The organism is Vibrio sp. 10N.286.52.F8 (genome assembly GCF_041468745.1).
Taxonomy (GTDB): Bacteria; Pseudomonadota; Gammaproteobacteria; order Enterobacterales; family Vibrionaceae; genus Vibrio; species Vibrio crassostreae_C.
Genome location: NZ_JBFRJF010000003.1, coordinates 62605 through 116704, shown reverse-complemented (window position 1 = coordinate 116704; position 54100 = coordinate 62605). Strand labels below are relative to the sequence as shown.

Genomic DNA, 54100 nt, shown 5'->3' with positions numbered 1-54100 from the left:
ATGTACTAACTAGTACAATAGGTGTCAATAAGAATTTTATGTAGTTGTATAGATAAATGGCAAAGAAAAGACAGTTTGACGAGATAGAAGTGCTTGGAGTTATGGCCAAATATTTTTGGCAGCATGGTTATGCGTCGACTAAGGTGGATCAATTATCGACCGTTACAGGATTAACGAAAACCAGTATTTACAACGCGTTTGGCAACAAAGAAACCGTGTTTAAATGTATAGTAGATTTCTATGTTGAGCATCACATGTCTGTGGTACTCAAGAAACTCGACTCAAATAAATCAATATCAGAGAATCTTCAATATTTATTTGATAGTGAGTTCTTAAATCCAGAGAATGATCTACTCACTTACGGCTGCTTAATTACAAACAGTATTGTTGAATTAAAATCAAACGAACCAGCCCTCTATGAGTATGTTATTAAGAAGTTTGAACAAGGTCGTATTGCAACACTGGCATTTTTTACTCAATATGAGAAAACAGAACGACTTATTGATGGTATAGATGCAGAGCATTTGACCGACTATTTCCTTACGTTTCGTCAAGGACTAAAAGTTCAATCAAGAGGGCAAAGACCACATGAATCTCTCGCTCGATCTATACATGCATTCATGCTTGTATTGAGTACATTTGAAAAATAGATTATGCGTAGACTATTCTCGAGCTTTAGCTTTGTTGTCGAGTTTTAGATGTCTAATGATTATGAGTGCAGCACCGTAGCAACACGATTCTAGTTGAGCCAATTAGTTAATCGAGCAGGTAGACTGCTTTATCCTTATCGCAATACTATTGAATGGTGCCTTTAAATGAAAACAATAAAATATAATGGACGTATTGTTTTTCAAAAACAAGATATACCCAGTTTCAAACGTATGCCGCGCGTATTTGTAGACAGTGAAGCGTGTTTTGCGTTTGTCACAAATGGCGATTTTAACGTCAGGGAACAGACAGAATCTGCTTCATTGAACAAAAACTGCGGAATACTGGCAAAATGCACCAACTACTTTTATGAAAACACTAGCTATCATAATGATGAAGGTGCAGGTGAAGCGATTGGTATCCTTCTCTATCCTGAAATATTTCAGTCACTGTTTAACTTTGATATTAGCCAGTCAAAATACAGGGTCGATTATAATATTTTGCAGGTTGAAGTGGACAAATTGCTAGAGCACTATCGTGATAGCATCAGTATATTGCTGGATTCTCCAGAGTTGGCGGATGATTTGCTTATCGAGAGCAAACTACGTGAATTTGTCATTCTTATGGCGAAAAGAACCAGCGCACCTTCTGAACTCGATTTTCTTGCTTCTATGTTTAAACCTAACTTTGCCAAATTTGAAGATATTATCCAAAGTAATCTGTATGCGGATCTGAGTGTGGATGAGTTGGCAGCATTGTGTCATATGAGTGTTTCTACTTTTAAACGTAAGTTTAAAGAGGTGTATTCAGAACCCCCAATAAAATACATTACCAAATTAAAAATCAACAAAGCTAAAGTGTTACTGAAAGATAATAGCTTACGTATCTCCGACATCGTTTTTGAAACAGGTTTCGAGTCGATTTCCACGTTTAACCGTGCCTTTAAAGGACAAACAGGTCTATCCCCTTCTCAATTTCGTTTAACCTGACACCAACGCATTTTAACCTTTCCATTCAGGTTGGCTCGTTTGAACTAATGTGAGCAATTTTTGAACTTTTATGGAGAGCCCTGTACCTCCAAATTCCATATAGTTACCCCATCAACTAAACACAGAGAAAGGTAACGAATTATGGGTATCAGCTTTAAAGAAAAATATGGTGATTGGGCACTTATCACAGGGGCAACATCAGGCATTGGCGCAGAAATGGCAAGCCAGATTGCAGCAAAAGGATTGAACATTGTTTTGGTCGCTCGTCGAGAAAAAGAGCTTGAAGAGCAAGCTACGTTGCTTACTGAACGCTACGGAATTAAAGCAACGACCGTTTCTGCTGACTTAAGTACGTCAGAAGGCGTCGAAAAAGTTAAGCAAATTGACAAAAGTATTGGGCTACTTGTACTAGCCGCTGGTATTGAAGTTAATGGTTCGTTTGCTAAATCATCTCTAGAGCAAGAGTTGAAGATGATACAGCTTAACGTTACCTCTGTATTGCAACTGACTCACCACTTTACACCAGCGATGATCGAAAGAAAAAGAGGCGGCATTTTAATGGTATCAAGTCTTTCTGGTCATATGGTTTCCCCATATTTTTCAAATTATGCAGGTACCAAAGCCTATGTTCTTCAGCTAGGTGCATCTCTTCATGGCGAACTTAAACCCAAAGGTATTGATGTAACGGTTCTTTCTCCTGGGTTAACAACTACACCGATGACTGCTGATAATGGTGTTGACTGGTCAAAACTACCAATGGTTGCAAAAGATCCAGCGGAAGTAGCAGAAATAGCTATCAATGGTTTGGGTAGAAAAGCAGTTGTGGTTCCAGGTAAACGTAATCGAATGACCGCTATTCTTTCTGGGATCATCTCCCACCAAAAGCAGGCAATAATGGGTGAATCAATGATTGGAAAAGCAATGCCCAAGAACAAAATGTAACCCCCAACAGTTTAAAACTTTAGTGAAAGAAAAAGGGAAAAAGGGAAAAAGCAATGATTAAAGTATACGTAATATACCCAAATAACGATGATGTGATTTTTGATTTTGATTACTACTGCAACAAACATGTTCCTATGATAGGAGAGCTTCTGGGAGACGCACTAAAAGGGGCGACAGTAGATGCAGGGCTAACAAGTGTTGTTCCTGGTGAAGCAGCGGCATATGTGGCGATTAGTACAATTTCATTTGAATCTATAGAGTCATTTCAAACGGCATTTGGCCCAAATGCAGAGAAGATAAAAGCTGATGTACCGAACTTCACTAATACCGTTCCAACAATTCAGCTTTGTGAGCAAAAAATATAGAACCGCAACTCTCTACGGTGAAAATGAGCAGGATACCGAATAATAAACAATTTGGATTCTGCTTAGTGTTATTTAATGAAATAAAATTGAAACTAAACGCTTGATAAAAAGAGTTAAATATGAATAAGAAAATCAAATTGGATATAGTGTCAGATGTGATTTGTCCTTGGTGTATTATCGGTTATAAGCGTTTAAATACCGCGATAAAAGAGCTTGGTATAGAAGATCGCATTGAGATTGAGTGGCAACCTTTTCAGTTAAATCCAGATATGCCGCTTGAAGGTGAAGACCTACGTGCCCACCTTAAAAGGAAGTACGGTACTACATTAGAAGATAGCATTCGTTTCAGAAAAGAGATGACAGAGCTTGGAGAAGACGTTGGATTTAAATTCGACTACTTTGACGGGCTAAAAGCTGTAAATACCCTTGATGCTCATATTCTTCTGGAGCATGCAAAAAGTGTAGGCAAGCAAACCGAGCTTAAAAACCGGTTATTTGCTTCGTTTTATAGCGAGCAAAAAGATATATCCAGCAAGAGTACCCTCGAGCAAGAGTTGCAAAGTCTTGGTATTAATGTTGACGAAGCAATGCAATGCCTAGATGATGATGATATTCGAAGTCATGTCCAGTCGCTGGAACAACAATGGAAACAAGCGGGTATATCAGGTGTTCCAACGGTTGTATTCAATCGCGAGAGCGCTATTTCTGGAGCCCAATCAGTGGATACTTATAAGCAAGTATTAACTGAATTAGCTAAAGTGTAATTCCTGCATCCCTCTAAAACGGACTTTTGCAATATTGTGGCGGTCTGAAAAAGGCAACGGTCTATATGAAAAATAGAGAGCTTGAAGTCTACCTTCATCATCATATACCAGTATCAAAGTCTCTCGGTATCGGTGTGAATACTTGTAGCAGCAAAAATATCGAGATTACTGCACCATTGAGAGTGAATACAAACCACATGAATACGGTGTTTGGCGGCAGCTTATCTGTTGTTGGTATTTTGGCAGGTTGGTCTTTAGTTTATGCCCAGTTAGAGGGTAAAAAACATCAAATTGTTATTCAAGAAAATAGCATTCGATACCTGAAGCCCGCCAACAAAGATGTAACAGCAGTATGTAAATATGACAACCTTACGGCGTGGTCTCGGTTTCATCGTGCGTTTCAACGCAAGGGAAAAGGGCGTGTTCAAATAGCCTGCAATCTATTTTGTGCGGATGAGTTGGTTGCTACTTTTGAGGGAGTATACGTCGTTTTTAATAAAGAGTAATTAGGTCAAAATGCAAAGAAAACTAAAACTTACGCAACCAATCCAGTTTGTCACGCCCGAACTTTTCAATTTCTTCCCAACCTTGACTTCCTGCAATCACAACGCTAGTGGTAAGGAACAGAATATCAAAGAGTTTATTTACAACTCATCCTGATTGGCGTGTATCTTCAATGGCTACAAAGTACTTGAATAAATTGAGCTCAGACATGGTTGACTTGGTTTGTTATCAAAAAGAAGTATAAGATAAAAAACTTAGCTCAAGGTAAAGCTTGGTGATCTTGCCCTGTACTCTACGGCTACCGCTCACCGCTCGTTTTGTAGATAAAGAGGGCAAAACTAATTATAGATCTTTGATAATTTGGGATATTTTTTCTAATCAATATTAGTCGACTTAGACAGAGTACTCTAAATGATTCCTGTCCAAAAACGAGTTACGAAGCTCTTTTGTGAGTGATACCGATGGTCAAGAAAAATCATAAACGCCTAGCGACTAGCGAGCCGTGCGAGCGTCAGGAGTGGCTTTATTATTTTACTTTACCATCATTCCCCTAGATACCCTTTTAGCAGGGTGATGGTTCACGCAGTGAGGCCATCGCCTTGCCAAGACTTTGGGTAAAGTCAACTAGAGTGTATTTGATTAATTTGTTACTATTTTTGTAAAGGATATTGGGGATGATTTTGTCGAGTTTAGTCTTATAAAATCATCACCTTTACAAATTAAAGGGTATTTGTAATGTATTTTTACCGTTGATGGCACTTACACCCCTTACAATAACTAGATAGTCACTCACTCACCCACCGAGTAAAGATGATTTTTAGTTCATATAAAGTGAATTCAAAGAAAAGAGCGAAGATTAGTCTTTCCGTTCACAACGATTAATCAATACGGCAGCGCTTAAAGCGCTGCTTTTTTATTGCCACTCTCTAGAATCCGCCTCTACATAAGTTTTCACTTCTAATTCTGCGTTCCCAAGACAACAGGCATAAAAAATCCCGCCTTTTATGGCGGGATTCAATTATTTAGCTAAGAAGTCTGTCTTAGATAAACTCCACTTTAGTCACTTCTTTGATAGCAGATAGAACAAATGTTGGTACTGCTGCAATGAAGATTAACGATATTAAGTGATTAAATTCTAGCGCTTCTGTGCTGAATACCAACTGACCGAAGCTTGTGTACACAACGCTTAAAGACAAGATAGCCGATACTGCCACCGCACCAAGTAGGTAGTGGTTAGTGAACGGATTCTTACGATAAATCGTTGTAAACGTACGTGCATCGAACAAGCTCCAAAGTTGAGCAAAGATCAGTGTTAAAAACGCAACGGTTTGTGCGTATTGAGCACTGTAACCACCGTCGAGTGCGTAAGAGAATGTCACAAAGCTTAGACCACCTAATGCGAGACCACGAGTTAGGATACGAGCGCCTAGACCATTAGAGAAGAAGCCTTGGTCACGTTTGCCTGGCTTACGCTCCATGAGATCTTTCTCTTCTGGCTCAACACCGAGTGCGAGTGCTGGTAGACCATCAGAAACGAGGTTAACCCATAAAATCATTAGTGGAGTTAGCGGAAGTACTACATCTGGTCCCATGAGTAGGAATGCAAATAGGATTACCGAAACCTCACCCACGTTCGCTGTAAGTGCTTGGCGGATAAACTTACGTAGGTTATCGAAAATTTGACGACCCTGACGTACCGCCTTCACGATAGTACTGAAGTTGTCATCCAACAGGATAAGGTCACCTGAGTCTTTCGCAACAGACGTACCTGTAATACCCATCGCAACACCAATGTCTGCACGACGCAGTGCTGGCGCATCGTTCACGCCGTCACCGGTCATAGAGGCAACTTCATTGTTCTCTTGCTGCGCTTTTACGATACGCAGCTTGTGCTCTGGAGTAACACGGGCAAATACTGCAACCTGAGAACAGATAGACAACAGCTTCTCGTCATCCATTTGGTCAAGCTCAGCACCCGTTACCACTAGATCGTCTTCGCTACGGATGATTCCGATTTCACGAGCAATCGCTGCTGCCGTGACTGCGTGGTCACCGGTAATCATTACCGTACGAACACCAGCGCTATAACAGCTATTTACTGCATCGCGTACTTCTGGGCGTGGTGGATCCATGATGCCATAGATACCCAGGATGCTGACGTCTTTTTCAAGCTCAGGGAAATCTAACTCAAGCTCTTCTTCTTTTAATTCACGGAAACCAACGGCAAGTGTACGCAGAGCATCACCACCAAAGGTTTGGATTGCCGCTTCAAAGTTTAAATGAAGCTCTTGAGACGGTGCGGTATCGAGAGCCAAGTTGCCTGAAACTTCACAGCCAACCGTTGGTACGAAACCACCGTCAACCATGAAGCTGGTTGATTTACCAAGAACAACATCTGGCGCACCTTTCAATGCTAGGAAGTGCTTACCTTGTGGGTCACGAACGATAACAGAAGCCATCTTACGACCAGAATCGAACGGGAACTTCTTAACGATTGAGTAGCCACCCGTTGATAGCATTTCATCTTGTTTAAGACCTGCTTTTGCAGCTGCAACAATTAGTGCACCTTCTGTCGGGTTGCCACGAACCGTCCATTTACCATCAGCATTTACATATTCAGCATCGTTACAAAGCGTTGCAACAACAAGACCTTTCATCATTGCAGGGCTGTTTGTCGCTTCGACATTGTGACCTTTGGTAATGAATTCACCCTTAGGATCAAAACCTTTACCTGACACATCCCAGTAACGACCAGACACATCGTACGCTTTCATCACCTGCATTTGGTTTTGTGTTAGCGTACCGGTTTTATCTGAACAGATAACGGTTGTAGAACCAAGCGTTTCGATTGCTGCTAGCTGTTTAGCCAAAGCATTATTCTTAACCATCTTAGTCGAGCCCATCGTTAATACGATAGTAACCACCGTTGGTAAACCTTCAGGAATAGCGGCAACCGATAAAGAGATACCTGTTGTTAGGATTTCTAACCATGGCATACCGTGGTAAACACCGATAGCACAAACAATAGCAACAACCACAAGAGCAACAACCAATAATGCGAGTGCGATGGTGTCCATACGCTCTTGCATTGGTGTTTTCGTCTCTTCCGTTTGGTTCATCATATCAGCGATGTGACCAACTTCAGTTTGCATACCTGTGCTTGTTACCACAGCAAGGCCTGTACCTGTAGTCACGATTGTTGTCATGAAGCCCATGTTCTTCTGATCGCCAAGACCAAGGGTCTCATCTTCAAGGCGTTCAGACTGCTTATTCACTGGCTCAGATTCACCGGTCAGTGCAGCCTCATCTACCGTCAGACGGTTTGACTCAAGAATACGAACATCAGCAGGCAGAATATCGCCAGTATTAATTTTGATGATGTCACCAGGAACGAGGGTTTTAGCTGGAACACTGATCCATTTACCATCGCGCATCACTTCGGCTTCTGGAGCTGCCATTTCTTTTAGCGCTTCCATCCCTTTCTGAGCTTTAAATTCTTGCCAGAACGCGATACCAGTATTGATAAGGATAATCACTGCAATAGCCATAGCATCAATCGCGTGGCCAGTAGACCAAGAAACGATTGCACCAACAGCTAGAATAAAAATCAGTGGGTTTTTATATTGATGAATATACAGTTCCCACGCAGAAGCTGACTCTTGTGCAGTCAGTTCGTTAGTGCCGTGCTTCTCTAAGCGTGCATCCGCTTCAGAAGTTGATAAACCTGTCGTTTGATCTGCGTTCAGTTCGTTTAAAACATCTGAACTTTGTTGTGTAAACCATTTACTCGTCATTTGAGTACTCCACATCAATGCCTCACGCCGAGGCTAATGTAATAAAATAATACTTATTCTTATGTGATAGAAAAATCGCACAAATCAAAAGTGAATATTTAGTCGATTTAGTGCGCTTGAAAAACTATATAGTAAGGATTGTCTATTTAGCAAAGATCGCAAAAGATACACTTGATACACACTTGACAACTACTTTGAAAACACAACCACATCAAACATCAAACATCAAACAAACAATACAAGCCCAAACTATTGTTTAAAAAAGATAAGCACAAAAAATAGACACCCTTTGCACTTTCGTAAAAACCATTGGTTATCGGCGTATTTTATCGAAAATTCCTTAATAACGAAGTAAAACATCGGAATAACCTTTCTATAAACAGGGAGATGTTGGCGTAATCATAAATTGATAAAATGGAAAGTTAGATGCCAATTGTAAAAACGAAAGGAAATCAGCAACAAGATGGAGATATAAGTCACAATTCAACAACCAAGGCCATTCTTGGCCATTACAAAAAAGACCAACACTCAAACTTACTATTTATGCAAAACTGCGAATTAAGCGCTAGTGACTGACAAATTAATAAGGCCGTCGCTCTTTAATTTCTTGTAATACAAATAAGAAAAAAGGCAGAGGGGGAGAGTAAGATAGATGATGAGAATAAGAAAATATGACCAAACTCATCATCTCTTTGGTGTTGCTTATGAGCTTGCTCATATATAGTGCTATAAAAGAAACAACCAATAACAAGCTAGGAGCAAATCATGTCAAACGGTCGTATTTTACACACCATGCTACGCGTGGGTGATCTAGACAAGTCTATCGAGTTCTACACCAATGTAATGGGCATGCAGCTATTACGTAAGAACGAAAACAAAGAGTACGAATACACACTGGCTTTCGTTGGCTTTGGCGACGAATCTCAAGGCGCAGTGATTGAGCTGACTTACAACTGGGGCACCACGGAATACGATCTTGGCTCTGCTTTTGGTCACGTTGCTATCGGTGTTGATGACATCTACACAACGTGTGATGCGATTAAAGCAGCTGGCGGCAACGTAACGCGAGAAGCGGGTCCGGTTAAAGGCGGCTCTACACACATTGCGTTCGTTAAAGATCCTGATGGCTACATGATTGAGCTGATTCAGAACAAACAAGCAAGCGCAGGTCTAGAAGGTTAATTCCTTAACCTCTTTGAGAAGTTGAGTTTGAACGCCTGATGAAATGAAAAACGAAGCGAGCACTATGCTCGCTTCTTTTTTATCACTCTCACCATAATCGATATTCTTTACCAATTATTCTTAACAATCTCATTGATGAAACTTTACATGATAATGATTATCATTTAAATTAACCACCTATTGATTAGTGAGGTAATACAATGATTAGCGAATGGGAAAAACACACGTTACTTGCCGATACTGCATTGCAGCTCGACGATCCTGTACGAAGTATTCTTCATTATCAGCAGGCTTTGAACTTAAGTGAAGAAATTACAGAACGCACCGATATTCAAGCCGATGAACGCTTACTGATCTCGGTGATTTCTTGCCACAATCTTGCTCAATTCTGGCGTTGGGCTGGCGACACTGAATACGAGCTCAAGTATCTTCAACTGGCTTCCGAAAAGGTACTCACACTGATCCCTCAGTGCCCTAATACTCAATGTTCAAGCTTTATCGATTCTATTGGTTGCTGTAAGAAAGCGCTGATCGATTTCATGAAACGCCACCCAAACCCTAAAATTGCCTCTATGGTGGAGAAGATCGATACCGCGACCAACTGTGAAATGATCGCCCGCTTCCGCTTGAACTAAACAAGTTACGTCCAAACAACGACTCCAAATCTAAAACATAAAAAAGCCCGTCATCAAGACGGGCTTTGTCATTTCAAAACAAGCTATTGTTTAGCTTAAACCTGTGTACGACCTAAAGAGATCACAACACGTCGGTTCTTGTCTTTACCAATTGGCGAGTTATTGTCTGCAATCGGACGACGCTTACCATAGCCTTGTACTTGAATACGATCTTCTGGCAAGCCTAGAGATTTGAAGTACTCTCTTAACGATTCCGCTCTGCGCTCTGAAAGGTTTTGGCTAATCCCTTTGCTGTCGACAGAGTCGGTGTACGTTGCCACCAGCACAAGGTCGATGTCTTGATTATAGCGAACGTAATCAGCAATCTGGCTCAGCCTTTTACGCGACGATTTATTCAGCTGATCGCTGTTGCGGTCGTAATGCAAAATAGTGAAAGAGATATCTTCAAAGCTGTAAGGCAGCAGATTAGCAACACAGTCACTGAACACATTGTATTTTTCTTGGAACAACACCGACGACAACGACACTTCGATACGTTGATCTCGGCTCTGCCACTCTTGGTAGCTGAATGTCGGATAACGCCCTTTCTCCAACTCACTCAAGATGCCCCAAGCTGTTTGACCGCCGACATAGCCGTCAAATTGCTGGAAGAACTTAATGGTTGTCATACGATCAGCACTTTCGCCCGGACGCCAAGGTGGCGGCATAGAGATCAAGCTTACATTGCGCGTCGCACCCATTGGACGGCGCATTTTAAGCTCAAAGTCCAAAATGATTTTTTTACTCGCGCGAGATGAGAACTCAGCATCACCAAAGTTTGGAATTGGGTGAACCAAGCGACATTCAAGTGGCGTGTTGGCTACCATCTCCCATGTCGACTGTTGAGGAGATGCTCCGTAACGCTTTTCTTGTGCCATGACCGATGACGACACAAGTAGCGAAAATAGCATTGAACCTGTTATGAGTTGTTTCTTCATAAAGTGGAGTATCTCTTAAGCAATTCGTTTAACAATGCAGCCAATTGCCGCATTTTTCTCTCACGTTTAAATATGCAATTATCAAGCCGTAATGGGTTGGGTAATTTAAGATTTATTGCCCTTCCCTAGTTTTTATCACTGCTATTATCTGCAATAATGTAGCCTTAATCACACTTATTTGGGCTAACATGACTGTAGAAAACGAAGCTCTGACCCTAAAAAAACGCTTTCGCGGCTATTTTCCAGTGGTCATCGACGTGGAAACCGCAGGGTTTAACGCTGAAACCGATGCATTATTAGAAATCTGTGCCATTACATTAAAAATGGATGAGAACGGAGATCTGCACCCTGCATCAACGCTTCATTTTCACATTGAGCCTTTTGAAGGCGCAAATATAGAGCAGGCAGCATTAGACTTTAACGGAATTAAAGACCCATTTAGCCCATTACGTGGTGCTGTGTCGGAACAAGAAGCCCTTAAAGAAATCTACAAGCTAGTGAGAAAAGAACAAAAAGCTTCAGATTGCAGTCGCGCAATCATGGTTGCTCACAACGCTACATTCGATTTGAACTTCGTTAATGCGGCAAGTGAGCGCTGTAAGCTTAAACGCGTCCCTTTCCATCCATTTGCTACTTTTGACACTGCAGCTCTTAGTGGTCTTGCCTACGGTCAAACCGTTTTGGCTAAAGCTTGCCGCACTGCAGGGATGGAATTTGACAACAAAGAAGCACACTCTGCTTTGTATGATACGCAAAAAACCACAGAGTTATTTTGCGGCATTGTAAACAAATGGAAAGCCCTTGGTGGTTGGCCTCTTGTTGACGAAGAATAAAAAATAGAGTCGGTAAACGTTTTTTCGTATTGCCTTCATAAAAAACACAACATCCCGAGAATAATATGAATCCTGTTGTAATTTCAGTTTGCATCATGCTTGTTTTAGCTTTGATGCGCGTAAACGTAGTCGTTGCTCTGACGTTCAGTGCAATTATCGGTGGCGTAGCCTCTGGTATGAGCTTGAACGACGCAGTCGCGGCTTTCGAAAGTGGATTAGGCGGCGGTGCAACGATTGCACTTAGCTACGCTATGCTTGGTACATTCGCTGTTGCTATCTCACGTTCTGGTATCACAGATCTCCTTGCTCAAAGTGTTATCAAACGCATTCACGGCAAAGAGAACAGTGCGGCATCGACTGGTCTTAAATACGGCATGCTTGCGTCGTTGATCTTAGTGACCATGTCTTCGCAAAACGTGATTCCAGTACATATCGCCTTCATCCCAATCTTAATCCCACCTCTACTAGGCGTATTCGCAAAAATGAACCTAGACCGCCGTCTAGTTGCGTGTGTACTTACTTTTGGTCTGATTACACCTTACATGGTGCTACCGATTGGTTTTGGTGGCATCTTCCTAAACAACATTCTGCTTAAAAACCTTCACGACAATGGTCTTGAAAACGTAGTAGCAAGCCAAGTGCCAATGGCGATGTTGTTACCCGCTGCGGGCATGATCTTCGGTCTTCTTACTGCAGTATTCTTTACTTACCGTAAGCCTCGCCAATACAAAGAAACCTCTCACACTGTTGTTTCAACAGAAGTGAAAGAGATCAACAAGAAGCACATCCTAGTAGCAGCAGCTGGTATCGTAGCAGCGCTAACAGTTCAACTATCGACTGGCTCTATGATCATCGGTGCTCTAGCGGGTTTCATGGTATTTACCTTCGGTGGCGTTATTGCTTGGAAAGAGACACAAGATGTCTTCACCAAGGGCGTTCACATGATGGCAATGATCGGTTTCATCATGATTGCAGCAGCAGGTTTCGCGGCAGTTATGAAGCAAACAGGTGGCGTTGAATCTTTGGTTGAAGCACTTTCAACAAGCATCGGCGACAACAAGCCTCTAGCAGCACTACTTATGCTAATTGTTGGTCTATTGGTTACTATGGGCATTGGTTCTTCGTTCTCTACGATTCCAATCCTTGCAACTATCTACGTTCCACTAGCAGCAGCATTTGGCTTCTCGCCAATGGCAACAATCGCTCTAGTAGGTACAGCTGCTGCACTTGGTGATGCGGGCTCTCCGGCTTCTGACTCAACATTAGGTCCAACGTCTGGTCTAAATGCTGATGGTCAACACGAGCACGTATGGGAAACCGTAGTTCCAACATTCCTGCACTACAACATCCCACTGATCGTATTCGGTTGGATTGCAGCCATGGTTCTGTAATTAGGTTTGTAGTTAAAGAGCCCTACACTCACTTTTATAAAGACCGCCTCGTGCGGTCTTTTTTGTCTCTGAGATTCATTCTACTCTTCCTTCCGCTCACTCTCATTGAACTAGCGACACCAAACAAAAAAGGCTTACTCTGATGAGTAAGCCTTAGAAATCATTGCGAATACAGATGACTCTCGCTGAATTACGCAGCGGGAGCATTACTCACTAAAATTTCGCGAATAGACTTAAGCGTCGCTTCCGTTGAATGATAATCCAATTCAACTTCACTAAAGATGCCGTTCACTTCAAGCATTAAGGTCGGGTAAGAAAATACACCCATCGCTTCTTTAAAGCCTAGCTGGTCATCTAACTCACTTTCCAATAACTTGCTAGAAAGGTCATTTTCAAACTGTTGAACATTCATACCTAGCTCTTCAGCCAACTGCAAATGTGTGTCTTGGCTATGTGGCAACATCGCACGAAGGTAGTAAGCATGTTGAATCGCTTCAAGCATCGCTTCGTAGTGGTCTTGAAAACCTGCAGCAATCACGGCACGGCACGCAGGGTAAGTACTGCGAACAGGTTGGCACTCTGTCCAAAAATCATGGTTAAACTCAGTACCCAACTTAGCTTCGATCTGCTTCCAAATCGCTTGCAGCTTGCCTTTCATCTCTTCTGACATTGGCTCATCAGAATCCGGGGCCAAACCACCCACTACATAGTTAAACTCAATGCTCGCAGGCAATTGTTGTTTCAATAACTCAAGTGTTGGCTTGTAACCCCAACACCAGCTGCACATTGGATCATGCACATAATGAAGTTTTACGTTCATTGTTCATTCCTTATCGAGTCAATGATTCGATCAATTCAAACAAAAAAGGAGCCTGATTAAGGCCCCTCATTTTAACTATTCAGCGCAAAGGCTAGAACTTATTCAGCGTCATCGCCAGCAACTTTAGCCGCTGCTTCTTTGATGATTGGCTGAAGTTCGCCTTTTTGGAACATCTCAAGAATGATGTCACAACCACCGATTAGCTCACCTTCAACCCAAAGTTGTGGGAAAGTTGGCCACTGTGCGTAAGCAGGAAGCTCTGCACGGATATCAGGGTTTTGTAGGATATCTACGTAAGCAAATTTTTCGCCACATGCCATTAGAGCTTGAGACGCTTGAGAAGAGAAACCACAGCTAGGTAGCTTAGGAGAACCTTTCATGTACAGTAGAATAGTGTTTTCTTCAATTTGCTGTTTGATTTTATCGATAGTTTCCATTGCTTCCTCGTTAATGGATTACGGCTTTTATTGCCTTTATTCTACCCCAAACTAAAAGAATAAAAACCATATAAAAAAAGCGGTTAACAAGCTAAGCTAACAATTCACACAAAAGTAATGAAATAAGCTTTTAATAAAGTAAAAACTTGCTAAACTATATCGCAAGTCAGCAAATTGACCATGGTTGGCAGTATAGCGAGCCATGAATAATAATATCACTGGAAGCAATCGAAAGAGTTAACTCTTTCATATCAATGGAGAATTGAGCAATGGCATTTGAACTACCGGCTCTTCCTTACGCGAAAGACGCGCTAGAACCACACATCTCAGCAGAAACGCTAGATTTCCACCACGGTAAGCACCACAACACTTACGTTGTTAAGCTAAACGGCCTTATCCCAGGTACTGAGTTTGAAGGCAAAACACTAGAAGAGATCGTTAAGACTTCTACTGGTGGTGTTTTCAATAACGCTGCTCAAATCTGGAACCACACGTTCTACTGGCACTGTCTTGCTCCTAAAGCGGGCGGCGAACCAACTGGCGCTGTTGCAGAAGCTATCAACGCTGCATTCGGTTCTTTCGAAGAATTCAAAGCGAAATTCACTGATTCAGCAATCAACAACTTCGGTTCTTCTTGGACTTGGTTAGTTAAGAAAGCTGACGGCTCTCTAGACATCGTTAACACTTCTAACGCTGCTACTCCTCTAACAGAAGAAGGTGTTACTCCACTTCTAACTGTTGACCTATGGGAACACGCTTACTACATCGATTTCCGCAATGTTCGCCCTGACTACATGGCTGCATTCTGGAACCTAGTAAACTGGTCTTTCGTAGAAGAGAACCTAGCTAAGTAATTATTGCTTACGCTGCGCTATTTATAGCGAGTTATCTATTGAAAGCTCATGCCTCGGCGTGAGCTTTTTTGTATCTGTCGTGTTCCACAAAATCTAAACATTTCGTAATAAACCCGCCAATAGCGCTTACTTCTCGAACTATTGATAGCCTTCTTCCCAACCCTACATAAATTCTCTATTTGCCTGTAATTAAACACTAAAGTTTGCCGACTCCATGCCGTTAAAGGTGTATCCAATGAGAGGCGACATGCAAATACATACTTTAGACAAACCAGGAATCATCAACGAACTGAAGTTCGGCATCGGGATCAGCCAAGCGGTTGAGCAAGGTCGCCGTGCAGATTTCGCGTTGCTGTTATCTATGTTTTCTAATGATGTCCGTGATTGCACGCCAATTGACACCATTGAAATCACAGAGACAAATGAAGATCGCCTGCGCAAACAATTTGGCATAGCAGAACCTCAACAACTGCGTTCAAACCAGTCTTCATATGAGATTTCAGCTCAGCAATCTAATCATTTTCATCAAGCTAGCCTTGCCAGCGCCAAGCTCAGCCATTACTTGAAACCTGAAGCGCTTGCCTTCATGCCTGAAGATACAGCCGACTTACCCGAAGAGGTTTACCAAAACCTTTCTGGTCATGACCGACGCAAACTCGCAAACAAGCATTTACCTGATTTGCCACATGCCACGCTCTACAATGAGCTAACCACCGCGCAACGTCAGTATCAAATTCAAGCTCAAGTATAGCGGTCGCCTACCTTTCCCTTTTTCGCTGTCTATCCATAGCTCTTCTTCGACTAACTCGCACACTTCAAAGTATTCACACGAATGATATGAACCACTAGCCTTAGGCAACCTAAAAACACCTGATGTCGGTTACCGCTTGAAGTTACTACAAAATGTGACGTGCCACTAACTTCATAAAAACTTATTAATTGGCACACCTTAGTTTGAACCAATTCACACCCGTTGTATAAATTTTAACCCATCCTTATCCGACATGGACGATTTGTTTAGGTACTGGGATGGAAATAAAAAGCTCAATCATATTGGTGACATCTGCCGGCTCGCGACTGGGGGGGGCGATTGCGAACCACTTTGTTAACCTTGGAGCCACCGTCATCCTTTGTGATAAAGACACGGAAGCACTTAAAGCGACGTATCTACAGTGTGCCCGGTTTTCTGACTCTGTTTACCACTACACGCTCAAAGGCAATGACAGCCAAGCGATTCTCAGCGTATATGATTTTATTCAAACCACCTTCAACACGACACCCGATGTGCTGGTCAATAACTGGATAAGCTCCCCAATGCCTAGCCTAATTGGCGATCAGCCTGTGAGCAGCTTTATTAATGATCTCTCATCGATGGCATCGACCCTGTTCGCATTTGGGCAAATCAGTGCTGAGAGATTGCGAGAGGAAGATAAGGAAGGCGTGATTGTGAATGTGATATCTCATGATGACTTTCACGATGTGTCTGGCTTAGAGAGCGCAAACTCAATGATCACTGGCTTTACCCATAGTTGGGCGAAAGAGCTGACTCCCTTTGGCATTCGAGTCGGTGGCGTTGTTCCCGCCGTTCATAACTCCGATGGCAAGCTCAACCGATGTCACTGGGCGCAGCTGCAAGACGAGCTGACCAGAACAACCGAATACATTGTCTCGAATGACTACTTCAGTGGGCGAGTTGTCGCGGCAGAGGTTTAACTCCCTATTCCAATTGAACATGACTGGCTCAGCTCATATTAAGTAGCAGAGCTATTGCCTCTCAATCGGTTTTACAAACGAACCAAACATAAAAAAAGCCCCAGTCTCTCGACTGGGGCTTTCATCTTTTCCCGATAGATAAGTATCGTGCTAGCGAAAACTTATCTCAAAACTAATGCTTACTTATTATGCGTTAGCTTTTTCTTTTTTAGCTTTTGGCGCTTTCGCTTCAGCTGGCTTTTGGTCTGCTTTCTTAAGGATAACTGTAGTACCTTCGAAAGTTTCGCCTTCAACGTATGGTTGGCCGAAGTAAGAAGTTGTTAGAACTTCTTTTAGCTCAGTGATTAGAGGGTAACGTGGGTTAGCACCTGTACACTGGTCATCGAACGCTTCAACAGCTAGCTCGTCTAGTTTAGCGATGAAGTCAGACTCGTTAACACCCGCAGCTTGGATAGATAGTGGGATGTCTAGGTCAACTTTAAGCTCTTCTAACCAAGTCAGTAGACGTTCAATCTTCTGAGCTGTACGGTCACCAGCTTGGCTTAGGCCTAGGTGGTCAGCAACTTCAGCGTAACGACGACGTGCTTGTGGACGGTCGTACTGAGAGAATGCAGTCTGCTTAGTTGGGTTATCGTTCGCGTTGTAACGTACAACGTTTGAGATAAGTAGTGCGTTAGCAAGACCGTGTGGTAGGTGGAACTCAGCACCAATTTTGTGAGCCATTGAGTGACACACACCTAGGAATGCGTTCGCAAATGCTACACCAGCGATAGTTGCTGCGTTGTGTACTTTCTCACGAGCTATTGGGTCAGCCGCACCATTTTTGTAGCTTGATGGTAGGTATTCTTTAAGCATCTTAAGAGCTTGAAGAGCTTGACCGTCTGAGTACTCGTTCGCTAGAACAGATACGTAAGCTTCAAGAGCGTGAGTTACTGCATCGTAACCACCGAACGCTGTTAGAGACTTAGGCATGTTCATTACTAGGTTCGCATCAACGATAGCCATGTTTGGCGTGATTTCGTAATCAGCTAGTGGGTATTTAGCACCAGTCTTGTCGTCAGTAACAACAGCGAATGGAGTAACCTCTGAACCTGTACCTGAAGTTGTAGTGATACATACAAGCTCAGCTTTTTGACCCATTTTAGGGAACTTGTAGATACGTTTACGGATGTCCATAAAGCGCATTGCTAGTTCTTCGAAGTGAGTTTCTGGGTGCTCGTACATAACCCACATGATCTTAGCAGCATCCATTGGAGAACCGCCACCTAGAGCAAGGATTACATCAGGTTGGAAGCTCTTCATTGCTTCAGCGCCTTTCTCAACAACAGATAGCGTTGGATCCGCTTCTACGTCGAAGAAAGTTTGAACTTCGATGCCTTGTGCTTTAAGCAAGCTAACTACGTCATCTGCGTAACCGTTGTTGAATAGGAAACGGTCAGTTACTAGGAATGCGCGTTTCTTACCTTCTAGGTCGCTCATTGCGATTGGAAGGCTACCACGACGGAAGTAGATAGACTTAGGTAGTTTGTGCCACAACATGTTTTCAGCTCGCTTCGCTACAGTTTTCTTGTTGATAAGGTGCTTAGGACCTACGTTCTCAGAGATAGAGTTACCACCCCATGAACCACAACCTAGAGTTAGAGAAGGTGCAACGTTGAAGTTGTACAGGTCACCGATACCACCGTGAGTAGTCGGGATGTTGATTAGGATACGAGCAGTCTTCATCTTGTCACCGAAGTAACGGATGCGGTCTGCGTTAGTATCTTGGTTAGTGTAAAGACCAGATGTGTGACCGATACCACCGATTTCAACCATAGTTACCGCTTGAGCAACTGCGTCTTCGAAGTCATCTGCGCGGAATAGACCTAGAGTTGGAGATAGTTTCTCGTGAGCGAATTCGTCATCGTAAGAAACTTTACCAAGACCTTCACCTACAAGTACTTTTGTATCAGCAGGAACTTTAACACCAGCCATTTCAGCGATTGCTGGAGCAGGTTGACCTACGATTTTAGCGTTTAGGTTGCCGTCGATAAGCAGAACTTTACGTACTTTATCGGCGTCAGCTTTAGATAGAACGTGAGCTTTGTGAGAAGCGAAACGCTCTTTAACTTCGTCATATACTTCGCTAACTACGATTGCAGCTTGCTCAGAAGCACATACTACGCCGTTATCGAAAGTCTTAGACATAAGGATAGATGCTACAGCACGTTTGATGTCAGCTGTTTCATCGATAACGACAGGAACGTTACCAGCACCAACACCGATAGCAGGCTTACCTGAAGAGTATGCTGCTTTAACCATGCCTGGACCACCAGTAGCAAGGATAAGTGCGATACCGTCGTGCTTCATAAGCGCGTTAGAAAGCTCTACAGATGGTTGGTCGATCCAACCGATGATGTCTCTTGGAGCACCAGCTGCAACAGCTGCGTCTAGAACTAGTTTCGCTGCGTCGTTAGTTGAGTTCTTTGCACGTGGGTGTGGCGAGAAGATGATGCCGTTACGTGTCTTAAGAGAAATTAGAGATTTGAAGATTGCTGTAGAAGTTGGGTTCGTTGTTGGAACGATACCACAGATGATACCTACAGGCTCAGCGATAGTCATTGTGCCTAGGTTGTCATCTTCTTCTAAGATGCCACATGTTTTTTCGTCTTTGTATTTGTTGTAGATAAATTCAGATGCAAAGTGGTTTTTGATAACCTTATCTTCAACAATACCCATTCCAGATTCAGCAACTGCTTGTTGAGCAAGTGGAATACGAGCGTGGTTAGCAGCAAGAGAAGCTGCGCGGAAGATTGCGTCTACTTTCTCTTGAGAGAATGTTGCAAACTCTTCTTGTGCTGCTTTAACGCGAGCTACTAGAGCATCAAGTTCCGCTAAGTTAGTTACAGGCATGGTGGATCTCCTAAAATAATAAATATTAAAAACTTTTTATTAAATTCGCTGCTTGCCGTTAACCTTAAACACCAGCGTTCTTAGTAAATTGCTTTCAGGGCTGAGTATATTATTTCACTGTGTGAAAAAAATTGACCCAGATCAGTTACCCAAAAAGAATTAACCAGAAAGTAGTAAGGCAATCGCAAAAATGAACTTAAGAGCATGATTTATATAGATTAAACTCACACTTTTCGTTCGCGCAAAAAACAAGCAAACAGACAACTTTTTTCTACATAGCGTAATAAACTGTAAAAAAGTTTCATTTTTAGTCCGTTAAATTACATGTATACAGCTATATTCGTGCTACTGAGAGTATATCCATAGCGTTGTACGGGCTAGATTCTGACATAATTTTTATTAATTTCGTGCGTCGGTTAACAGTTACTCAATAATAAATTACAAAATGAAACACTACCAACTAGCTTGCAACAGGCTTAAAACAAAAGTGAGATTCAATTAGTTTTTCTAAAAAGAATCACCCATTTCAAGTTAGTTTTTTTCATTCGCGTAAATTGAGTTTGTCCCTTACATTACGCGCCTAAACTATTCACAGATCAACCCTTCAACCTTAAGTACGCTAACTGGAGATCGCTCTCATGCAAGGCTTAGAACTCGCAATTTTTATGCAATTCTTCCTTGGGCTTGTTGCTGCCGTAAACCCAATCGGCATCATGCCTGTTTTTGTTTCTCTTACTGCTCATATGCCGCCAGAAGAGAGGAACAGGACAGCCTTACAAGCAAATATTGCTGTTGCCGTGATCTTGATTATGTCACTTGTTGCAGGGCAAATGCTTCTTGATATGTTTAGCATCTCGTTGGATTCATTCCGCGTTGCTGGTGGCTTACTGTTATTGAGCATCGCATTTTCGATGATGAGCGGTAAGCTCGGTGAAGATAAGCAGAACAAACAAGAGAAGTCTGAATACATCAGCAAAGAGCAGATCGGCGTTGTTCCACTTGCTATGCCGCTAATGGCAGGCCCAGGTGCAATCAGCTCGACCATTGTTTATGGTTCTCGCTACCCTGCTGCTATTGATACGGTCGGCATCGGCATTAGCATCATCGCATTCGCAACGTGCTCTTGGCTTTTGTTCCGTTCAGCGCCGGTTATCGTTCGCTTTTTAGGTCAAACGGGTATCAACGTGATCACTCGTATCATGGGTCTGATTCTTGGCGCATTGGGCATCGAGTTCATCGCCAATGGCCTACGTAATCTGTTCCCAGGCTTGGCATAACGTTTAACAACATTTCGGTTGCTCTATAAAGGGCAACAATATTGAAATATAGATGAGGCGAGTAAAGCAATTGGGCTTTCACTCGCCTCGTTATTATGAAGCTTGTATAATGACTGTTAATGCATTTAACAGAAGACGAACCTCTCCTTATGTCACGCAAGCCACTCAAGCATCATTTGTACGTCATTATCTTTGGTACTCACACGCCAGCCGGACGTGCATTTGATATAACTCTGATCGTTGCAATCTTGGCTTCGCTGTTGGTTCTGGTCTTAGAATCCATCCCTAATGTGATGACCGAATGGTCACAACAGCTGCGTTATATCGAATACACCTTCACTGCACTCTTCACTCTTGAGTATTTGTTAAGGCTCTATTGCTCCCCAAAGCCAAAATCTTACGCCACCAGTTTTTATGGTGTCGTTGACCTATTGGCGATTCTTCCGACCTACCTAGCAATCATCTTCCCAGGCGCTTCATTTATGGGTGTGGTGAGACTGCTGCGTGTGATGCGTATCTTCCGAATTCTAAAGCTGGTTCGCTACCTGCAAGATTCCAATATTCTGTTGCGCTCACTATTAATGGCACGACGAAAGATACTGATCTTCTTTAGCACCGTCGGCATCTTGGTGGTTATCTTTGGCGCCTTGATCTTTGTTATTGAAGGTCCTGACAATGGCTTCACCAGTATTCCTCACAGTATCTATTGGGCCATCGTGACTATCACTACGGTAGGTTATGGTGACATGGTGCCGCAGACCGCGCTTGGTAAAGCCATAGCATCACTGACCATGCTATTGGGTTACTCTATCTTAGCAGTGCCAACCGGGATCATTACTGCAGAACTCAGTAATGAGATGAACTCGCACAAAGAGTTGGTTAAGTGCCCGAATTGTAACCGAGCGGGTCATGATTCAGACGCCATGTATTGCAAGCACTGTGCTAGCGAATTAGCGGATCCAGACAAGCGTGTCGTCACCGACGAGAAATAAAAGCAGACACGAGATTCGAGTAGCGAGATGCGAAGAGATTTAAGGGCAGTTTCGAGGGCCGAATAACGAGGTAGCAATAAACTAAAAAGGGTTGACGTTTGTCGTCAACCCTTTCGGTTTATCAGCTAATAGAATTTAAGCAATCTTGCCTATTACGATTTCTCAGCAAGGATAATGCGTAGAGTACGACGTAGTGGTTCTGCAGCACCCCAAAGTAGTTGGTCACCAACCGTGAAGGCGTTTAGGAAGTCGTTACCCATCGACATCTTACGCAGACGACCGACAGGCACAGACATTGTGCCTGTTACTTTCGCTGGTGTTAGCTCCTGTGCCGTGATGTCGCGGTCATTAGGAATCACTTTAACCCAATCATTGTGCGTTGCGATGATCTCTTCGATCTCGTCCATTGGCACGTCTTGCTTAAGCTTGATCGTTAGTGCTTGAGCGTGACAACGCATTGCACCGATTCGTACACAAGTACCATCAATTGGGATTGGCTGACCATCTAGACCAAGAATCTTGTTCGCTTCAACACCGGCTTTCCACTCTTCTTTACTCTGACCGTTTTCACGCTTCACATCGATCCAAGGAATCAGTGAGCCTGCAAGCGGAGCACCAAATTGGTCTGTTGGGAATGAAGATGAACGAATCGTATCAGCCACTTTCTTATCGATATCAAGAATTGAGCTTGAAGGGTTTGCTAACTCAGAACTTACGCTGTCGTTGATCACACCCATTTGTGAGATCAGCTCACGCATGTTCTTAGCACCCGCACCAGAAGCTGCTTGGTAAGTCATGGCACTCATCCACTCAACCATGCCTTTCTCGTACAGACCACCTAGAGCCATAAGCATTAAGCTCACAGTACAGTTACCGCCAACGAACGTGTTGGTGCCGCTGTGAATGCCTTGCTGGATTTGAGCCAAGTTAACAGGATCAAGAGTGATGATTGAATCAGCATCCATACGCAGAGTAGATGCTGCATCAATCCAGTAACCTTTCCAACCTGCTTGACGCAGTGCTGGGTATACTTTTGATGTGTAATCGCCGCCTTGACAGGTAATCACAGCATCAAGCTGTTTTAGGCTATCAATATCAAAAGCGTCTTGAAGTAGACCCGCATCTTTACCACCTAAAACAGGGGCAGGAATACCAATCTGAGATGTGCTGTAATAAACAGGCTCAATCAAGTCGAAGTCTTTCTCTTCAACCATACGTTGCATCAGTACAGAACCAACCATACCGCGCCAACCAACTAGACCTACTCTCATCGCTCACTCTCCATGTATAAATTAAAAATTGCTCTCCCCCATCTATAAGTTTTTCAGAAACAGAACTCAAGTGCTTTTTGTCAAAAAGTGTAACTTTTTCGTTTCTTTTAAGTGAACGTAATGAATCGTGCAGTTATCTCTGTATCGACATTCCATCTCCACCTCATTGATTAAGCGTCCATTATCGTCAAATTCAAACATTTACATCGCCAAAGTCGATTCAATCGACGCTCATCACAAACAGTAAACCCCTCTTTTAAACCAAGGTTAATCAGAGTTTTATTTTACAAAACGAAAACAACGTGCGACAGATTTCAACATGTAACAATCATGAATGTAACAAAAATTTAGATTATGAAACCACAATTGATTGAGTTAACAGTCAAATATCACAACTTGGGCGTATTTTTTCGATATAATAAACTAATTACTGTAGTGTCCGTTTTGCACCACACACTATAACGAAGCACTATAAATGCTCGAAATCACAAGAGGCTTTTATGAAGCAGAGTAAAACTCGCCTACCGAACCTATTGCAGGTATTCATCGCGTTAGGACTATTTCTATCCCTTGCTTTTTCCTTTACTGCAAAGCTTGACCTTCCAATTCAACTTGCCTTGTATATTGGCTGGTTCATTATCATGGTTCTTGGTATTCGTCTTGGACACCAATACAAAGACTTAGAAAAAGCAGCACTCAAAGGAATATCCAATGGCTTAGGCGCGGTTTTAATACTTTTAGCCGTTGGCGCTCTTGTTGGTACTTGGATCTCAGGCGGGATCGTACCTACTATCATTTACTATGGTCTGAAAGCTATCCACCCTTCTATCTTCCTTTTAGCGACCATGATCATCTGTTCTCTAACTGCATTGGCGACCGGTACTTCTTGGGGTGCTGCGGGTACAGCAGGTATCGCGATGATGGGTATCGGCCAAGGCCTAGGTGTTCCAGCACCGATTACTGCAGGTGCTGTGCTGTCAGGCTGTTACTTCGGTGACAAGATGTCTCCTCTTTCTGATTCAGTGATTCTGGCTTCTTCAATGTCTGGTGTTGAAGTGGTTGAACACATCAAGGGCATGCTTCCAGTTGCGTTAATCAGCTACGTGATTACAGGCATCATGTTTACTGCGTTTGGTTTCCACTACGCGGGCAACGTTGACATGAGCCAAGTAGACTCTGTCATCAAAGCGATGGAAGTTCAGTTCTACATCACGCCTTACTCATTCGTTCCGGTACTTATCGTGCTTGGTCTGTTGGCTTTCCGTATGCCTTCATTCCCGGTCATCAGTTTTGGTTCTCTGCTGGGTATTATCTGGGCAGTCATGATCCAAGATATCGACTTCCTAACGGCATTCAACACTGCTTGGGCACCGTTCTCAATCTCATCTGGCGTAGAGTTTATTGATTCGATTCTTAACCGTGGCGGCATGTCTTCAATGCTAGGTTCAGTTGCGGTTATCGTATTTGGTCTAGGTTTCGGTGGCTTACTGGATAAAGTGGGCGTACTAGAGACAATCGCTAAGGTGTTTGAGCGCCGCGTAAACAGCGCAGGCTCACTAGCGACGAGCACAATTGGTACGGCCTTCATGGGTAACGTGTTCGGTTCTGCAATGTACGTATCGTTAATCCTTACGCCAAAAATCTGTGCGAAAAACTACGACCGTTTAGGCTACAAGCGTAAGAACCTATCTCGTAATGCTGAGTTTGGTGGCACGCTAACGTCGGGTATGGTTCCCTGGAGTGATAACGGTATCTACATGGCGAGTATTCTTGGTGTTGCGACGCTGTCTTACGCACCCTTCATGTGGTTAAGCTTCATCTGTATCATCGTGACTATCGTGACATCTTACATGGGTTGGTTCGTTGATAAGTGTGAACCAACAGCACCAGCGTTTGAAGCTGAAGAAGCGACCGAGTTAAGCAAGCAACAAGCTTAAGTTCAGGAGCTAACGCTTTCGAACGTAACTCAAAACGTTAATGGATAAATGCAAAAAGAGCGCCCTAGAGCGCTCTTTTTTGATCTGCTGATTTACTTATTTATCTATTTATTGGCGGTTCGTTTACCCAACCAGTAACCGATGCCTAACGGTGCAAAGAACACTACTAAGATAAACAGGATGAAGTAGATAATCACACCTTTGATTAACTCCATTAGCTTATCAATCGCCAGTACCACCACCTCTTGAGAGACGCGATCAAGGTCTTGCGTGAACAGTTCTCTTTCTGAAGTCACAATGCCGGCAATCTCGATGCGCTCTTTCGCAATCATCTCTACTAGAGCTTCTCTCTCACGTGTCACCATTTTTTCTAATGCCACACGTTCATCACTCAGCATCGCTAATTTTTGGTCGGTTTTATCACTGAGGTCGTTGAGCAATGGTTGCATTTCTGTCGACATAATAGAAGCCAGTGTTTGCATGTACTCCGGATTGTTCTCAATGAAGTCTTGCATGCTTGCTGATGTTTGACGAAGGCTTTCCAGCGTCATCGATAGGTCTTCACCCGTTAGCGAGCTATTCAATGCAACCAGCTCCGCCTTCCACGACATCAGTTTCGGTGTCTGGTCAGCCATAAGGCTTAAACGATCAGATGCGTCACTCATGGCTTCTGGCATGGTGCCTAAGCTCTGAACGATTTGCGATTCGTCTTTACCAAGGTAATTTAGCCATTCACGGTAAGCAGGTGTGCTTCTGAATGTGAGGTCTTTAAATGGGTGGCTAGCAGAAAACTGCGCAACGAACGCTTTGCTGTTTTTGAAATCACTCGAGCTCAATACACCCTTTGCCAGCTTCTCGGCTTCTTGATCAAGAAAACGAGCGGTCTCTACTGCATCATCCGTCGCGAACAGATCCGCGCCGTCGCCTTGGCTATAAAACTGATTCATTTGGGCAGTGAAAACCCACGAGTCAATTAACGCAGACATAGGGGAAGTTTGGTAAGCCGCTTGTTGTAAGCCCTGCTCTGCATGGATCTTCCAAAGCAACACATAAGATTGATGTAAGGTGTCATCAGCAGGGTAAGATTGCGCGATGAGATCGGCCGAATCTTCTACTCGTGTAAAGAACATCTTGGCGTATTCACGCGTCATGATCCGAGCATTTAACTCTTGTTGAGTGAGAGGCGTCGTTTGACTATCTAACTTAACTTCTAAGAGAGAACAACCACTTAGCACAATGCTAAGCACCAACACCATCCAACTTCGACTCGAAACTCGTAACATATAAACCTCTGACAAAGACTAAGGGCGCTGATTGTATGAGCGCTTCGTCATAGTATTGTCAAAAATCCTGTAAAAGTTAACGCTGACTGTCTAAATATTCATGAGCAGAATCCACAGAGGCTTTTATAGCCTGCTCTAGTTCAGCTAAATCATGTTCACTGATTGCTCTGGACTGCTTCATTGTCATTTCAATGGTTGCGGCAATGATGGCTAACCGAGACGCTTTAATACTGCCAGCCACGCCTTTTAAGCTATGTACAATGCGAGCCGCGGAGGTTTCATCTTTGGTCAACAAAGACTTAAACTTCTCGTAGTCACCTGCGTGGTCTTGTACAAACACACCAAGCAAGAGTTCGACAGACTCAGCATCACCATCGAGCGTTTCTAACATGTCTTCGATATCAATCGCAGGCTTTGAATCTGTGACACTGGCAACGTGTTTCTCTACTACTGGCGCCTGTTCAGGGACTTGCTGAATAGAGTATTGCGGTACAACGGGTTGGCTTGTAACGTTAACGCTCTGCGGAGGTTGAGAGTCGGAAGACTGGCGCGTTGGCCTGTTCTCGGATACATAAGCGTCACTATCTGCTTGTTTCACTGCTGAGGAAACAACATCGCTATAAGAAGCGTCTTCCTTACTTGAATTAATTTCTAGTTCAGAGCTGAGTTCTTGGTCTGCTTCTTTCATCGTTTTTGTGGACCTAACGCCCCAAAACACTATCCCGCTCATCGCCACCAAGCTTAAGCCTAGCATCACCAACAATAGGTTGAATTGACGATCATGGAACTCAGCTTCGAGTTTTATGATCTGTTCATTTACTGAGTTTTTCTTAATCTTATCAACCAAATAGTTAAGCTGAGCGTAATCACTCAACAATGCTGACGCATCAGCCAGTAGTTGTTGGAGTGCATCTTGTTCTTCGTTTTCTAAGGAATAAGATTTTTCTAGAATGGAATCAAAGGCGCGATAAGTCGCTGACGAACTTTGATTTTCAGAATACATGGCTTCAAATACCACAACACCGAATTCGTTGAGGAGCGGTTTTAGCTGAGGGGAAAGCTCTTTATCAGCACGCAAGATCTTAATGTTATCAACGATGTCTTGAACTTGGCTTTCTATTGGAATGAACTCATCGAACTTTTCTAGGAACTGATCAGCTACGTACAACAGTTGGTTGACATCAGGACGAAACAAGGCGTGTTGGAAATCAGATTCAATCTGCAGTCGGATCGAATAAACCAACTGAGCATCGAGTGCGAGATCATTGATACGAGAGACTCGAAGCGGTTCTGAGAAATAAAGCGATTGCCTCAATTCGTTGACTCGAATACCGAGCTCTTCGATTTGAGCTAGAGAATTGGTGTAGGAACGGCTTAGATTAAGAAGAGCCAATGAAGGAAGTAACCACAGAGCCAAGAGCACAACCAAAAAGGTGGCTGGTTTTTTAAAGCGTTTGGGCTTTGCTACTGATTGTTCCATCTATATTCCTTGTGCGTGTTAACTTGAAGCCATGACCGTAGCTAAAAGATTAAGCACAAAATAAGCGACAACGTCCTGCTGCCGCTTTTATCCGTTAACTTCGGACTATGACTTATTGCGAGTCAGTTGGTCACGTAAGTTCGGTGGAGTGCCTTTAATCGTTAGCGTGTCTGTCTCCGGATCGTAAAAGATACGTTCGCCTAGAAGCAGACTATCAAAACTAACATTCAAACCGCCACCAGCACCAACAAATTTTGTTAGTTTACGCATAGTTGCGCGATCGGCTGGGAAGCTGTCTTCTAACTCGTAGCCTTGCTCACTAGTATAGTCAAAGAAGCTTGTGCCATCAGTGCTTGCTGGCAACTCACCAGAAAGTTCACGAACTTGTACTTCATCGCCCGCTTTAAGCTGCTCGTTACAGTAATCCGCAACCTGCTTTTTGTAGCTGATCGCTTCTTCTTTCTCTAATTTAGAGTCAGAAACGAAGTCTTCTACCGCTTGCATCAGTACTTGGTTCTGCTGTTTCGCATCCAAACCGACTTCAGCTTGTAAGAAATCTAAGAAGAAATCCGCGACTTTACGGCCAACACGTCCTTTAATATAAGTTAAGTAACGGTTTGACTCTTTATCAGTCTCATAAGTAGAAAGGTCTAGGCGAGCCGCGATATCCATTTTTGAGATATCAAGGTAGTCAGTCGCACTAATATCAAGCCCTTCAGTTACCTTTAGGCTTTGGTTTGAAGGCAATAAACCAATGAAAAGATAATCTGTTGCAAGTGACTGATATTCAGCCATTACCAAGATACCTTCGTCAGCGAATGGGTACTTTGATAGTTCGTCTTTTAGACGTTGCGCACTCTTTTGAGAAAAATCGTAAAAGTTTGTCTCACCAGCACGAAGTTGATGCAACCACTGCTGGAATTCGCTGTCAGATTTGAAAGAACCAAACCCTTTGCCTGCTTTTGAATTAAAAACACGGTGAAGTTCAGCAACTAGGCTTTCAGATGAAGCATCGTTTTCTAGAGATTCAGCACGATAGTTAACAATCAGCTCATCCTGATCGTTCTTGCTCAGCTGGTGTAAAATTACGTTGGAAAGGTGAAGGCTCATAGTGAAAATATTACCGTTCAGGTTTCAGTTGTCGTGCATAGTAGGTTATCATAAGCCGCTTTTACTATCATTATTAGAGTCCTTATGCCGATTATATCTAAATACACAGATGATCAAGTTGAAAAAATCCTAGCTGAAGTAGGTGCTGTACTAACTAAGCACAAAGCTTCGCCAGAACTTTCACTGATGATCGCTGGAAATATCGCAACCAATGTCTTAAATCAGAATGTTGCTGCTTCACAACGCAAAGGAATTGCTGAAAAATTTGCCGAGGCTTTAATTTCTTCTCTTGAAGATAAAAAGTCTCACTAAATTTGATTGACGGATAAAAGAATTATAAATGGTAGACAGCGCAAACTCATATAGCGATCGTGTATCTCGACTGGTTGGTTGGGGTCACTGGTTTGCATTTTTCAACATCATTGCTGCGATGTTGATTGGTACTCGTTATATTACTCAATCTGCTTGGCCAGAAACCTTGCTAGGCCAATTCTATTTGGCTGCATCGTGGGTTGGTCATTTTGGCTTTTTAGTGTTCGCGCTCTATCTATTAGTGCTGTTCCCGCTCACTTTTATTCTTCCGTCGAGGAAGTTATTACGTTTGGTTGCCGTTATCTTCGCGACCATAGGTTTAACTGTCCTACTTATTGATACCCAAACGTATCAAAATATAAACCTCCACCTGACGCCTGTCGTGTGGGAGGTTTTATTCAGTGGAGAGGAATCTGCATTCACGTCTGATTTGCAGCACCTCTTCATTGTTATGCCGCTTATCTTCTTGCTGCAACTCGGTCTATCTGAGTGGGTTTGGCGTAAGCAGCGTAAACTGTCTCATAAACACATTGGCCGTCCGATTACTGCCGTCTTCTTCTTGTGTTTCATCAGCAGCCACTTGACCTACATGTGGGCTGATGCGTACTTCTATAACCCAATTACTAGCCAGAAAGCGAACTTCCCACTGTCTTACCCTATGACAGCGAAAAGCTTTATGGAAAAACATGGCCTATTAGACCGTGAAGAGTACCTTGAGCGTTTAGAAGCGAACAAAGAGAATGTAAACCTAGTTAGCTACCCGCTAGAAAAAATTCAATACAACCGCCGCAGTGATGATCTTAATATCCTGATGGTGAGTGTGAACAACCTTCGCTCTGACGCACTTAATGCGACGGCGATGCCAAACAGCTATGCCTACGCGCAACAGTCGATCAACTTCACCAACCACTACAGTTCAAGTAACGATATGTTCGGTATTTTTGGCTTGTTCTACGGCCTACCGAGCAGCTACGCAAGCAGCATTGAAGCTCAGGGGTCAAGCGCAGTATTGCTCGATGTTTTAGAGAATCACGATTACAAGTTCGCTGCTTTCAGTGGCGACAACTTTAGCGATGCACTTTACTCGGATATTATCTTCCGAGGCCGTGATGTGATGCCAGAGCAAGCAACTTATGATGACCAGAGTGCCATAAAAGCTTGGTCTAACTGGATTCAATCACCGCAAGCTAAACGCCCTTGGTTTAACTTTATTGAATTAACCACACTGGATAACTTCGCCAGCTACGATTCAAGTTCAGAGTCGGACTCTACGCTAACGACAGCAGAGCGTTTTGCAGCAGACTATCAAAAGTCGGCGACAGCGGCCGATGCTCAGCTAGCAACTATCTACGCTGAACTGGAACGCTTAGAGCTTGCCGATAACACGGTGGTTATCATTACCTCTAACCACGGTACTGAGTTTAACGAAACCAAAACCAACAGCTGGGGTGCAAACTCCAACTACAGTCGTTATCAGTTACAAGTACCACTGTTTATCAGCTGGCCTGGCAAGTCTGCTTCTGAATACACCCACCGTTCTAGTCATCTAGACGTGTCAGTAACACTGATGCAAGAGCTATTGGGTGTATCTTCGAACCCAACAGATTTCAGTAGTGGTCGCAGCCTGTTTAATGAACGTAACAGAAAGTGGATTCTCGCGGGCGACTCTCGTGAACTTGCTCTTGTTACTGACCAGCAAACAACGGTGTTGGATAAATTTGGTAACTACAAATTGTACGACCAAAATTACAAGCGCCTGAAAAACGTAAGCCCTCGCTTACCTGTGTTGATGCAAGGCCTGACAGAGCTACAGCGTTTCTACACAAAAAATGACTAAATAATCAGCAAACAGCAAAGGGAAGCCAATGGCTTCCCTTTTTTATTGCCGTGAATGATTAGAAAACAAGCAACAAAACAAAATTATGAAAATTAAGGGTTTACAAGATCCTCCACCCCTTATATTATTCACGCCACTGGAGGGATGGCTGAGTGGTCGAAAGCACCGGTCTTGAAAACCGGCAACCGTTAATAGCGGTTCTAGGGTTCAAATCCCTATCCCTCCACCACTTTAAAGAAAGCCGCTGAGAAATCAGCGGCTTTTTTGCATCTGAAGCTTTTTAAAATATAAAGCTCATCTAACAAAACTCTCTACAGTCCCAGTTTCAAACCCATTCACTTTATACCTAGTTTTAAATTCCGATCTCACCGTTCTAAACTAAAAGTTCATGCGCCTAAGCCACTCCCCTCATAACTTTACCTGCAAGCCAATTAGATACTTTCTTTTTTAATAGCACAGAAACACTTCACGTATAACAAAAGTTGGGAATACTTGGCTTATTGAATATTAGATTTTGTCGGCTTCTTAATAAACCGAACAATAAATAATCATTCAGAACAAAAACACCAAAAAGCGTTCATAAAAAAAGCAGTCAGTTAATAAGGGTATTTACAAGCGAAAGCCACCCTTATATTATACGCGCCATTGGAGGGATGGCTGAGTGGTCGAAAGCACCGGTCTTGAAAACCGGCAACCGTTAATAGCGGTTCTAGGGTTCAAATCCCTATCCCTCCACCACATTAAAGAAAGCCGCTGAGAAATCAGCGGCTTTTTTGTATCTGGCGTTTGCGTAAAGAACTTACGTATTTTCCACTACGCCACCTTTCGGCTCACTTCAAAACGCCCAATCAATTGGTCTAAACGGCTCAATGCATTGCCCATCAAGGACACTCGACGTGCGAGTTGCTTAGTAGACAGTTGTAAGTCAGATATTGAACGTTGGGCTTTATCTGCCGTTTGTCCATTTTTCTGACTGTTTTCATCTAAGTTAGACATCGTGGTAAAGAGGTCACTCACCGCCGATTGAATTTGCTCACTGCGAGCATTTGAGTCGACTGTTAAGTTTCCTTTACTCACATTCTCGACACCTCGCTCCATGGACTCAACAGCACTGCGAGACTTACTATGCAGCTCTTTCATTAGGTCACTAATATGGTTAGCAGCTTGTGAAGTTCGGTCAGCCAGAGTTCTTACTTCAGAAGCGACGACAGAGAACCCTCTCCCGTGTTCACCTGCTCTTGCCGACTCAATGGCCGCATTCAAGGCCAAAAGGTTAGTCTGCGCGGTAATGTCAGTAATGATATCTATAATGTCAGACACCTTAGTCATTTCATTATTCACCTCATTCACGCTATGCGCCGAGCTTTCTACGATATTGCGAACAATCTCCATGCCTTCGACGGACTGATTGTACTCCTTCTCTGCGCTCAGGACGGCTTGTTTCATCACCGTGTCCATTTGCGTTGCTGAGACACTCGCATGAGTAATTTCGCTCTGTTGATACTGACTCAACTGAAGCATATTGCTTAACGCTTGTGATGCATCATCACTGGTTTGCTTCATCACGACACTGCGACGAAACATCGATTCCGAAACCTCTCTAACTTCGTGACTCGCATGGATCAACTCACTCACCGTGTTATCTAAATTGTCGATAAAACTGTTAGTCCAGCGCCCTAAGTTGCCAAGTTCATTATGACTGAATGTGGTGGGATCAAGTCTCCGACTTAAGTTGCCATCACCTTCGGCTAAGGTCTGCATTACCCCGGTCATTTCATGAATCTTCTTCGCTAGTGGTTTGGCGCTAACTAAACGGAATAAGCCCAATGAAAGCAACGCGCAAGCGAACATAATACCACTCTGCATAAAAGGTGTGAGTGTATAAAGGTTGGCAAACAGTAATGGAACAAATAGAGGCAGTAGCATGCAGCTGATAAAGTGCTTAGATAAGGTATAACTTAGACTTCGGTCTCTGTAGACCTCTTCTAAATCGGACTCACACATCATGCCAAAGGTATCTGGTGAACCATCCAATTGAAAAGTGATACCTTTGCCAATAACGGGTATGTGGCGATAGTCAGAATACCCCGGATAACCAATAAACAAGTTATTGCCATTTTTAATGGTTTCTCTTACGCCTGGGTGAAGCTGATTAGTGGCTGGGTCTGTAAAGCGAATCTCAAATTCGGTGTGGTGCTGGATCTTAACCGTTCCCCAATCAGTATGAATCCCTTGCTTTAAGTTCTCGCCGTGTGAAAAGGTATTATCTTCAAAGCGAGAACGAGAGAGCGCAACACCCGGCTGAGTATTAGGATCATGAATGGAGTCGACCATAAAGATATAGTTATCACCCGACTCGCTATAAATATGCCCCGCTTCTCTTTGAATAATGTCACCAATAACATCATTTGGAACACGACCACATAGGAATTGCGGCGCCCCTTCATCCCGAGAAAAGGGGACATAAAACATCAGCGTTACTTGGTCATGAAACGATGAACTCGAAGCCCCTACGTTCAACGTGCGCTGATCCATATACGGCCCATGCAGATAACGCTTTGAAGCCCCTTCAACTAAAGCCTTCTTGTCTCCAAGGTTAACCCCTACATGCTCATGATAACTCGATGCTTGTGCTATCCCCTTAGCATCGACGATCGCCAACTCAGAAAAATCCGTACTGCGTTTAAGAAGGCTAGATAACGTCCCCTGTGCTTGCTCTTCCGTTCGACTTGCCAAATAAACAGCAGAGTCTTCTAAAAAGTCCCATTGATTCTTGACCCAGTTATGCAGAAGTTGAACTCGCGTGTGAGCAATACTTTCAAAAGCTTGTTCAAGCTCCTCCGTCCTACTTCGATTGAGGAAACAAGCTCTGCGCATAGCCAGTTTTCCTGTTGCGCCAAACCAATTAAGCCAACTACGTTCCTTGTCCGTCAGGTTCATTTTTATCCCTTGTGTTTTTATAGACACATGGGTAAAGCAATTTACAGACCACAATTAATCACACAAATACGTAACTAATTAATAAAAAAGCACTTTATATGAATCACAATGGTGCAACCGTGTCTTTTATGGTGCAAGATACGCTTATTTCACACCATCATTTCAATGAGCTATCAGGCGCTAATTTGAGAGGTTAACCGTAAACATGATAAGCCGCTTTTAACAGCTGCATGTGAATCGGCACCAAATCTTGATGTTGAGTTCGATATCCGCCACCGACTACGCAGGCCATCGGAATAGACTCTGATTTCGCTAACTCAATCATGAAACAGTCGCGTTCAAATATCCCTTTTGTCGAAACATTCAAGTAACCCAATTCATCGTCTTGATGGATATCGATCCCCGCATCATAAATAATCAGATCGGGTTGATGGTGAGCAATCGCTAACTTAGTGACTTGTTCAAAACAACGTAGGAACTCTTCATCTTCTGTTTCACGACTTAATGGCACATCTAAATCGGATAGCGGCTTTCGTGCAGGGAAGTTTTTATCGCAGTGGAACGACAGAGTAATGATGTCGTCGTTGTCTTGGCAAAGAGTTGCTGTGCCATCACCATGATGAACGTCGCTATCAACGATCAGCACTTTATCGATATGTTCAAAGGTCAGCGCGTGTTTTGCCGCTAAAGCCAAATCGTTCAACAAACAAAAGCCACTTCCAAAATCATGATGCGCATGATGATAACCACCACTCAAATGAATCGCTAAACCAGTCTCTATTGCCATTTCAGCGGCCAAGCAGGTTCCACCACTTGAGTAGAGTGTTCTTTCGATAAGTTGCTCGCTCCACGGGAAACCGATACGTCTCATCTTTGCTGCAGGTAACTTACCAGACACGAGCAAATCAACATATTCGCTATCATGTACCTGTTTTACTTGCTCAACCGAAACCGGCGTTGGTTGGCACACTTCAAACTTGCACTTCCATCGAGGTTCGCTATTCATCAGCGCCTCAACAGCACTATGCAACAACTGATATTTGTTGATTGGGTAGCGATGACCTTCTGGTAAAGGTAACTGTGAATAGATTGGGTGGTAAATTAAAGGAATCATAATCAGGCTAATTGCGTATCTTTCTCAAAATCATAACAGCCTCAAACTTGGCGACAACCTTAATTAATGATAATGGTTATCATTGTTATTAATTATAAAGTAGAGACCATAATGAAAAACGTAATACTCATCTTTGGGGTGATCTGCGGCTCAGCGGCAGCAGTAATGATTTTTGTAGGAATGCTAATGGCCAGTTGGTGGAGCGTTGATTTTCTCGTGTTAAGCCATCAAACTTAACTAATTGAACTGAAAAGGAATCACCATGAGCGTTATTTTTATTACTGGAGCGAACCGCGGCATTGGCTTAAGCCTGACTCGACAATACTTGGAAAGTAATCACAAGGTGTACGCGACTTATCGTGATGCCAATTCAGCAAAAGAACTGCTCTCTCTCGCAGACCACAACAGCAATCTGACCTGCATTCAATTAGAGATAACCGATTACCAAGCGGTGAGCCACCTCACTTCGCAAATAGAGTCGATTGATATCTTGATCAACAACGCTGGCTACTATGGTCCTAAAGGTTATGGTCTGGGTAATACCGATGTCGAAGAGTGGCGCCGTGTATTCGAAGTCAACACCATTGCGCCATTGAAGCTTGTCGAGACTCTATTACCTCTTATAGAAAGTAGTGACGTCAAAAAGATCGCCTGCCTGTCTTCCAGAGTCGGTAGCATGTCCGAGAACACCTCAGGCGGCGGCTACATCTATCGCTCCTCCAAAGCCGCTCTAAACTCCGTTGTGAAGAGCTTAAGTAACGACTTAACCGATAACGGCGTTACGGTGTTAGCTGTGCATCCTGGTTGGGTACAGACCGAAATGGGCGGCCCTAATGCTCTGATCGACACCGACACCTCAGCTTCTGGTCTTATAAAAGTCATCGAGTCCGCGAATACTGAAGTAAGTGGTCACTTCTTCAATTTCGATGGCAGCAAAATAGACTGGTAACCCGCAGATGAATGATGGCCCTCTCTCAAACCTAGTTAAGCACTCAACACTGTTTTGTCTGACGGTGATGCTAGCTGGCTGTTTTAGTGATGGCCCCGGAGGCTTATTCGACGACTACCAAACAAAGATAGCCAGAGTACAAGATACTGACGAGATAAAAGAGGAATTGGAACTTCAAAGCCTACCGAGAAAACGAGAACTGCTGCTTGACGTGCCCTCGCTTTCTATTGGTCTCATCGACAGCTACCAGCTTCGCCAGTGTGGATTGTTCAATCTGATTGCAGAAAGAAATTCAGTTCTTGGGAAAGTCGCGGATGAGTTTCGCAATTACGATTATCAAGTCGCCCTACTTGCAGGTGTTGGGAAATGTTTATCCGGTAGCGAATTAGACCCTGAGGTCGTAGAGCTACTGAAAGAAATCGAGCAGCAGAAACTCACACAGTTTCCGCGGCACCAATGGAATCTAATCTATGCCAGCGATGCCATGCAGTCACAAATGCGTGGTAGTCAGTGGTTACGTGCTGATATCGGCGATCAGGTACGACAAACCAGTGATGCCTTAGAACATATCAATCAAGCGTTAAACGTTCCGCTCGTTTCGGGAAAGACTACTGAGGTTCAAGAAGTATTAGAAAAGAGCTCTACGCTCGGGGATTTATACTACTCGCTCACGCGAGCTTCGGCCGAACTTGATACCATCACCAAACAGCTGACAACTTTTGATCACAATATCATCTGTGGTAAACAACGAGACACGACCAAGTTTCGTTATCTCAACAATGTGTTCGAGCAGCAATACATAGACAAAGTTCAGCCGTACATGGCGCAATTAGATGGCTACTATCAGCAGTTAGCCCCGCAACTTGGTATGTTTGACGCACAACCTGAACTACACAGTTATTACTTTCCCATCAAAGATGCGCATCACGCCTTTCGATCATCCACTCGTCGCCATGTGGACTATTGGCAGCAGCTGTTTAAGCGCTGTGGCCGTAAAGTCGGCCGTTAATCCTAACCTCAAAAAGTCTTAGCTTTTGGTGCTCTTTTTAGCGGAAGTACCTTTCTTAGCGTACGAACCATTCTTAGCATACGAACCGTTCTTGGCATAAGACTTCTTCGCACCGCCACCTTTACGGCGTTTGAAGGCAGGTCTCTCGACTTTAGGAAGGTGGCGGAGTGATTCAGGAACTTCTCCCGTTTTTACTTTACCCATTAAACCATCAATCTTGCTTTCTAACGCTTGCATGAAAGGCTGATACGCTTGATTTCGTTCTGCCATGCCTTGCAGCTGGTGCTCCCAATGTGCCGTCATGTCTGGGAAGGTAGAATCCTCAGGTAAGGCATGAATCAAGCCTCTGCCCGCAGGGCTACTGTGAATACTCTTACCTTGGCGCGTTAGCAGCTGCCTTTTGAATAGAGTATCTAGAATACCCGCACGGGTTGCTTCTGTGCCAAGGCCATCGGTTTCTTTCAAAATGGCTTTGAGATCTTTGTTCGCAACAAAACGCGCGATACCTGTCATCGCTTGAAGCAATGTCGCTTCCGTGAAGTGTTTTGGTGGCTCAGTTTTCTTATCACCAATCACGCCTTCACGGCACGTCAACACCGTACCTTTATCCAATGGAGGAACCGTATCCGTGCCATCCCCTTTTTCTTCGGTATCCGTTTTACCCATCAACACCTTCCAACCCGGGTTGATAAGCTGACGCCCTTTTGCGATGAACACGCCACCAGCGATATCAAAGACCAGCTTAGCATCAGCAAAAACCGCAGGTGGGTAAAACTGCATTAGATACTGACGAGCGATTTGCTGATAGATTTTCATCTCGTTGGCAGACAGGCCGTTCACCGATGACTTCTTCGGAGTAGGAATAATCGCGTGGTGAGCATCGACCTTACTGTCGTTCCATGCTTTGGATTTAAGAGAAAGATCCGCACCTTGAGCACCACCTTGCAGCTCTTTCGCATTGTTAGCGATAGCATCCACGACCGACTCTCTTTGCGAGTAATGATCTTTAGGTAGGTAGCGGCTGTCAGAACGCGGGTAAGTGATGAGTTTGTGTTTCTCGTACAACGACTGACAAGTGTCGAGAACCTGCTGAGCACTCATACCAAAACGCTTAGACGCATCAATCTGCAAGGCTGACAGCGAGTAAGGCAGTGGCGCAGCTTGTTTACTTTGCTTTTGCTCTGATTCCGTCACCGTCGCGGGTTGATTCGCAATTCGGTTAGCCACATTCTCAACCAGCTTTCGATTGAGCACTCGGCCTTCTTCATCTTGCCATGGCTTACATGCTTCGCTTGGTTTCCAACGCGCTCGAATATCAAAGCTCTGGCCGTTGTTTTGATAAGGGATAAAAGCGTGCAGAGTGAAGTAATCTTTAGGAATGAAATTCTCGATTTCTTCATCACGTCTTACAACCAAACCAAGCACTGGCGTTTGCACTCGCCCTACCGACAACACGCCTTGGTAACCCGCCTTTTGACCAAGCAAGGTGTAAGCTCGGGTCATGTTCATGCCATACAGCCAATCGGCTCTAGAGCGTGCTAAAGCAGAAATAGACAATGGAATAAAGTCTCGGTTACTGCGCATTTGAGAGAGCGCACGCTTCACGGCTGGTAAGTTCAAATCGCTGATCAGCAGCCTGTCCATCGACTCTTTCTTGGCCTTAGACACCTTGCAGTAATCGATAACTTCATCAACTAGCAACTGCCCTTCTCTATCCGGGTCACCCGCATGGACAATTTGGGTCGCGTCTTTCAATAGCTTTCGGATCACCGTGAGCTGTTTGCTTGACGTCTTACGAGGTCTTAGTTGCCATTGCTCAGGCACGATAGGAAGATCGGCTAAGTTCCACTTCTTATAACGGTCGTCATAAGCGTCCGGCTCAACCTGCTCCAATAAGTGTCCAATACACCAAGTCACCACATCCCCATTGCCACATTTGATAAACCCTTGGTCTTTCTTTTGTGGATTCGGTAGTGCGGCGGCAATGGCGCGGCCTAGGCTTGGTTTTTCAGCAATAATAAGGCGAGACATGTTTTTCCAGATGCTACAAACAATTAGGGCCACATTATCTAATGTGGCCCCTAGAAATCAAGGGAAACTGGTTGTTTATACAGTTAGCATTCCACTATTCAAGCTTCAGCTTTCTTTACAAGAACTCGACGAACTTTGAGAAGTCACGTTCTGGCGCTTTCATTGGCGTACAGCCCGGAGTACCCAAATATAGGAAACCAACAATTTCGTCGTCGCCTTCTAGGCCGAAAGCTTGGTGAACTTCAGGGTGGAACATCCACTTACCTGAGCGCCAAAAACCTTGGAAACCTTGTGCAACGGCAGCCATTTGCATGGCTTGCGCAGCACAACCCGCAGATAGGTGTTGTTCGAACGCGGGCACTTTTTCGTGCTCAGTTACCTTTGCGATGATAGTGATCACCATCGGTGCTCGAAACGGCGCTTTTTTAACTTTCTCAATGACCGCTTCTTCGCTCTCGTCAGCTTGTGCTGCACGAACCAAAATATCAGAGAGCTTCTGTAACCCTGAGCCTTGTGCGATAACAAAGCGCCATGGTGTCAATGCGCCGTGGTCTGGAGCGCGCAATCCCGCTTTGATGATGTTTTCTAACGCCACACCTTCAGGTGCTGGATCAGAGAGTTTTGCGATTGAGCGTCTGTTGAGCAATAGATCCAAAGCATCCATTTGAAGTCCTTACTATTTCTTTATTATTTGTATACTTAAACTTTAGCACAGAATACAAACGATAATAAATCTCAACGGCTGTCTATTTGAAGCAATATTTTAAACGACACTAGAAACAACAAAGGCCCCTAAATCTATGACTTAGGAGCCTTATTTATCTGTCTAGTCCAAGCTTAGTTACCCGTCTAGTTCAGCTTATTGAACTTTCTGATTCAAACTTATCAAACGAGAACATTCTGGTTGTTGTTAGAGCTTAATCGCCAGCTCAACACCTTGTCGAATTGCGCGCACTGCATCTAGCTCACCGGCATAATCAGCACCGCCTATCACGTGCAGTTTACCACCAAACTCTTGCCACATGTCTTCGAATGGACGAACTGAAACCTGACCCGCACACACGATAACGGAATCGGCATCGAGTACCTGATCTTTCTTACCAACGCTGATATGCAGACCTTGGTCGTCAATCTTATTGTAGCTCACGCCACCCAGTAGGTTCACACCGCGTTTTTCTAGGGTTCGCTTATGAATCCAGCCTGTAGTCTTGCCCGGACCTTTACCAACACGACCCGCTTTACGTTGCATCACCCAAACCGTTTTGTCACTGAACGAATCAGGGTAAGGATAAAGTCCACCAGGATGTTCCATATTCTTATCAATGCCCCACTCATGCAGCCAGTCATCCAAGCTGTGAGAAGTCGGCTCTGTCAGCATAGTTGCCACATCAATACCGATACCACCGGCACCAACAATCGCGACTTTTTCGCCTACTGGTGTCTTTTCACGAATCAAGGTTTGATAATCGATTACGTTTTCTTGGTCAATTCCTTCAATATCAAGCTTTCTTGGCTCAACACCGGCAGCCATAACGACCTCATCGTACTTCAACAACATCTCAAACGTCGCTTCAGTATCCAGTTTTAAGTTCACGCCTGATGCGTCGATTTGATTAGCAAAGTAGCGAATCGTTTCTCTGAACTCTTCCTTGCCCGGTATCTGCATTGCCAATCTAAATTGGCCGCCGATACGATCATTTTTCTCAATAAGATCAACATTGTGCCCACGCTGTGCCAACGTCGTCGCGCAGGCTAAACCGGCTGGGCCTGCGCCGACAACCGCAATGGTCTTAGTCGCTTGCGCTGGCTGAACAACAATTTCAGTCTCGTAACACGCTCGTGGGTTCACCAAACAGCTCGCTCGCTTACCCTTAAACACGTTATCAAGACAAGCTTGGTTACAGCCGATACAGGTATTGATGAACTGCGCTTGGTCTTGAGCGGCTTTATTAACAAAGTCCGGATCTGCCAAGAATGGACGCGCCATTGATACCATGTCGGCCTGTCCTGAACTGAGGATACGTTCGGCCTCTTCTGGCGTGTTGATTCGGTTACATGTCACCACTGGGATCGACACGTATGGTTTCACTTTCTCGGTTACCCAAGAGAATGCGCCTCGTGGTACTTGCGTCGCGATAGTCGGAACACGAGCTTCATGCCAACCAATACCAGTATTGATGATAGTCACGCCCGCTTCTTCTAGCTTTTGAGCCAAAAGAACAACATCTTCAAAGGTGCTACCTTGTTCAACCAAATCCAGCATCGACAGTCGGAAAATAATAATGAAATCTTTACCCACCGCTTCGCGAATCGATTTGACGATCTCTAGCGGGAAACGCATACGCTTCTCGTAAGAACCGCCCCACTCGTCGTAACGCATGTTGGTACGCTTACAAATGAATTGGTTAATCAAGTAACCTTCCGAGCCCATGATCTCAATGCCGTCATAACCAGCAACCTGAGCTAGCTCTGCACTATTGGCAAAGGCACCGATGGTCTTTTTGATCTGACGAGGGCTCATCTCACTGGGTGCGAACTTAGCGATTGGCGCTTTAATGCCAGAAGCACTTTGCGCGAATGGGTGCATCGCATAACGACCGGCATGCAATAGTTGAAGCGCAATTTTACCGCCGTGCTTGTGGACGGCTTCGGTAACAACTTGGTGCGCTTTGGCGTGCTTTACTTTACTGAATTCAGCACTAAATGGGGTTAATCTGCCACGTAAATTAGGAGAGAAACCACCGGTAACAATAAGACCAACGCCTCCTTTTGCTCGCTCTTCATAAAACGCGGCAAGTTTGTGTAGGCCTTCTTTATTTTCTTCTAAACCTGTGTGCATTGATCCCATCAATACACGGTTACGTAACTGAGTAAATCCAAGATCGAGTGGTTCAAGTAAATGTGGGTACATGGCAGACATCACTTCTATTATTTTATCCTTGTGGTCTGACCACAGTATAGTTCAATCACCAAAAGTTCAAACAACCGTTTACATTTTTGTAACACCGATCATAATGCTGAAGGTATTAATCGTTCAGAACCCCTTAATTTGACTACACTTAATGAGAATATATATCGATTAACAATTCTTGGTGTAGTTTGAGCTTGGGAATTATCGTAGGATACTAAGCAGTTCATATTATTGAGATTAATGGTACTACGGCTTGTTAAAGCGACGTGATCTCACTGCGGAGACAGAATGAAAAAAATATTCAAATTTATAGGTATGATCTTTAAAGGGATTTGGAAGCTCATTACGTTTGTACGTCTTGCGCTGGTTAACCTAGTCTTTTTACTCAGTATCGCCATCATCTACTTTGTGTACTTCCATTCAGATACGGCTCAACCGACGGTTCCACAGGATTCAGCTCTGGTGCTTAACCTGTCTGGTCCTATTGTGGAACAAAGTCGCTATATCAATCCGATGGATTCGGTCACGGGTTCGCTGCTTGGCAAAGACCTTCCAAAAGAGAACATCCTGTTTGATATCGTTGAAACGATTCGCTACGCAAAAGACGATGACAAGGTTACAGGTATCGTTTTAGCACTCAAAGAGCTGCCAGAAACCAACCTAACCAAACTGCGCTACATTGCTAAAGCATTGAATGAGTTCAAAGCGACAGGCAAACCTATTTATGCGGTGGGTGACTTTTACAACCAAAGCCAATACTACCTAGCAAGCTACGCAACTAAAGTCTTCCTATCACCAGATGGCGGTGTTCTTCTTAAAGGTTACAGCGCTTATTCGCTTTACTACAAAACCTTGTTAGAGAAGCTCGATGTGAATACTCACGTGTTCCGTGTGGGTACTTACAAGTCAGCTATCGAGCCATTCATTCGTGACGACATGTCAGATGCAGCGAAAGAGTCCGCTTCTCGTTGGTTAAGCCAACTATGGGGTGCGTACGTTGATGACGTCAGTAACAACCGTCAGATCGACGCTAAAATACTGAACCCAAGCATGGACACCTTCTTGAAAGAACTTGAGTCTGTCGATGGTGACATTGCAAAACTGGCTGAGAAACTTGGCTTAGTGGATGAGTTAGCGACACGCCAACAAGTTCGACTAGAGCTTGCAGATGTTTTCGGCAGTGACGGTCAAGACAGCTACAACGCGTTTGGTTACTACGAATACCGTGCAACCATGCTTCCCGACATGACCAGTGAATCACACGACGTTGCCGTGATTGTTGCCAGCGGCGCAATTATGGATGGCAAGCAGCCACGTGGCACAGTTGGCGGAGATACCACTGCAGCCCTACTGCGCCAAGCACGTAACGACGATAAAGTGAAAGCCGTTGTACTTCGTGTAGATAGCCCAGGTGGCAGTGCCTTTGCTTCAGAAGTTATTCGTAATGAAATAGAAGCGATCAAGCAAGCGGGTAAGCCAGTTGTTGTGTCGATGTCGAGTCTTGCTGCTTCAGGTGGTTACTGGATCTCGATGGGCGCAGATAAGATCCTAGCTCAGCCGACCACACTAACGGGTTCGATTGGTATCTTCAGTGTTATCACTACCTTCGAAAAAGGGCTGAATGATATTGGTGTTTACACGGATGGCGTTGGTACGTCACCTTTCTCAGGTCTTGGTATTACAACTGGACTTAGCGATGGCGCGAAAGACGCGTTCCAAATGGGCATTGAAAACGGATACCGTCGATTCATCAGCCTAGTTGGAGAAAATCGCGGCATGGAAGTAGATGCGGTCGACAAGATTGCTCAAGGTCGAGTTTGGACAGGTCAAGATGCGATTCAGAAAGGCTTAGTCGATGAGATTGGTGATTTCGATGATGCGGTTGCAGCGGCGGCTTCACTTGCAGAGCTTGAAAGTTACAACATCTACTGGGTAGAAGAACCACTTTCGGCGACTGAGCAATTTATTCAAGAATTTATGAACCAAATTCAGATGTCGATAGGCCTTGATATTCAGTCAATGATTCCAAGCAGTTTACAGCCCGTTACTCAACAGTTAGCTCAAGATAGCCAGCTGTTAGGCAACTTTAACGACCCACAAGGCCGATACGCTTTCTGCTTAAACTGCCAAGTTCAATAAGATAAGCTCAACGCTTTATTATCAAGAGGCACCTCTGTGTGAGGCGCCTCTTTTTATTGCATGATAATTCGCTATAATCGCCCCCCTGTTCCCTATATCACACTAAGTATTAATCGCCATGGAAAGAAAACACATCTATATCGCGTACACCGGCGGCACAATTGGCATGCAGAAGTCTATTGACCACGGCTATGTTCCTGTCGCAGGTTTCATGGATAAGCAGCTAGCTGGCATGCCTGAATTCCATCGCCCAGAGATGCCTGAGTACACCATTCACGAATACTCTCCATTAATGGACTCTTCAGATATGACGCCACTTGATTGGCAGACCATCGCTGATGACATTCGCGCGAACTACGATAAGTACGATGGTTTCGTTATCCTGCATGGTACAGACACTATGGCATACACCGCCTCTGCACTGTCTTTCATGCTTGAAAACCTCGGCAAACCTGTGATTGTTACGGGCTCTCAGATCCCCCTAGCAGAGCTTCGTTCAGACGGACAAGCAAACCTGCTGAATGCATTGCACATTGCAGCAAACTACCCTATCAACGAAGTGACACTGTTCTTCAACAACAAGTTGATGCGTGGTAACCGCAGCACAAAATCACACGCAGATGGCTTCAATGCGTTTACTTCTCCAAACCTGAATCCTTTGCTAGAAGCGGGTATCAATATCCAACTTAGCAATAACGTAAAGGTAAACGAACAACCTGAAGGCGCTTTCAAGGTTCATAACATTACTCCGCAACCTATTGGCGTAATCACAATGTACCCTGGCATCTCACACGAAGTGATTCGCAACACGTTATTGCAGCCTGTGAACGCAATGATTCTGCTTACTTTTGGTGTTGGTAATGCACCACAAAACCCAGAACTGCTTCAACACCTTAAAGACGCATCAGAGCGTGGTGTTATCGTGGTGAACCTTACTCAGTGTTTAGCGGGTAAAGTGAATATGGGGGGTTACGCGACAGGTTGTGCACTGGCAGAAGCTGGCGTTGTCAGCGGTTATGATATGACACCGGAGGCGGCACTGGCGAAGTTACATTATCTACTAAGCCAAAACCTAGGCTACGAAGAAGTGAAGGCTCAAATGCAACAAGTGTTGCGTGGCGAGATGAGTTTATAACCAGTTCACAGATTCATGTTAAACCCAGTTATTCGATGATAGCAACGGCGGCTTAACGTGAACTAAATCGTTTTATTGCTTATAAATAAACGAGTTAAACTAAAAGGGGTGGCACATTGCCACCCCTTTGTTGTAATTTAAGCTTAATGATTCGGGTTAACCCTAACAATGTCTTCTTGATCTGACTTAAACTGTTTCTTTAGTTCAGACTTAGATTTAAAGCTAATCTCACCACCAGCTGCAATTGTCATATGTTGAGCTTCAGAGTTATGTTTAGATTGGTATAACATAACCGCTTGCATACACGAGTCGCGCTGTTCTTTTGAGAGCGCCGTACCTTCTGGCCATTTACCCGTTTCAACTGCGTAGGTTAAACGTTCGTAGACCTCGGGTGTCATTGCGCTAAGAAGTTGTTCTGCATCCATGGTAAAGCCTTAGTTTTAACAATTTTCACCAGAAAATAACCCGTAACAGAATTGAGTCAAGAACCTGACCAATAATAAGTGCATCTGATCACAAGTGAAGGAATATGAAAATTATGAAATGGTTGGCGATTAGCCTATTGCCTTTCACTCTGGTTGGGTGTCTTGAAGGGAACAAAAATACCGATCAACTGTGCCAAAGCAATCCGGGTCTTCAGTGTGAACAATTGAACATGAACGATGGGCAATGTCGTGTCGCACGTACCGACCTCATCTGGCATCGATTTGAAGTTCAGAAGCAACCCACCGAAATCAACAAAATTAAAGAATTCGAATTAGTCACTGCCTACAAAAAGTGCCTAGAGCTCGCGGCACAGATCGAAACGATCGATCAATCTAAGCTGCAAGAGCGTCGCTTTACCTCTTTAATGCACAGTATCGAAGAGTCTGAGCGCATTGTTGATGAGCTATCGAAATCTGATACACCGGAAACGCTTTACTTCTTGTGGTCGCAAACTGGGGACACCAATGCCAGACGCAGTTTCCTACAACTAGAAGGCTCTGAAGCGTTAAACACAGCTGAGATGCAATATGCCTTGGCAACCTTCTATACCACCCGCAATCATATAAAGACACTTAAGCTACTCAATAATGCGCTAACGCTTTCTAATGGCTCAGTAGCCAACACTGAAATCTTCAAGTCGATGGCAAGTATCAACCATAGCCTTGGCCATATGGAAAAAGCGTACGTTTGGGCGATGGTTGCCAAAGACTTTGACGTGCCGATTGCTTCTGAAGCAGAGCTAACTGTGCTGTACCGTTTCGACAAGGCAACCTATAAGAAGCTAAATAAAGACGCAGACAACATCGTCGAAGCTATTGAGGATGGAGTTTACAGCCCTTCAATCGTCCCGAGTTACTGATCGCTTCATTTATAGTGTTCTTGCTTAAGCTTGTTATTCACCTGCTTTCAAATAAAAACAGCTACCTTTTTAGTAGCTGTTTTTATTTGTACTAGAGTTAAATCTGAAACCTTGGGCGTTTCAGCCTTCCTAAATCGACAAATGCGACCTGTAAGGATTAGACAATAGTTACAAGTTATTTCGTACTTTCGTCATTTTTGTTGAAAATTAACGACACTGAATTAACACAGAACCGTTCACCTGTGGTCTTCGGGCCATCTGGAAAAACGTGACCTAAATGGCTATCACAGGCGGTACAACGGATCTCTACACGCTTCATTCCGTGACTTAGATCTTCTATATAGCGTACTGCTTCATCATTCACTGGGGCATCAAAGCTTGGCCAACCACACCCAGAGTCATATTTGTTATCCGACAGAAACAAAGGGCTTTCACAGCATGTGCAGCTATAGACGCCAGTCTTATGGTTGTGCAGTAACTTGCCGCTATATGGGGCTTCAGTACCACGCTCACGACACACTGAAAATTCGTCGTCCGTTAGGCGCTCACGCCAGTATTCATCAGGCTTTATCATATTTCCTCCCTTTTGAATCACGTTAATATCTCTCCACATTCTCAGTTATTATATTTACTTTTTTCTATAAAGGCTTGCATATGAGTCGTTTTGTAGCACATACTTTCTCACCAGGAAACATTGTACATATACACTCATAAGTGAATCATCATTTAGGGGTATTTTACCCAACTGGAAGGGTACAGAGCCACTTGCAATGGTCAATTTTCAATCACTTACACCCAATTGTTAAGAAAAGCGTCGCTTTTTTTTGACATTAAACAAGTTAAGTCGGATTATCTATTGCAGATGTATACTGGATTCTGTAATTTTACTACCAGTTATCTTTAATCAGAAATTAAGTTGTGGAGCAACTACAATGACTATCAAAGTAGGTATTAACGGTTTTGGCCGTATCGGCCGTTTCGTATTCCGCGCAGCTCAAGAGCGTGCAGACATCGAAGTAGTAGGTATTAACGATCTAATCGACGTAGAGTACATGGCATACATGCTTAAGTACGACTCAACTCACGGCCGTTTCAACGGTACTGTTGAAGTTGAAGGCGGTAACCTAATCGTTAACGGTAAAACTGTACGTGTTACAGCTGAGCGTAACCCAGAAGACCTTAAGTGGGATGCTATCGACGTAGACGTAGTTGCTGAAGCAACTGGTCTTTTCCTAACTGACGAGACTGCACGTAAGCACATCACTGCTGGCGCTAAGAAAGTAGTTCTTACTGGTCCTTCTAAAGATGCAACTCCAATGTTCGTAATGGGCGTTAACCAAGCATCTTACGCTGGTCAAGACATCGTTTCTAACGCTTCTTGTACTACTAACTGTCTTGCACCTATCGCTAAAGTACTTAACGATAAGTGGGGCATTGAGTCTGGTCTTATGACTACAGTTCACGCTACTACAGCAACTCAAAAAACTGTAGATGGCCCTTCTGCTAAAGACTGGCGCGGTGGCCGTGGTGCTTCTCAAAACATCATCCCATCTTCAACTGGTGCTGCTAAAGCTGTAGGCGTTGTTCTTCCAGAACTAAACGGCCTTCTAACTGGTATGGCTTTCCGTGTACCAACTGCTAACGTATCTGTAGTTGACCTAACAGTTAACCTAAAAGAAGCTGCATCTTACGAAGAAATTTGTGCTGCAATGAAAGAAGCTTCTGAAGGCGAAATGGCTGGCGTTCTTGGTTACACTGAAGACCAAGTAGTATCACAAGATTTCATCGGTGAAGTTCAAACTTCAGTATTCGATGCTAAAGCTGGTGTTGCTCTAACTGACAAATTCGTTAAAGTTGTATCTTGGTACGACAACGAAATCGGTTACTCAAACAAAGTTCTAGACCTAATCGCTCACATCTCTAAGTAATTTCTTTTTAGAAATCGCTTTAGATAAGCATTAGCGAAGACTGTTTTGAGCAGACTTTGAAAAAGGCGACCTTAGTGTCGCCTTTTTAATGCCTGCTATCTTTTAAACCGCGTCTGTCTAAGCTCATCAAGATAGCCCAAACGCAAAATTCAATTCTAATACTGACTCTGCTTGTTACTCATGAAAACACAAGCATCACTCTAGTCAGCATTTGAATTCAATTTCCTTAGAAGGATCATGTAATGGATTTATCTACTCTACCTGCACTGGCGGTACTTTCTGACAACGTCACTATCGTTGAACACGAAGGTGTAAAACTGGTTCGCGTTATCCACGATAAAGCAAACGCAGCGATTTCACTGTTTGGCGGCCATGTGGTGTCATTCCAACCGCAAGGTCAAGAAGACCTAATTTGGATGAGCCAACAAGCTAAGTTCGATGGTAAAACGGCTCTGCGTGGTGGTATTCCAGTATGTTGGCCTTGGTTTGGTCGCATTGCAGCACCAGCACATGGTTTTGCCCGTTCAAGTGAATGGCAATTGGTTGAACACCGTGAAAGCGAAGCTGGCGTGATTGTTAGCTTAGGTCTGAAGCCAAGCGAAGAGACGCTAGCAGTATGGCCTCATCAGTTTGATGCTCGCTTGAATGTTGAGATCGGCGAACAACTAAAAGTAACGCTGGACGTGAAGAACACTGATTCTCAGCCATGGACTTTCTCTGGTGCACTACACACTTACCTAAACGTTGGCGATATCCACAACACAACCACCACTGGTATGGGTGCTGAGTACATTGATAGCCTGCAAGGTGGCAAGAACTGCCAAGGTGGATCTGAACTGGTACTGACCGACACGATTGACCGCGTTTACACGCAACCAGAAGCGCAAATCTTTGTTGCTGACAAGAAGCTGGATCGCACGCTAACAGTTGAAAACCACGGTCATAACTCTGCAGTACTGTGGAACCCGTGGGCAGAAGGCGCTGCAAGTATGGGCGACATGCAAGACGATGGTTACCTAACTATGATGTGCGTAGAATCAACACTGCACGCGCCAAGCCTAGAAGCCGGTAAAACACTCCGGCCGGGTGAAAACCACCAACTGATCACTGTGATTAGTGCCCAATAACCGTATAAATACAGTTATAAAAAACGATTTTTGAGCGGCTTTATGTCGCTCTTTTACTTTTTGGTTTTAGCTCGTTACACTTGCGCTGTCTATTCTCCTTTAGAGGTCTCCATGACTTACCAATGCCCTTTGTGTCACCAACCTTTATCTCAAAACGATCGTACGTTTAAGTGTGAAAAGAACCATCAGTTCGACCTAGCGAAAGAAGGCTACGTCAATTTGATGCCTGCGCACCACAAACGCTCAAAAGATCCAGGTGACAACAAAGAGATGATGCAGGCACGTCGTCGCTTCCTTGAAGGTAACCACTATGACCCAATGCGCCAAGCGGTGGTGACGTTGTGTTCTCGCTATCTACCAGAAGAGACGCCTAGCCTATTGGATATTGGTTGTGGCGAAGGTTATTACACCAACGAAATTGCTGTGAATCTTCAAGAAAAGAAAGGGGCTACTTTTGGCCTAGACATTTCTAAGATTGCTATCAAATACGCCGCTAAACGCTACCCTGCTGTCGACTTCTCAGTTGCATCAAGCCATCGCCTACCCTTTGCTGAAAACAGCTTAGACGGAATTCTACGCATTTACGCGCCTTGCAAGGCTGAAGAGTTACAACGCACCATCAAAGATAATGGTGTGGTGATCACCGTGACACCAGCTAGCCGACACCTGTATCAACTGCGTGATGCAATTTATGATGGCGTTCGCTTGCACGACGAAGATCCAGAAGTGATCGAAGGTTTTACGCTTGAGCATCAAGAGCAACTAAACTATATGATGGAACTATCGGGGTCAGATGCATTCGACCTGCTACAGATGACGCCGTTTGCTTGGAAGGCGAGTGAAGAGTTTAAACTACAACTCACCGAGGCAGAGCAATTCAACTGTGAAGCTGACTTTATGCTGCGAGTGTACCGCAAACAAATTTAATTGATATTGATTATCGTTTGCATTGAAATCTTATCTTGCCTCCTTTAGTATGCGTGTTCTTCAAGGAGGCATTTCATGCAACGTATTATTCTTATCGGATTAGCTACTCTTCTCACGGCTTGTGCTAGTCAACCTGCAAAAGACACTTCTCAAAAAGTGGCTCAAACGGAATCCGTTTCCACATTCTATGACTACCAGTTCGCTTCTCCACAAGGCGAAACACTTTCTCTCGATGCATTACCCGAGCAGCTGATTGACGCTGATGTGGTTCTAATTGGCGAATGGCACACGCATTCTGCCATTCACCGCTTCCAAACCGACTTCTTAAAAGCGCGCCGCAACGCAACATCAAACATTGCGCTTTCAATGGAACAGTTCACTCGAGAGCACCAAGCCACACTTGACCAATACTTAAACGGCGAAATTGGCGAACAAATTCTCATGTCTCAAGCGGCAGCTTGGCCAAATTACGAAAGTGATTACCGCGCGTTAGTTGAGTTCGCAAAAGCCAACGACGTCGATGTTATTGCGGCAAATGCACCAAAGCCATTCGTGCAGTGTATTGGCCGTAAAGGATTGCCTTACCTAGACCAATTATCGACCGAGCAACGCCAATGGATTGCTGCCGAAGTGGATACTGGCGATAGCCCTTACAAAGAAAAGTTCATGGCTTCTATGCATCACGGTACGCCAGAGCAAACAGAAAAGCAGTTTGCCGCTCAGGTTACCTGGGACGAAACCATGGCTGAGTCGATTGTGGATTACCTAGCATCAAACCCTGATAAACAAGTGATTCACGTGGCTGGCAAGTTCCACACCGAGGGTGGTTTAGGGACGGCGGCATCAATTCTACGTCGTAACCCTGATTTAAAAATCGCCATCATCAGCCCGGTTGAAGCGATCTCATCGGATAGCGGTGATTATCAGCTTGAAGTGCTTTCGCCGCCGGCTCGCTTTGTAAAGAAAGAGAACCGAATGAAGGCATACAAGCATCTGTCAAAACGTAGCGCTAGCCTAGAGTGTGAGTAGGATCTGTTGATCCACTCTTCTAAGCTAAAGAGTCGATGGGCTAATCCTAGATAATTAGCCCATCGTCACAACTTGATCACGTTCCCGTCATTCATCCTAACTCTATCTAAAATCAAACATTCTTATCGGCACAAGACTTGCTTAGTAAATAGACGATTTAACCAAGCAGACGAAAATGTAATGTGCGAATAAAAAACATCACTATCGATGATTAATTGCACAAGTTTTTCACACCTCTGCCGATACTATATTTAAGGATAGGTAAGGAGAGCTATATGACGCCAGTAGGAACGAGTAATACTCAGCTGTATTCGCCTTCGCAGATGAACGCTAAGAGTTCAGCTAACGAAGCTGAAAAGCCTACACCGCTTAAGGTTGAGCAAAATACGGTTAGGCTTTCTGATGAAGGCAAAGCACTCTTATCTGCCCTAAAAGAAATTGATAAAGAAGCGAAGAAAGTCGAAGCAGAAAACGCGACAGTTACCGATAAAGTTGAGTCATTCGCTCATGGTGCCTTGGGTATGGATCACCCAGATAAGATTGAAGAAGAAGATGATGGTTCTTATTCAGCGGGGCAATACCTGTCCGCAGCGGCAACCGTAGGCGGTATTCTTCTCGCACTCATTTAGCCTTGCCAACCTATCGCATTCTCTAGAATAAAAGCGATTTATCGTTACGACAATAGACCCGATTAGGTCTAAAAAACGAGTTCATTCCATAATTCCGCTCTCATTTTAATGGAATAATACTCGTGAAAAACACTTTTGAGCTTATCGATAAGCCAACCTTTTTTGGTGCTATAGCACTCCTACTCACGATAGTTTTCCCGCTCATTTTGTTCCCTGCACAGGGCGCAGACTGGATTGCGGTTGCGAAAACATTCATGACTGATCAACTCGGATTCCTGTATCTTGCTCTAGGTCTCGCAGCCTGTGCATTTATGGTGTACGTAGTATTCAGTGATATGGGACAAATTAAACTGGGCGAAGCTGATGAAGAGCCTGAGTTTAAAACTGCATCATGGGCTGCCATGCTATTTTGTGGCGGTATCGGTGCAAGTATCTTGTATTGGGGCTGTATTGAGTGGGCTTACTACTACCAATCACCGCCTTTCCAACTAGAACCTGGCAGTGAAGAAGCAGTACGCTGGGCTGCGACCTACGGCCTATTCCACTGGGGACCAATCGCATGGTCTATCTACCTAATCCCGGCAATTCCTATCGCTTACTTCTTCTACGTACGTAAACAACCTGTTCTAAAGATTTCAAGCGCATTAATGCCTGTTCTTGGTGAACACCGTAGTAAAGGCGTACCAGGAAAGATCGTTGATATCCTATTCATTTTCGGTCTATTAGGCGGCGCTGCAACAACATTAGGTTTAGCCGCTCCTCTGATCACTGAAGGTCTAAATCACCTATTTGGTCTACCTAAAAATAACCTAACGCAAGTGATGGTGCTTTTAGTGTGTACTGCGATTTTTGCTTACTCATCTTATGCTGGATTGGAAAAAGGCATCAAGATCCTAAGTAACATCAACTTCTGGGGTGCGATGGGTCTACTGGCTTTCGTTCTGATCGCGGGTCCAACAATCTTCATGTTAGAAACAGGCTTAGACTCAATTGGTCGTCTACTGTCTAACTTCTTCGTGATGGCAACGTGGGCTGAACCATTTGGTGGTTACGGTACATTCGAAAACACTCACTTCCCACAAGACTGGACGATTTTCTACTGGGCATGGTGGCTAGTATTTGCACCGAGTATGGGTCTGTTTGTTGCGCGTATCTCTCGCGGCAGAACCATCAAACAAATGGTGTCAGGGTCGATCTTCTTTGGTTCTCTAGGTTGTTTCCTGTTCTTCATGATCTTAGGTAACTACGGCCTATCACTGCAGCTTTCTGGTGAGCTAGATGTCGTTGCCATTTTGAATGCGGAAGGCGCAACCAAAGCTATCTTCTCGATGCTTGCACAATTGCCAATGAGCACGCTGGTTATCGCTGTATTTACAATGCTGTGTATCATTTTCACGGCAACAACATTTGACTCTATCTCATACATCCTAGCGTCTGTTGTACAAAACAACGTGACCGAAGAGCCAATGCGCTGGAACCGTATGTTCTGGGCATTTACTCTGTCGTTCTTACCAACGATTCTAATGTTCTTAGGCGGTCTAAGTACGCTACAAACGGCGGCGATTGTTGGTGGCTTACCACTGCTTGCTATCTCTGTGATGCTGATGATTTCAGCGGTTCGTGCGACTAACCTCGACCTACGCCATCA

At 44.0% G+C, this 54100-nt stretch carries 46 protein-coding genes and 2 tRNA genes (1 of these 48 cut by a window edge); 31 read left to right on the top strand and 17 right to left on the bottom strand.

Going from position 1 to position 54100, the window contains the following annotated elements:
- Window positions 1-56: 56 nt before the first annotated feature.
- The 6 genes from AB4133_RS00860 (at window position 57) to AB4133_RS00835 (ending at window position 4214) form a co-directional block, all read left to right on the top strand.
- The gene (locus AB4133_RS00860) at window positions 57-650 is read left to right on the top strand and encodes a TetR/AcrR family transcriptional regulator (RefSeq protein WP_102366904.1); all 594 of its coding nucleotides are present in this window, start codon (window positions 57-59) and stop codon (window positions 648-650) included.
- Window positions 651-815: 165 nt separating this feature from the next.
- Entirely contained in the window at window positions 816-1637 is an 822-nt protein-coding gene (locus AB4133_RS00855; protein ID WP_198589006.1) for an AraC family transcriptional regulator, read from the top strand.
- Window positions 1638-1778: 141 nt separating this feature from the next.
- Window positions 1779-2579 (top strand): SDR family oxidoreductase, encoded by an 801-nt coding sequence (locus AB4133_RS00850; protein ID WP_102366905.1) that lies wholly within the window; start codon window positions 1779-1781, stop codon window positions 2577-2579.
- Window positions 2580-2632: 53 nt separating this feature from the next.
- Window positions 2633-2944 carry an EthD family reductase gene (locus AB4133_RS00845; protein ID WP_055024798.1) on the top strand — a complete coding sequence of 104 codons (312 nt, stop codon included), beginning with the start codon at window positions 2633-2635 and terminating at the stop codon, window positions 2942-2944.
- A 119-nt stretch (window positions 2945-3063) separates the two neighbouring features.
- Window positions 3064-3708 (top strand): DsbA family oxidoreductase, encoded by a 645-nt coding sequence (locus AB4133_RS00840; protein ID WP_102366906.1) that lies wholly within the window; start codon window positions 3064-3066, stop codon window positions 3706-3708.
- Window positions 3709-3773: 65 nt separating this feature from the next.
- Entirely contained in the window at window positions 3774-4214 is a 441-nt protein-coding gene (locus AB4133_RS00835; RefSeq protein ID WP_102366907.1) for a YiiD C-terminal domain-containing protein, read from the top strand.
- 22 nt (window positions 4215-4236) lie between these two features.
- Here AB4133_RS00835 and AB4133_RS00830 read toward each other — a convergent pair whose 3' ends face one another.
- Together AB4133_RS00830 and AB4133_RS00825 are read right to left on the bottom strand one after the other, a co-directional pair.
- A complete protein-coding gene (locus tag AB4133_RS00830; RefSeq protein WP_102430419.1) occupies window positions 4237-4338 on the bottom strand; it encodes a transposase family protein in 102 nt (33 codons plus the stop codon).
- A 914-nt stretch (window positions 4339-5252) separates the two neighbouring features.
- A complete protein-coding gene (locus AB4133_RS00825; protein ID WP_017061173.1) occupies window positions 5253-8006 on the bottom strand; it encodes a cation-transporting P-type ATPase in 2754 nt (917 codons plus the stop codon).
- Between the two features lie 765 nt (window positions 8007-8771).
- Here AB4133_RS00825 and gloA point away from each other — a divergent pair.
- Both gloA and AB4133_RS00815 read left to right on the top strand, forming a co-directional pair.
- Window positions 8772-9188, top strand: a complete 417-nt coding sequence (gene gloA / locus AB4133_RS00820) for a lactoylglutathione lyase (protein ID WP_004734046.1) — start codon at window positions 8772-8774, stop codon at window positions 9186-9188.
- 200 nt (window positions 9189-9388) lie between these two features.
- Window positions 9389-9823, top strand: coding sequence for a DUF2753 domain-containing protein (locus AB4133_RS00815; RefSeq protein WP_004734047.1), 435 nt, complete (start codon window positions 9389-9391; stop codon window positions 9821-9823).
- Window positions 9824-9918: 95 nt separating this feature from the next.
- Here the strand turns inward: AB4133_RS00815 and motY are convergent, their stop codons facing one another.
- Entirely contained in the window at window positions 9919-10800 is an 882-nt protein-coding gene (motY, locus tag AB4133_RS00810) for a flagellar protein MotY (protein WP_017063457.1), read from the bottom strand.
- 188 nt (window positions 10801-10988) lie between these two features.
- Between motY and rnt the strand changes: the two genes are divergently transcribed.
- A complete protein-coding gene (gene rnt / locus AB4133_RS00805) occupies window positions 10989-11633 on the top strand; it encodes a ribonuclease T (protein WP_017061178.1) in 645 nt (214 codons plus the stop codon).
- 65 nt (window positions 11634-11698) lie between these two features.
- Window positions 11699-13024, top strand: coding sequence for a Na+/H+ antiporter family protein (locus AB4133_RS00800; RefSeq protein WP_029235135.1), 1326 nt, complete (start codon window positions 11699-11701; stop codon window positions 13022-13024).
- Between the two features lie 190 nt (window positions 13025-13214).
- Here the strand turns inward: AB4133_RS00800 and AB4133_RS00795 are convergent, their stop codons facing one another.
- Both AB4133_RS00795 and AB4133_RS00790 read right to left on the bottom strand, forming a co-directional pair.
- Window positions 13215-13844 carry a DsbA family protein gene (locus tag AB4133_RS00795; RefSeq protein WP_017061180.1) on the bottom strand — a complete coding sequence of 210 codons (630 nt, stop codon included), beginning with the start codon at window positions 13842-13844 and terminating at the stop codon, window positions 13215-13217.
- A gap of 98 nt (window positions 13845-13942) precedes the next feature.
- A complete protein-coding gene (locus AB4133_RS00790; RefSeq protein ID WP_004741702.1) occupies window positions 13943-14281 on the bottom strand; it encodes a Grx4 family monothiol glutaredoxin in 339 nt (112 codons plus the stop codon).
- Between the two features lie 269 nt (window positions 14282-14550).
- Here AB4133_RS00790 and sodB point away from each other — a divergent pair, with 269 nt between their 5' ends.
- The 3 genes from sodB (at window position 14551) to AB4133_RS00775 (ending at window position 16848) form a co-directional block, all read left to right on the top strand.
- Entirely contained in the window at window positions 14551-15135 is a 585-nt protein-coding gene (gene sodB, locus AB4133_RS00785; protein WP_004734050.1) for a superoxide dismutase [Fe], read from the top strand.
- Between the two features lie 247 nt (window positions 15136-15382).
- The gene (locus AB4133_RS00780) at window positions 15383-15886 is read left to right on the top strand and encodes a VC2046/SO_2500 family protein (RefSeq protein ID WP_276605597.1); all 504 of its coding nucleotides are present in this window, start codon (window positions 15383-15385) and stop codon (window positions 15884-15886) included.
- Between the two features lie 278 nt (window positions 15887-16164).
- Window positions 16165-16848 carry an SDR family oxidoreductase gene (locus tag AB4133_RS00775; RefSeq protein WP_017061182.1) on the top strand — a complete coding sequence of 228 codons (684 nt, stop codon included), beginning with the start codon at window positions 16165-16167 and terminating at the stop codon, window positions 16846-16848.
- Between the two features lie 186 nt (window positions 16849-17034).
- On the opposite strand, the gene adhE is transcribed toward AB4133_RS00775, so the two are convergent.
- Window positions 17035-19740 (bottom strand): bifunctional acetaldehyde-CoA/alcohol dehydrogenase, encoded by a 2706-nt coding sequence (adhE, locus tag AB4133_RS00770; protein ID WP_017061183.1) that lies wholly within the window; start codon window positions 19738-19740, stop codon window positions 17035-17037.
- A gap of 638 nt (window positions 19741-20378) precedes the next feature.
- On the opposite strand from adhE, the gene AB4133_RS00765 reads away from it, so the two are divergent.
- Window positions 20379-21017, top strand: coding sequence for a YchE family NAAT transporter (locus AB4133_RS00765; RefSeq protein ID WP_017061184.1), 639 nt, complete (start codon window positions 20379-20381; stop codon window positions 21015-21017).
- Between the two features lie 149 nt (window positions 21018-21166).
- Window positions 21167-22009, top strand: coding sequence for an ion transporter (locus tag AB4133_RS00760; protein ID WP_372223818.1), 843 nt, complete (start codon window positions 21167-21169; stop codon window positions 22007-22009).
- 152 nt (window positions 22010-22161) lie between these two features.
- Here the strand turns inward: AB4133_RS00760 and asd are convergent, their stop codons facing one another.
- Entirely contained in the window at window positions 22162-23280 is a 1119-nt protein-coding gene (asd, locus tag AB4133_RS00755) for an aspartate-semialdehyde dehydrogenase (protein WP_017061186.1), read from the bottom strand.
- A 500-nt stretch (window positions 23281-23780) separates the two neighbouring features.
- On the opposite strand from asd, the gene nhaC reads away from it, so the two are divergent.
- A complete protein-coding gene (gene nhaC / locus AB4133_RS00750; RefSeq protein ID WP_017063453.1) occupies window positions 23781-25217 on the top strand; it encodes a Na+/H+ antiporter NhaC in 1437 nt (478 codons plus the stop codon).
- Between the two features lie 104 nt (window positions 25218-25321).
- On the opposite strand, the gene AB4133_RS00745 is transcribed toward nhaC, so the two are convergent.
- The 3 genes from AB4133_RS00745 to yejK all read right to left on the bottom strand — a co-directional run bounded on the left by AB4133_RS00745 (window position 25322) and on the right by yejK (window position 29090).
- The gene (locus tag AB4133_RS00745; protein WP_017065980.1) at window positions 25322-26500 is read right to left on the bottom strand and encodes a hypothetical protein; all 1179 of its coding nucleotides are present in this window, start codon (window positions 26498-26500) and stop codon (window positions 25322-25324) included.
- A 76-nt stretch (window positions 26501-26576) separates the two neighbouring features.
- Window positions 26577-27980 carry an Hpt domain-containing protein gene (locus AB4133_RS00740; RefSeq protein WP_102398080.1) on the bottom strand — a complete coding sequence of 468 codons (1404 nt, stop codon included), beginning with the start codon at window positions 27978-27980 and terminating at the stop codon, window positions 26577-26579.
- 105 nt (window positions 27981-28085) lie between these two features.
- On the bottom strand, window positions 28086-29090 hold the full coding sequence (gene yejK / locus AB4133_RS00735; protein ID WP_017061190.1) for a nucleoid-associated protein YejK: 1005 nt from the start codon (window positions 29088-29090) through the stop codon (window positions 28086-28088).
- A gap of 84 nt (window positions 29091-29174) precedes the next feature.
- Between yejK and AB4133_RS00730 the strand changes: the two genes are divergently transcribed.
- The 4 genes from AB4133_RS00730 to AB4133_RS00715 all read left to right on the top strand — a co-directional run bounded on the left by AB4133_RS00730 (window position 29175) and on the right by AB4133_RS00715 (window position 31977).
- Window positions 29175-29402, top strand: a complete 228-nt coding sequence (locus tag AB4133_RS00730; RefSeq protein ID WP_004734063.1) for a YejL family protein — start codon at window positions 29175-29177, stop codon at window positions 29400-29402.
- Window positions 29403-29430: 28 nt separating this feature from the next.
- The gene (locus tag AB4133_RS00725) at window positions 29431-31239 is read left to right on the top strand and encodes a DUF3413 domain-containing protein (RefSeq protein WP_017065981.1); all 1809 of its coding nucleotides are present in this window, start codon (window positions 29431-29433) and stop codon (window positions 31237-31239) included.
- Between the two features lie 138 nt (window positions 31240-31377).
- A tRNA-Ser gene (locus AB4133_RS00720) sits at window positions 31378-31468 on the top strand.
- A 418-nt stretch (window positions 31469-31886) separates the two neighbouring features.
- Window positions 31887-31977, top strand: a tRNA-Ser gene (locus tag AB4133_RS00715).
- Between the two features lie 75 nt (window positions 31978-32052).
- Here AB4133_RS00715 and AB4133_RS00710 read toward each other — a convergent pair.
- Both AB4133_RS00710 and AB4133_RS00705 read right to left on the bottom strand, forming a co-directional pair.
- Complete coding sequence (locus AB4133_RS00710; protein ID WP_372102861.1) at window positions 32053-34179, bottom strand: methyl-accepting chemotaxis protein; 2127 nt, start codon at window positions 34177-34179, stop codon at window positions 32053-32055.
- Window positions 34180-34372: 193 nt separating this feature from the next.
- Entirely contained in the window at window positions 34373-35293 is a 921-nt protein-coding gene (locus tag AB4133_RS00705; RefSeq protein WP_372223791.1) for a histone deacetylase, read from the bottom strand.
- A gap of 262 nt (window positions 35294-35555) precedes the next feature.
- Between AB4133_RS00705 and AB4133_RS00700 the strand changes: the two genes are divergently transcribed.
- Window positions 35556-36242, top strand: a complete 687-nt coding sequence (locus AB4133_RS00700; RefSeq protein WP_372223789.1) for an SDR family oxidoreductase — start codon at window positions 35556-35558, stop codon at window positions 36240-36242.
- Window positions 36243-36249: 7 nt separating this feature from the next.
- The gene (locus AB4133_RS00695; RefSeq protein WP_102568624.1) at window positions 36250-37251 is read left to right on the top strand and encodes a DUF3080 domain-containing protein; all 1002 of its coding nucleotides are present in this window, start codon (window positions 36250-36252) and stop codon (window positions 37249-37251) included.
- Window positions 37252-37269: 18 nt separating this feature from the next.
- Here the strand turns inward: AB4133_RS00695 and AB4133_RS00690 are convergent, their stop codons facing one another.
- The 3 genes from AB4133_RS00690 to AB4133_RS00680 form a co-directional block, all read right to left on the bottom strand.
- Window positions 37270-39282: a DNA topoisomerase III gene (locus tag AB4133_RS00690; RefSeq protein ID WP_372223787.1), complete on the bottom strand. Its 2013-nt coding sequence runs from the start codon at window positions 39280-39282 to the stop codon at window positions 37270-37272.
- A gap of 115 nt (window positions 39283-39397) precedes the next feature.
- A complete protein-coding gene (locus tag AB4133_RS00685) occupies window positions 39398-39946 on the bottom strand; it encodes an NAD(P)H nitroreductase (RefSeq protein ID WP_004734087.1) in 549 nt (182 codons plus the stop codon).
- Window positions 39947-40192: 246 nt separating this feature from the next.
- Window positions 40193-42202 (bottom strand): NADPH-dependent 2,4-dienoyl-CoA reductase, encoded by a 2010-nt coding sequence (locus tag AB4133_RS00680; protein ID WP_004734088.1) that lies wholly within the window; start codon window positions 42200-42202, stop codon window positions 40193-40195.
- 279 nt (window positions 42203-42481) lie between these two features.
- Here AB4133_RS00680 and sppA point away from each other — a divergent pair, with 279 nt between their 5' ends.
- On the top strand, window positions 42482-44332 hold the full coding sequence (sppA, locus tag AB4133_RS00675) for a signal peptide peptidase SppA (protein WP_372223785.1): 1851 nt from the start codon (window positions 42482-42484) through the stop codon (window positions 44330-44332).
- A gap of 118 nt (window positions 44333-44450) precedes the next feature.
- Complete coding sequence (gene ansA / locus AB4133_RS00670; RefSeq protein ID WP_019823767.1) at window positions 44451-45467, top strand: asparaginase; 1017 nt, start codon at window positions 44451-44453, stop codon at window positions 45465-45467.
- 143 nt (window positions 45468-45610) lie between these two features.
- Here the strand turns inward: ansA and AB4133_RS00665 are convergent, their stop codons facing one another.
- Window positions 45611-45892, bottom strand: a complete 282-nt coding sequence (locus tag AB4133_RS00665; protein ID WP_010437067.1) for a YeaC family protein — start codon at window positions 45890-45892, stop codon at window positions 45611-45613.
- A gap of 113 nt (window positions 45893-46005) precedes the next feature.
- On the opposite strand from AB4133_RS00665, the gene AB4133_RS00660 reads away from it, so the two are divergent.
- A complete protein-coding gene (locus AB4133_RS00660; protein ID WP_372223817.1) occupies window positions 46006-46812 on the top strand; it encodes a DUF2989 domain-containing protein in 807 nt (268 codons plus the stop codon).
- 175 nt (window positions 46813-46987) lie between these two features.
- Here the strand turns inward: AB4133_RS00660 and msrB are convergent, their stop codons facing one another.
- Window positions 46988-47425, bottom strand: coding sequence for a peptide-methionine (R)-S-oxide reductase MsrB (msrB, locus tag AB4133_RS00655; protein ID WP_080582205.1), 438 nt, complete (start codon window positions 47423-47425; stop codon window positions 46988-46990).
- 319 nt (window positions 47426-47744) lie between these two features.
- Here msrB and gap point away from each other — a divergent pair, with 319 nt between their 5' ends.
- The 6 genes from gap to AB4133_RS00625 form a co-directional block, all read left to right on the top strand.
- Entirely contained in the window at window positions 47745-48740 is a 996-nt protein-coding gene (gene gap / locus AB4133_RS00650; RefSeq protein WP_017059382.1) for a type I glyceraldehyde-3-phosphate dehydrogenase, read from the top strand.
- A gap of 242 nt (window positions 48741-48982) precedes the next feature.
- A complete protein-coding gene (locus tag AB4133_RS00645) occupies window positions 48983-49867 on the top strand; it encodes a D-hexose-6-phosphate mutarotase (RefSeq protein ID WP_017059383.1) in 885 nt (294 codons plus the stop codon).
- Window positions 49868-49978: 111 nt separating this feature from the next.
- The gene (gene rlmA / locus AB4133_RS00640) at window positions 49979-50794 is read left to right on the top strand and encodes a 23S rRNA (guanine(745)-N(1))-methyltransferase (protein WP_017059384.1); all 816 of its coding nucleotides are present in this window, start codon (window positions 49979-49981) and stop codon (window positions 50792-50794) included.
- A gap of 75 nt (window positions 50795-50869) precedes the next feature.
- On the top strand, window positions 50870-51823 hold the full coding sequence (locus AB4133_RS00635) for a ChaN family lipoprotein (protein ID WP_017059385.1): 954 nt from the start codon (window positions 50870-50872) through the stop codon (window positions 51821-51823).
- A gap of 275 nt (window positions 51824-52098) precedes the next feature.
- The gene (locus AB4133_RS00630; protein ID WP_017059386.1) at window positions 52099-52452 is read left to right on the top strand and encodes a hypothetical protein; all 354 of its coding nucleotides are present in this window, start codon (window positions 52099-52101) and stop codon (window positions 52450-52452) included.
- A gap of 122 nt (window positions 52453-52574) precedes the next feature.
- Window positions 52575-54100 carry the 5' portion of a BCCT family transporter gene (locus tag AB4133_RS00625; protein ID WP_017063436.1) on the top strand. The gene runs 361 nt beyond the window's last position, so 1526 of the gene's 1887 nt are visible here — the first part of the coding sequence; it begins with the start codon at window positions 52575-52577; its stop codon lies beyond the right edge, outside the window.

Bases quoted from the DNA above. Each gene is read 5' to 3' on its own strand.
- AB4133_RS00860 (WP_102366904.1), top strand. From the start codon at position 57: ATGGCAAAGAAAAGACAGTTTGACGAGATAGAAGTGCTTGGAGTTATG.
- AB4133_RS00855 (WP_198589006.1), top strand. From the start codon at position 816: ATGAAAACAATAAAATATAATGGACGTATTGTTTTTCAAAAACAAGAT.
- AB4133_RS00850 (WP_102366905.1), top strand. From the start codon at position 1,779: ATGGGTATCAGCTTTAAAGAAAAATATGGTGATTGGGCACTTATCACA.
- AB4133_RS00845 (WP_055024798.1), top strand. From the start codon at position 2,633: ATGATTAAAGTATACGTAATATACCCAAATAACGATGATGTGATTTTT.
- AB4133_RS00840 (WP_102366906.1), top strand. From the start codon at position 3,064: ATGAATAAGAAAATCAAATTGGATATAGTGTCAGATGTGATTTGTCCT.
- AB4133_RS00835 (WP_102366907.1), top strand. From the start codon at position 3,774: ATGAAAAATAGAGAGCTTGAAGTCTACCTTCATCATCATATACCAGTA.
- AB4133_RS00825 (WP_017061173.1), bottom strand. From the start codon at position 8,006: ATGACGAGTAAATGGTTTACACAACAAAGTTCAGATGTTTTAAACGAA.
- gloA (WP_004734046.1), top strand. From the start codon at position 8,772: ATGTCAAACGGTCGTATTTTACACACCATGCTACGCGTGGGTGATCTA.
- AB4133_RS00815 (WP_004734047.1), top strand. From the start codon at position 9,389: ATGATTAGCGAATGGGAAAAACACACGTTACTTGCCGATACTGCATTG.
- motY (WP_017063457.1), bottom strand. From the start codon at position 10,800: ATGAAGAAACAACTCATAACAGGTTCAATGCTATTTTCGCTACTTGTG.
- rnt (WP_017061178.1), top strand. From the start codon at position 10,989: ATGACTGTAGAAAACGAAGCTCTGACCCTAAAAAAACGCTTTCGCGGC.
- AB4133_RS00800 (WP_029235135.1), top strand. From the start codon at position 11,699: ATGAATCCTGTTGTAATTTCAGTTTGCATCATGCTTGTTTTAGCTTTG.
- AB4133_RS00795 (WP_017061180.1), bottom strand. From the start codon at position 13,844: ATGAACGTAAAACTTCATTATGTGCATGATCCAATGTGCAGCTGGTGT.
- AB4133_RS00790 (WP_004741702.1), bottom strand. From the start codon at position 14,281: ATGGAAACTATCGATAAAATCAAACAGCAAATTGAAGAAAACACTATT.
- sodB (WP_004734050.1), top strand. From the start codon at position 14,551: ATGGCATTTGAACTACCGGCTCTTCCTTACGCGAAAGACGCGCTAGAA.
- AB4133_RS00780 (WP_276605597.1), top strand. From the start codon at position 15,383: ATGCAAATACATACTTTAGACAAACCAGGAATCATCAACGAACTGAAG.
- AB4133_RS00775 (WP_017061182.1), top strand. From the start codon at position 16,165: ATGGAAATAAAAAGCTCAATCATATTGGTGACATCTGCCGGCTCGCGA.
- adhE (WP_017061183.1), bottom strand. From the start codon at position 19,740: ATGCCTGTAACTAACTTAGCGGAACTTGATGCTCTAGTAGCTCGCGTT.
- AB4133_RS00765 (WP_017061184.1), top strand. From the start codon at position 20,379: ATGCAAGGCTTAGAACTCGCAATTTTTATGCAATTCTTCCTTGGGCTT.
- AB4133_RS00760 (WP_372223818.1), top strand. From the start codon at position 21,167: ATGTCACGCAAGCCACTCAAGCATCATTTGTACGTCATTATCTTTGGT.
- asd (WP_017061186.1), bottom strand. From the start codon at position 23,280: ATGAGAGTAGGTCTAGTTGGTTGGCGCGGTATGGTTGGTTCTGTACTG.
- nhaC (WP_017063453.1), top strand. From the start codon at position 23,781: ATGAAGCAGAGTAAAACTCGCCTACCGAACCTATTGCAGGTATTCATC.
- AB4133_RS00745 (WP_017065980.1), bottom strand. From the start codon at position 26,500: ATGTTACGAGTTTCGAGTCGAAGTTGGATGGTGTTGGTGCTTAGCATT.
- AB4133_RS00740 (WP_102398080.1), bottom strand. From the start codon at position 27,980: ATGGAACAATCAGTAGCAAAGCCCAAACGCTTTAAAAAACCAGCCACC.
- yejK (WP_017061190.1), bottom strand. From the start codon at position 29,090: ATGAGCCTTCACCTTTCCAACGTAATTTTACACCAGCTGAGCAAGAAC.
- AB4133_RS00730 (WP_004734063.1), top strand. From the start codon at position 29,175: ATGCCGATTATATCTAAATACACAGATGATCAAGTTGAAAAAATCCTA.
- AB4133_RS00725 (WP_017065981.1), top strand. From the start codon at position 29,431: ATGGTAGACAGCGCAAACTCATATAGCGATCGTGTATCTCGACTGGTT.
- AB4133_RS00710 (WP_372102861.1), bottom strand. From the start codon at position 34,179: ATGAACCTGACGGACAAGGAACGTAGTTGGCTTAATTGGTTTGGCGCA.
- AB4133_RS00705 (WP_372223791.1), bottom strand. From the start codon at position 35,293: ATGATTCCTTTAATTTACCACCCAATCTATTCACAGTTACCTTTACCA.
- AB4133_RS00700 (WP_372223789.1), top strand. From the start codon at position 35,556: ATGAGCGTTATTTTTATTACTGGAGCGAACCGCGGCATTGGCTTAAGC.
- AB4133_RS00695 (WP_102568624.1), top strand. From the start codon at position 36,250: ATGAATGATGGCCCTCTCTCAAACCTAGTTAAGCACTCAACACTGTTT.
- AB4133_RS00690 (WP_372223787.1), bottom strand. From the start codon at position 39,282: ATGTCTCGCCTTATTATTGCTGAAAAACCAAGCCTAGGCCGCGCCATT.
- AB4133_RS00685 (WP_004734087.1), bottom strand. From the start codon at position 39,946: ATGGATGCTTTGGATCTATTGCTCAACAGACGCTCAATCGCAAAACTC.
- AB4133_RS00680 (WP_004734088.1), bottom strand. From the start codon at position 42,202: ATGTCTGCCATGTACCCACATTTACTTGAACCACTCGATCTTGGATTT.
- sppA (WP_372223785.1), top strand. From the start codon at position 42,482: ATGAAAAAAATATTCAAATTTATAGGTATGATCTTTAAAGGGATTTGG.
- ansA (WP_019823767.1), top strand. From the start codon at position 44,451: ATGGAAAGAAAACACATCTATATCGCGTACACCGGCGGCACAATTGGC.
- AB4133_RS00665 (WP_010437067.1), bottom strand. From the start codon at position 45,892: ATGGATGCAGAACAACTTCTTAGCGCAATGACACCCGAGGTCTACGAA.
- AB4133_RS00660 (WP_372223817.1), top strand. From the start codon at position 46,006: ATGAAATGGTTGGCGATTAGCCTATTGCCTTTCACTCTGGTTGGGTGT.
- msrB (WP_080582205.1), bottom strand. From the start codon at position 47,425: ATGTGGAGAGATATTAACGTGATTCAAAAGGGAGGAAATATGATAAAG.
- gap (WP_017059382.1), top strand. From the start codon at position 47,745: ATGACTATCAAAGTAGGTATTAACGGTTTTGGCCGTATCGGCCGTTTC.
- AB4133_RS00645 (WP_017059383.1), top strand. From the start codon at position 48,983: ATGGATTTATCTACTCTACCTGCACTGGCGGTACTTTCTGACAACGTC.
- rlmA (WP_017059384.1), top strand. From the start codon at position 49,979: ATGACTTACCAATGCCCTTTGTGTCACCAACCTTTATCTCAAAACGAT.
- AB4133_RS00635 (WP_017059385.1), top strand. From the start codon at position 50,870: ATGCAACGTATTATTCTTATCGGATTAGCTACTCTTCTCACGGCTTGT.
- AB4133_RS00630 (WP_017059386.1), top strand. From the start codon at position 52,099: ATGACGCCAGTAGGAACGAGTAATACTCAGCTGTATTCGCCTTCGCAG.